Origin of the sequence: Flavobacterium davisii, from assembly GCF_019565505.1 — a bacterium.
In the GTDB taxonomy this organism is placed as follows: Bacteria; Bacteroidota; Bacteroidia; order Flavobacteriales; family Flavobacteriaceae; genus Flavobacterium; species Flavobacterium davisii.
This window is the reverse complement of record NZ_CP067378.1, coordinates 3360857-3404711: the sequence shown is the minus strand read 5'-3', so window position 1 is coordinate 3404711 and position 43855 is coordinate 3360857. Positions and strand designations below refer to the sequence as shown.

The 43855-nt window shown below is 28.5% G+C and carries 39 protein-coding genes, 2 tRNA genes and 8 pseudogenes (1 of these 49 only partly in view); 31 read left to right on the top strand and 18 right to left on the bottom strand.

The annotated features are described in order from the left end of the window. The 10 genes and pseudogenes from JJC05_RS17760 to JJC05_RS18595 form a co-directional block, all read left to right on the top strand. Nucleotides 1-87: pseudogene (locus JJC05_RS17760) on the top strand (translation initiation factor); the annotation flags it as partial. Between the two features lie 157 nt (nucleotides 88-244). Further along, nucleotides 245-1111, top strand: coding sequence for a nucleoside phosphorylase (locus JJC05_RS16215; RefSeq protein ID WP_088391072.1), 867 nt, complete (start codon nucleotides 245-247; stop codon nucleotides 1109-1111). 16 nt (nucleotides 1112-1127) lie between these two features. Beyond that, entirely contained in the window at nucleotides 1128-1376 is a 249-nt protein-coding gene (locus JJC05_RS17755) for a GNAT family N-acetyltransferase (protein ID WP_258929315.1), read from the top strand. Then, nucleotides 1357-1653, top strand: coding sequence for a GNAT family N-acetyltransferase (locus JJC05_RS17750; protein WP_309597491.1), 297 nt, complete (start codon nucleotides 1357-1359; stop codon nucleotides 1651-1653). Before JJC05_RS17755 ends, JJC05_RS17750 begins: the two co-directional genes overlap by 20 nt. A 10-nt stretch (nucleotides 1654-1663) precedes the next feature. Further along, on the top strand, nucleotides 1664-2134 hold the full coding sequence (locus tag JJC05_RS16205; RefSeq protein WP_235877885.1) for a GNAT family N-acetyltransferase: 471 nt from the start codon (nucleotides 1664-1666) through the stop codon (nucleotides 2132-2134). Beyond that, nucleotides 2118-2267, top strand: a complete 150-nt coding sequence (locus JJC05_RS16200) for a hypothetical protein (protein ID WP_235877884.1) — start codon at nucleotides 2118-2120, stop codon at nucleotides 2265-2267. The genes JJC05_RS16205 and JJC05_RS16200 overlap by 17 nt, the downstream gene beginning before the upstream one ends. Then, on the top strand, nucleotides 2260-2796 hold the full coding sequence (locus tag JJC05_RS16195) for a hypothetical protein (RefSeq protein WP_127823047.1): 537 nt from the start codon (nucleotides 2260-2262) through the stop codon (nucleotides 2794-2796). Before JJC05_RS16200 ends, JJC05_RS16195 begins: the two co-directional genes overlap by 8 nt. Before the next feature lie 37 nt (nucleotides 2797-2833). Then, complete coding sequence (locus JJC05_RS16190) at nucleotides 2834-3679, top strand: substrate-binding domain-containing protein (RefSeq protein WP_105197074.1); 846 nt, start codon at nucleotides 2834-2836, stop codon at nucleotides 3677-3679. Nucleotides 3680-3698: 19 nt separating this feature from the next. Further along, on the top strand, nucleotides 3699-3935 hold the full coding sequence (locus JJC05_RS18600) for a hypothetical protein (RefSeq protein ID WP_309597372.1): 237 nt from the start codon (nucleotides 3699-3701) through the stop codon (nucleotides 3933-3935). A gap of 73 nt (nucleotides 3936-4008) precedes the next feature. Beyond that, nucleotides 4009-4560 carry a transglutaminase-like domain-containing protein gene (locus tag JJC05_RS18595; protein ID WP_309597371.1) on the top strand — a complete coding sequence of 184 codons (552 nt, stop codon included), beginning with the start codon at nucleotides 4009-4011 and terminating at the stop codon, nucleotides 4558-4560. A gap of 86 nt (nucleotides 4561-4646) precedes the next feature. Here JJC05_RS18595 and JJC05_RS16180 read toward each other — a convergent pair whose 3' ends face one another. Further along, nucleotides 4647-5312 (bottom strand): uracil-DNA glycosylase, encoded by a 666-nt coding sequence (locus JJC05_RS16180; RefSeq protein WP_105197076.1) that lies wholly within the window; start codon nucleotides 5310-5312, stop codon nucleotides 4647-4649. 88 nt (nucleotides 5313-5400) lie between these two features. On the opposite strand from JJC05_RS16180, the gene JJC05_RS16175 reads away from it, so the two are divergent. From JJC05_RS16175 to JJC05_RS16165, 3 genes are all read left to right on the top strand, one after another. Then, nucleotides 5401-6600 carry an SGNH/GDSL hydrolase family protein gene (locus JJC05_RS16175; protein ID WP_235877883.1) on the top strand — a complete coding sequence of 400 codons (1200 nt, stop codon included), beginning with the start codon at nucleotides 5401-5403 and terminating at the stop codon, nucleotides 6598-6600. Between the two features lie 14 nt (nucleotides 6601-6614). Further along, complete coding sequence (locus JJC05_RS16170) at nucleotides 6615-6788, top strand: SGNH/GDSL hydrolase family protein (RefSeq protein WP_235877881.1); 174 nt, start codon at nucleotides 6615-6617, stop codon at nucleotides 6786-6788. A gap of 127 nt (nucleotides 6789-6915) precedes the next feature. Beyond that, complete coding sequence (locus tag JJC05_RS16165) at nucleotides 6916-8277, top strand: MBOAT family O-acyltransferase (protein WP_309597370.1); 1362 nt, start codon at nucleotides 6916-6918, stop codon at nucleotides 8275-8277. Between the two features lie 326 nt (nucleotides 8278-8603). Here JJC05_RS16165 and JJC05_RS16160 read toward each other — a convergent pair whose 3' ends face one another. Next, nucleotides 8604-9854, bottom strand: coding sequence for a GDSL-type esterase/lipase family protein (locus JJC05_RS16160; protein WP_127823046.1), 1251 nt, complete (start codon nucleotides 9852-9854; stop codon nucleotides 8604-8606). 267 nt (nucleotides 9855-10121) lie between these two features. Between JJC05_RS16160 and JJC05_RS16155 the strand changes: the two genes are divergently transcribed. From JJC05_RS16155 to JJC05_RS16140, 4 genes are all read left to right on the top strand, one after another. Continuing rightward, nucleotides 10122-10475 carry a glucosaminidase domain-containing protein gene (locus JJC05_RS16155; RefSeq protein ID WP_258130593.1) on the top strand — a complete coding sequence of 118 codons (354 nt, stop codon included), beginning with the start codon at nucleotides 10122-10124 and terminating at the stop codon, nucleotides 10473-10475. A 97-nt stretch (nucleotides 10476-10572) separates the two neighbouring features. Next, a complete protein-coding gene (locus tag JJC05_RS16150; protein ID WP_105197080.1) occupies nucleotides 10573-12741 on the top strand; it encodes an endonuclease MutS2 in 2169 nt (722 codons plus the stop codon). A gap of 11 nt (nucleotides 12742-12752) precedes the next feature. Continuing rightward, nucleotides 12753-13166 carry a thiol-disulfide oxidoreductase DCC family protein gene (locus JJC05_RS16145; RefSeq protein ID WP_235877879.1) on the top strand — a complete coding sequence of 138 codons (414 nt, stop codon included), beginning with the start codon at nucleotides 12753-12755 and terminating at the stop codon, nucleotides 13164-13166. A gap of 9 nt (nucleotides 13167-13175) precedes the next feature. After that, nucleotides 13176-14249 (top strand): DUF3810 domain-containing protein, encoded by a 1074-nt coding sequence (locus JJC05_RS16140; protein ID WP_235877877.1) that lies wholly within the window; start codon nucleotides 13176-13178, stop codon nucleotides 14247-14249. Nucleotides 14250-14679: 430 nt separating this feature from the next. On the opposite strand, the gene rpe is transcribed toward JJC05_RS16140, so the two are convergent. The 7 genes and pseudogenes from rpe to JJC05_RS16105 all read right to left on the bottom strand — a co-directional run bounded on the left by rpe (nucleotide 14680) and on the right by JJC05_RS16105 (nucleotide 19281). Then, nucleotides 14680-15342 (bottom strand): ribulose-phosphate 3-epimerase, encoded by a 663-nt coding sequence (gene rpe / locus JJC05_RS16135; protein WP_088391094.1) that lies wholly within the window; start codon nucleotides 15340-15342, stop codon nucleotides 14680-14682. An 80-nt stretch (nucleotides 15343-15422) separates the two neighbouring features. After that, a pseudogene (locus tag JJC05_RS16130) lies at nucleotides 15423-16402 on the bottom strand (LuxE/PaaK family acyltransferase). Nucleotides 16403-16719: 317 nt separating this feature from the next. Further along, nucleotides 16720-16795 (bottom strand) — tRNA-His (locus JJC05_RS16125). Between the two features lie 36 nt (nucleotides 16796-16831). Continuing rightward, nucleotides 16832-16907: transfer RNA gene (locus JJC05_RS16120), tRNA-His, on the bottom strand. Nucleotides 16908-16992: 85 nt separating this feature from the next. Beyond that, entirely contained in the window at nucleotides 16993-17709 is a 717-nt protein-coding gene (bshB1, locus tag JJC05_RS16115) for a bacillithiol biosynthesis deacetylase BshB1 (protein WP_235877875.1), read from the bottom strand. A 30-nt stretch (nucleotides 17710-17739) separates the two neighbouring features. After that, a complete protein-coding gene (locus JJC05_RS16110; RefSeq protein ID WP_235819711.1) occupies nucleotides 17740-18807 on the bottom strand; it encodes an isochorismate synthase in 1068 nt (355 codons plus the stop codon). 48 nt (nucleotides 18808-18855) lie between these two features. Continuing rightward, nucleotides 18856-19281 (bottom strand): PaaI family thioesterase, encoded by a 426-nt coding sequence (locus JJC05_RS16105; RefSeq protein WP_235878924.1) that lies wholly within the window; start codon nucleotides 19279-19281, stop codon nucleotides 18856-18858. 118 nt (nucleotides 19282-19399) lie between these two features. On the opposite strand from JJC05_RS16105, the gene JJC05_RS16100 reads away from it, so the two are divergent. Then, nucleotides 19400-20932: a hypothetical protein gene (locus JJC05_RS16100; RefSeq protein ID WP_127823044.1), complete on the top strand. Its 1533-nt coding sequence runs from the start codon at nucleotides 19400-19402 to the stop codon at nucleotides 20930-20932. A 332-nt stretch (nucleotides 20933-21264) separates the two neighbouring features. Here the strand turns inward: JJC05_RS16100 and guaB are convergent, their stop codons facing one another. From guaB to JJC05_RS16075, 5 genes and pseudogenes are all read right to left on the bottom strand, one after another. Further along, complete coding sequence (guaB, locus tag JJC05_RS16095) at nucleotides 21265-22737, bottom strand: IMP dehydrogenase (RefSeq protein WP_235877874.1); 1473 nt, start codon at nucleotides 22735-22737, stop codon at nucleotides 21265-21267. 189 nt (nucleotides 22738-22926) lie between these two features. Further along, entirely contained in the window at nucleotides 22927-23106 is a 180-nt protein-coding gene (locus JJC05_RS16090) for a hypothetical protein (RefSeq protein ID WP_088393810.1), read from the bottom strand. Between the two features lie 199 nt (nucleotides 23107-23305). Further along, nucleotides 23306-23611, bottom strand: a complete 306-nt coding sequence (gene trxA, locus JJC05_RS16085; protein ID WP_309597369.1) for a thioredoxin — start codon at nucleotides 23609-23611, stop codon at nucleotides 23306-23308. 200 nt (nucleotides 23612-23811) lie between these two features. Beyond that, the gene (locus JJC05_RS16080; RefSeq protein ID WP_235877873.1) at nucleotides 23812-25224 is read right to left on the bottom strand and encodes an MBL fold metallo-hydrolase; all 1413 of its coding nucleotides are present in this window, start codon (nucleotides 25222-25224) and stop codon (nucleotides 23812-23814) included. A 146-nt stretch (nucleotides 25225-25370) separates the two neighbouring features. Continuing rightward, nucleotides 25371-25998: pseudogene (locus JJC05_RS16075) on the bottom strand (Crp/Fnr family transcriptional regulator). Between the two features lie 109 nt (nucleotides 25999-26107). Between JJC05_RS16075 and JJC05_RS19090 the strand changes: the two are divergent. From JJC05_RS19090 to JJC05_RS16065, 3 genes are read left to right on the top strand one after another with little or no spacing between them, the layout of a single operon-like run. Continuing rightward, nucleotides 26108-26200, top strand: a complete 93-nt coding sequence (locus JJC05_RS19090; protein ID WP_445297830.1) for a hypothetical protein — start codon at nucleotides 26108-26110, stop codon at nucleotides 26198-26200. Between the two features lie 25 nt (nucleotides 26201-26225). After that, nucleotides 26226-27707, top strand: coding sequence for a class I SAM-dependent methyltransferase (locus tag JJC05_RS16070; protein ID WP_445297841.1), 1482 nt, complete (start codon nucleotides 26226-26228; stop codon nucleotides 27705-27707). A 34-nt stretch (nucleotides 27708-27741) separates the two neighbouring features. Then, complete coding sequence (locus tag JJC05_RS16065; protein WP_105196937.1) at nucleotides 27742-28116, top strand: YchJ family protein; 375 nt, start codon at nucleotides 27742-27744, stop codon at nucleotides 28114-28116. A gap of 261 nt (nucleotides 28117-28377) precedes the next feature. Here the strand turns inward: JJC05_RS16065 and JJC05_RS16060 are convergent, their stop codons facing one another. Beyond that, the gene (locus JJC05_RS16060; RefSeq protein WP_235877871.1) at nucleotides 28378-29637 is read right to left on the bottom strand and encodes a mechanosensitive ion channel family protein; all 1260 of its coding nucleotides are present in this window, start codon (nucleotides 29635-29637) and stop codon (nucleotides 28378-28380) included. Between the two features lies 1 nt (nucleotide 29638). Beyond that, nucleotides 29639-29932, bottom strand: a complete 294-nt coding sequence (locus JJC05_RS16055; protein WP_235878922.1) for a DUF3817 domain-containing protein — start codon at nucleotides 29930-29932, stop codon at nucleotides 29639-29641. A gap of 178 nt (nucleotides 29933-30110) precedes the next feature. On the opposite strand from JJC05_RS16055, the gene JJC05_RS16050 reads away from it, so the two are divergent. From JJC05_RS16050 to JJC05_RS16030, 5 genes and pseudogenes are all read left to right on the top strand, one after another. Further along, nucleotides 30111-31649, top strand: a complete 1539-nt coding sequence (locus tag JJC05_RS16050; RefSeq protein ID WP_235877870.1) for a DEAD/DEAH box helicase — start codon at nucleotides 30111-30113, stop codon at nucleotides 31647-31649. Nucleotides 31650-31963: 314 nt separating this feature from the next. Beyond that, nucleotides 31964-32416, top strand: a complete 453-nt coding sequence (locus tag JJC05_RS16045; RefSeq protein ID WP_105196943.1) for a nuclear transport factor 2 family protein — start codon at nucleotides 31964-31966, stop codon at nucleotides 32414-32416. Between the two features lie 225 nt (nucleotides 32417-32641). Next, on the top strand, nucleotides 32642-33934 hold the full coding sequence (locus JJC05_RS16040) for a TIGR00341 family protein (RefSeq protein ID WP_127823039.1): 1293 nt from the start codon (nucleotides 32642-32644) through the stop codon (nucleotides 33932-33934). Nucleotides 33935-34121: 187 nt separating this feature from the next. After that, nucleotides 34122-35521, top strand: a pseudogene (locus tag JJC05_RS16035) (tetratricopeptide repeat protein). A gap of 112 nt (nucleotides 35522-35633) precedes the next feature. Continuing rightward, the gene (locus JJC05_RS16030; RefSeq protein WP_088394254.1) at nucleotides 35634-35954 is read left to right on the top strand and encodes a rhodanese-like domain-containing protein; all 321 of its coding nucleotides are present in this window, start codon (nucleotides 35634-35636) and stop codon (nucleotides 35952-35954) included. Nucleotides 35955-36253: 299 nt separating this feature from the next. On the opposite strand, the gene JJC05_RS16025 is transcribed toward JJC05_RS16030, so the two are convergent. Together JJC05_RS16025 and JJC05_RS16020 are read right to left on the bottom strand one after the other, a co-directional pair. After that, a complete protein-coding gene (locus JJC05_RS16025) occupies nucleotides 36254-36391 on the bottom strand; it encodes a hypothetical protein (protein WP_235877869.1) in 138 nt (45 codons plus the stop codon). Between the two features lie 785 nt (nucleotides 36392-37176). Beyond that, nucleotides 37177-37526: pseudogene (locus JJC05_RS16020) on the bottom strand (4Fe-4S dicluster domain-containing protein). 142 nt (nucleotides 37527-37668) lie between these two features. Between JJC05_RS16020 and JJC05_RS16015 the strand changes: the two are divergent. The 5 genes and pseudogenes from JJC05_RS16015 to JJC05_RS15995 all read left to right on the top strand — a co-directional run. After that, nucleotides 37669-38727, top strand: a complete 1059-nt coding sequence (locus JJC05_RS16015) for an acyl-CoA reductase (protein WP_105196909.1) — start codon at nucleotides 37669-37671, stop codon at nucleotides 38725-38727. A 134-nt stretch (nucleotides 38728-38861) separates the two neighbouring features. Then, nucleotides 38862-39932: pseudogene (gene serC / locus JJC05_RS16010) on the top strand (3-phosphoserine/phosphohydroxythreonine transaminase). Nucleotides 39933-39947: 15 nt separating this feature from the next. Further along, nucleotides 39948-40886, top strand: a pseudogene (locus tag JJC05_RS16005) (NAD(P)-dependent oxidoreductase). A 53-nt stretch (nucleotides 40887-40939) separates the two neighbouring features. Further along, a complete protein-coding gene (locus tag JJC05_RS16000; RefSeq protein ID WP_105196907.1) occupies nucleotides 40940-41542 on the top strand; it encodes a DUF937 domain-containing protein in 603 nt (200 codons plus the stop codon). Nucleotides 41543-42120: 578 nt separating this feature from the next. Continuing rightward, a pseudogene (locus JJC05_RS15995) lies at nucleotides 42121-43855 on the top strand (RelA/SpoT family protein); it runs 484 nt beyond the window's last position.

Genomic DNA, 43855 nt, shown 5'->3' with positions numbered 1-43855 from the left:
GAAATCATTATTCAAGGAGATTATCGTGATAAAATCATGAATATTTTAAAGGATAAAGGTTTTAAAGTTAAACGTGTTGGAGGTTAAATTTAACTCTAAAAAATCAAAATTAACTTTTAAACGTTTTGTTTATCAATTCTACCATTTAGAACAATCAGAGCCTCAAAATTAAATTGATTAACTAAAGGAGATAAAATAATTAGATTCTTTTAAACAAACTCTTTCATTTAATAATTTTAAATTTATGATTAAAAATTCAGAACTTATATTAAACCCTGATGGTAGTGTTTATCATCTTAACTTAAAACCGTCAGATATTGCAAAAGATATTATTATAGTTGGTGACCAATACCGTGTTGAAAAGATCACAAAACATTTTGATTCAATTGAGTTTTCAACACAAAAAAGAGAATTCAAAACTCAAACAGGAATCTATAAAGGTAAACGTATTACTGTATTATCTACAGGAATTGGCCCTGATAATATTGATATCGTAATGAATGAACTAGATGCTTTGGTAAATATTGATCTAGAAACAAGAAAAATTAAAGAAAATTTAACTTCTCTAAACATCATTCGTATTGGAACTTCTGGTTCTTTACAAGCAGATATACCTGTTGATAGTTTTGTTTTATCTAAATACGGACTAGGCTTAGACAATATGCTACGCTCCTATTTAATTGATCACATTACTGAAAACGAAATAGAAGAAGCTTTCATTTCTCAAACAAATTGGGATATGCGTAAAGGAAAACCTTACGTTATTGCAGGAAGCGAAACGTTAGAAAAACGTTTGGAAAGTGATAAAATTTTTAAAGGTTTTACAGGAACAGCAGGCGGTTTTTATGGTCCTCAAGGACGTGTCCTACGTTTAAATATTCAAGATCCACTATTAAATAACAAAATGGATTCTTTTAATTTTAACGGAACCCGCATGACCAATCTTGAAATGGAAACCTCTGCTATTTATGGTTTAGGAAAACTTTTAGGTCATAATTGTTTATCTCTAAATGCTGTAATTGCAAATCGAGCTAACGGTACTTTTAGTGAAGATCCTTATAAAGCTGTAGACGCACTCATCATATACACACTTGATAAATTAGTTGAATAACTATTATCCTAAATAGATGATGCTACAACTGGAAAGCAAAAAACTAATTTTTAAACCATTTGAAATGACTGATGCGCAATCATTGTTTGAAATGGATAGAAATCCTAATGTTCATAAATATTTATGGCAACAGCCCATCCAAGATATTGAAGATGTTAAAATTGGTATTAAAAAGGTATTAGAACAATATGAAAAAAATAAAATAGGACGATATAGCACTATTTTAAAAAAAAACAGGCGAATTTATTGGATGGACTGGTATTAAATTTATAAATGATCACAAAGAAAATGGTAATACCAATTTTTATGATTATGGATACAGACTAGATGAACGTTTTTGGGGACAAGGATATGCAACTGAAGCTACATTTTTTTGGTTAGAATATGCTTTTTATCAAATGAAAATAAAAGAGTTAAACGCATATACTCATTTTGAAAATAAAGCTTCCAATCATATATTAAAAAAATGTGGATTCCAGTTTATAGAAACATATATTGCATCAGATAATGTATCATGGAATTGGTGGAAAATTATTAAATAGTTAGTCTATTATGAATTTTATTTTAGAAACACCTAGGTTAATCATGCGGCCTTTGACAATAGAGGATGTAGAAATATTGCATAAAATAGATTCTAACCCTAATGTTCATGAGTATTTATGGAACGCTCCTGCAACTGATATTAATCAAACAAAATTTGTTATAAACGCTATTTTAAGTCAATATATTAAACATAAAATAGGACGTTATGGTATTATTCTAAAAGAAACGAATGAATTTATAGGCTGGGGTGGTCTTAAATTTAATGAAAATACAGTCAATAATCATCAAGATTTTTATGATATAGGCATTTGTATAACACAAGAATATTGGAATAAAAAATTAGGCTTTGAAGTTTTTCATGCTTGGATTAAATACGCATTTAAACACCTAAATTTACCAAAGTTATACGCCTATACACAAACAAAAAATTATAGTAGCAATAAAATGGCCGAAAAAAATTCACATGCGCCTGACAAATGAATTTATTTATGATGATCAAAATTGGAATTGGTACGAATTAGGTATACTAAAATACGACATGATTATTAGTAAAAAAATAATACATGATATAGAAATTAATATTTCACCTATTCTAACAAACAATAATGAATAATCTATCTAATTGGTTAACTAATAGAGGCATCTCTACTTGGGAGGAACTGACTAAATACGTACAAAAAATTCCCTATGGAAGAAATAGTTTGCGTAATGATTTTTCCCTTGTATTAACTGAACATAGAGGAAGCTGTAGTTCTAAACACGCATTGTTAAAATCCTTGGCATCTGATTTTAATCAAGAAAATACGGAACTCATTTTAGGCATTTTTAAAATGAATGCAAAAAATACCCCTTCCTTAAAAGAAATATTAGAAAGCAATTCTATTGATTATATACCAGAGGCACATTGCTATTTAAAAATAAATGATCAATATAAGGATTATACAAGTAAAAATAGTCTTTATTCTAGAATAAAAGAAGATATACTTTTTGAAATCATAATTAATCCTGATCAAGTAATACAATATAAAATAGATTACCATCAAACATTTTTAAAAAATTGGATTTTCGAGACCAAACAAAATAAGACCTTTGAAGAAATTTGGGATATTCGTGAAAAATGTATTGCCCAATTATCTAAATAATTTAATTTTCTAAAAATCATTTTCTTTAATTTAAAATATGAAAACAGTACGAATTGTTGGAGTGCCAGAACATTTTAATCTTCCTTGGCAATTATGTATAGAAAACGGAGAATATGATCAAGTGGGAATTGACCTACAATGGACTGATATTCCTGAAGGAACTGGCAAAATGTGTCAAATGTTACGTAACAATGAAACAGATCTTGCTGTAATTCTAACAGAAGGAATAATAAAAGATATTGCTTCAGGAAATGATAGTTCTATCATACAATTATACGTTCAGTCTCCATTAATCTGGGGAGTACATGTTAATTCCAATTCTCACTATCAATATATGTCTGATTTAGAGAATACTAAAAGTGCTATTTCAAGAATAGGTTCAGGTTCTCATTTAATGAGTTTTGTTAATGCAAAACAACAAAATTGGGATCTTAACACATTAAATTTTGAAATTGTTGATACGATAGAAGGAGCCGTTAAAGCTATACAAAATGGAAAAGCAGACTATTTTCTATGGGAACGTTTTATGACACAACCCTTAGTTGATCAAGGTATTTTTAAAAGAATAAGTGAATGTCCGACTCCTTGGCCTTCTTTTGTAATTGCTGTTCGAAATGAATTTATTCAAAATAATTCAGCTACATTGGAGTTAATTTTAGAAATTATTAATAATACAACTATTGAGTTTAAAGATATACCTAGTATAGACAGAACATTAGCTGCTCGTTACAATCAAAAAATAGAAGACATACAACTATGGCTTAAACAAACAAAATGGTCACAAAAGAAAATGGATCAAAAAACGTTTGATAAAATTCAAAAACAATTGCTAGAATTTAATTTAATAGAAAATAAATTATCTTTTGACATGATCGTAAAATAAATTTTGCGTGATATAAAAAATGACTACAACCTCTATAAAAGATCTTTATCATCAATACAAGGATCGGCTTTCATCAGTAAAGCCTTGGAGTCGTGTAGTCATTTTAATTTTATGCTTATTACTCACGCTACCCACTTTTATAATTGCACATCATAACTTAAAAGAAACTAATTGGAAAATTCCTTTTGATCGTTTTTTATTATTCATTTGCATTACTATAATTTATTATTTATTATTTCAAAAAATAAAAAAATAATTATTGTTTTTATTGTCATCTATATACTTATTTTATCATACGGAACTTTTTTGGAAATTATGGTTTTTATAATTTGTATGATGATTACAGATCTATGATGTACACAATGGATGAAAATCCATATCCACAAGATATTATTATCAACAAACTACTCCCCTTCCCTAATAAATCTAAAGTTCTAAAAGCAATTGATTTTAACAATCCAAAAGTGCGCAATTTTGCTGTTTGGTCTACCACTCAAAATTTTAAAAATGTATCCCATTTAAAAGATTTTTTTGAATACCGAACCACTATACAATGTTTTGCTGTTTTTAAAGAAATCAAAAAGAAATGGAATTATGTAAATGACCCACAAGGAAATAATTATATTGCCGATGCCTCTGAATCAATTGAACATTTTTCAGGTGATTGTGATGATCACGCTATATTAATGGCAGCCGGTATTAAGGCCGTCGGAGGTATTCCACGTTTGATACACACAGATGCCCATATTTATCCCGAAATGCTTATTGGCACTAAACGAGATCTTGAAAAAGTAAATTACTTAATACATAAAGTATTATTTATTCAAGAAAGCAAAAACAAACCCTTACACTATCATATAGATGAAAGGGGTTATATTTAGCTTAATTTGGATTATACTGCTAATTATCCAGGAGGAAAATTTATGAGTGAGACCATCTTAGGTCAATTAACACTTAGTAATTAAACTTACCATTTTATTTCTTCTTTATCAATAGATTTCAAATATTCATTCGTTTTACTAAAATGTTTATTACCAAACCATAAACCACGATTGGCACTTAAGGGTGATGGATGTCCCGTTTCTAAAACATAATGTTTATCTCTATTTATCTTAGCTCCTTTTTTCTTAGCAAATCCTCCCCAAAGTAAAAAAACAACATTTTCTTTTTTATCTGAAATTTGCTGGATAACAGCATCTGTAAATATTTCCCATCCTTTGTTCTGATGACTCCCCGCGTTATTTTCTCTAACTGTTAAAGTTGCATTTAAAAGCAAGACCCCTTGTTCAGCCCAACGTTCTAAATTGCCTGATACTGGCATGGGCATTTTTAAATCGGACTCAATCTCTTTAAAAATATTAAGTAATGAAGGAGGAAATGCAATACCTTCATTAACAGAAAAACATAATCCATTAGCCTGTCCCAGACCATGATAAGGGTCTTGTCCTATTATCACGACTTTTACATCATTAAAATGACAATGATCAAATGCAGAAAAAATAAGATTCCCTTTGGGAAAGCAACGACCTATTTGATATTCATTCTTTACAAAGTCAATCAAATTTTTAAAATATATATTTTCGAATTCTTCTTTTAGAATATCTTTCCAAGAATCATGAATTTTTACTTCCATTTTTTTTCTTACAAAAATATTAAAACTTATAAACTTATGATAACTTTTCCATACTTTTGCCGGTTTCAAAGAATATCAAATAACACTAATGAACAGCAACAATAAAGTATTAGTATTTGTTTTATCAGTTACATCTGTATATCTTGGACTTTCATTTTTTTCAAAAAACATAATTGAATATTATCCTAGTTTCAAAAATGTTAATCTATTTGCTGATATACAAAACGATAAATCGGTTAAGACTGATAAAGAAAATACTAAAAAGAAAACAAATAGTTTAGTTAATAAAACTCAAAAACTAGATAGCACATTTACTATTTTTGATAGCTATCAAACAACCAATATAACAGATTTTGATAATGATAGCAAAAATTTTGTATTCCAAAATTTATCTAGTAAACTAGATGAACTATATCAAAATAAAAAAGCAAAAATTAGAATTGCTTGGTTTGGTGATAGTCAAATAGAAGGAGATCTAATGACTCAAGACATTCGAGAAATGTTACAAAATTATTTTAATAAAAAAAAGGGCGTTGGTTTTGTTCCTATTAATTCAATTTCATCTGATTTTAGGCAAACAGCCACTTCCAAAACATCTGGATCTTTTGAAACCTTTAATTTTAAACAAAACCCTGAAAAAAATGTTTTCTTATCAGGTTATTCATTCCTTAGTTCGGATTTAGATATTACTTTACGAAATAATATAAAAAAAGACAGTACACAAATTCTTGAAAAATGGTTATTATTTGGTAAAGGAAATGATATTACGATAACTCAAAATGGTGTTCAAACAAACTACCATGCTAGTGAAGCTTTTAACAGAGTTTTATTAGATAGGTCTACAGCAAATAGCATACACTTTAAGGCTCAGTTTGCCAACACTCCTATTTACGGTATAAGTTTTGAACCCGAAAACGGTATTGTACTAGATAATTTTTCTTTTAGAGGTATCACAGGAATTGAGCTCAACAAAATTAGTATAGAACTCTTACAAAAATTGAATCAAGAAAATTATTATGATTTAGTTGTATTTCAATACGGAGTTAATCTGATGTTTAGACCTAATGACTTAAATTATGACTATTATTATGAAAAAATGTCTCCTATCATTAAAAAATTTAAAAAAGAAATGCCTAAAACCGATTTCTTAATTTTTAGTTGTTCAGATAGAGCTTTTAAATATGATAATGAATGGAAAACGGCAATAGGAATAGATAGCTTAATAAAAGTACAAGCTCGATTATCGTATGATAATAAAGTCCCTTTTATAACCTTTTTAATTCTATAGGAGGAAAAGGAATTATGAAAAAATGGGTTGATACTATTCCTAGAATGGCTAGTAAAGACTATATCCATTTCAATAATAGAGGGTCTAAAGTAGTGGCTAAAACAATATTTCAATCTATTCAAAAAGAATTTGAAAAAATAAAAAACAAACCGAAAAAGCAAATAAAAAAACAAAATAATAAAAACTAATTTTCAAAATGTTAACTTTCGATTTCAACAAAATAATCGATCAGCTATTTTATGATCCTAAAAACCCATTACTTTTTAATAGTGGCTTCTTTGTTTACTTTTTTTAGTTTTCATTATTTGCTATTATATGGTAAGAAAAAATTACTTAAGAAGAGCCTATATCTTAAGTTTTTTTTCGCTTTATTTTTTTTACAAAGCGAGTGGAAATTTTGTTTTTTTAGTAATAGGATCAGCCGTTGTTGATTATTTACTCTCTATTGCTATATACAAAGCAAGAGCAAAAGCCGGATTAAGAAAATTTTTATTAATTTTTTGTATTATTTTTAACTTGGGCTTACTTTTTTATTTTAAATATACTAACTTTTTTATAGAAATAATAAACAGTTTAAATATAACAAAATTAGATCCTATCCACATTTTATTACCTATTGGTATTTCATTTTATACATTTGAAAATATTAGTTATGCAGTAGATGTCTACAAAGGAGAAATAAAACCAGAAAGAAATATTGCAAACTATATTTTATTTTTATCCTTTTTCCCTAAATTAGTTATGGGACCTATTGTTAGGGCTAAAGACTTTATACCTCAATTAAAAAAAGATTATTACGTAAGCTCTGAAGATTTTTCAAAAGGGTTCTACCTCATAATAAGTGGATTAATAAAAAAATTAATCATTTCAGATTATATAACACTAAACCTAGTAAACTATATTTTTGATGGTCCTCATTTACATAATGGTTTTGAATGTCTTATAGCTCTATATGGATACGCCATTGTGATTTATTGCGATTTTAGTGGATACAGTGATGTGGCTATTGGGATTTCTAAATGGCTAGGAATTACGATCCCTCCCAATTTTGAATCACCGTACCAAAGTACTTCTCTTACTGAATTTTGGAGAAAATGGCATATTTCCTTATCTTCTTGGTTACGTGATTATTTATATATAGCCATGGGAGGAAATAAAAAAGGTAAATTAAGAACTAATATTAATTTATTTTTAACGATGCTTATTGGTGGATTTTGGCATGGAGCAAGTTGGAATTTTATTATTTGGGGATCTTTACATGGTTTTGGCTTGATTTTAAATAAAGTTTGGACCAATTTCACGTCTAAAATAAATTTTTTACCTCGATTTATTTCAAATCTTATTTTTGGACTTATAACATTCCATTTCGTCTGTTTTTGTTGGATTTTTTTCAAAGCAGAAAATTTAGAAACGTCCTTGACTTTTATCAATCAAATTATCAATCAATTTAGTCTTGAAGGAGCTGAAGATTTTGTAACAAATTACAAACACCCTTTAATAATGATTATAATAGGATATTTAATACATTTAATACCAAATAATTGGAGTGAAAAATACATTGCAATACAAAAAAAGCTCCCTTTATTATTTAATATCATCGTTATGATTTTGTTTATATTCTTATATTCTTATTTTAAAAGTACTGAAGCTGTAATGCCTATTTACTTACAATTTTAATACTAGTAAAAGAGGCAGAATTGCAATAAATTATTATTTTAAAAATTTTATATAATACCCCTATTTTTGAGTTAATTATTCAAAAATGGGGTTTTTTATATTAATGCCTATTTTTGTCTTTTCATCTAGATCATGAAGTCTAATGCGGAATTTAGGCTAAAAAAGGTTATTCTATTAAATTCAATGTATTTAATCTAAGGAATAAGATGAAGTCTTTTTCAGTAGAAGTCTCGTTTACTATATAAAAAAATAAAACACTTTTATATACTTAACACATAAATTCATCATTTATAAAAAATGATCCAGCCTAATATTATTTAGAAGATTTAATTTCTTACTTCTGAATTTGTTTTAGTAACAGTAGAGGAAAGTGAATTTAAAAAGTTATTCCAACTTTTAGCAAATGCTTCGGTAAATAAATAACCTTGCAACTCATATCCCTTTTTAGAATAATGAACAAGATCATTTGTTAAAAATTGATTTCTTGCTAATTCACAACCTCCTTCTAATCCTTTTGAAATTTCAAACAAATCCCAAAGAGCAATCTGATTTTCAAGACAATATTCCTTAATTGCTTCAGAAAAATCCTTTAATTTTTTATTAGGAACTACTTTCTTATAAAAAGAAACAGGAGGAGTTGACAATATAAAAACGGCTTCTGGATTAAATATTCTTATTTTTTCAATTGTTTCTTTTATAGATTCGATAAAATTTTCAGGGGTTAAAGCAATATTTTGTGCTTCATTTGTTCCCATAGACAATATATAACAATCTGACTTAATATTTTTAATTTGATTCCAAAATAAATTTTCGGAGTTATAATCCGAAAATTTAGCTCCATTTACTCCTATAGCACTATAAATAATTCCTCTATCAATAGAATTTTCTAAAAATACACCATAGAGCTTTGTACAAATAGAATCATTACATACAATATTGAAATCAGAACGAAGACTACTAAATTTAAAATCTAAAACTCCTTTTGTCTTAATATTACATTTTATTGTATCCGCTACTAAATTTATATTTTTAATTTCATCATTCGTAAATAAAGTAAGTTTATCAAACTTATGAATTGTTTCCAATGCTCTAAATTTGAAACTAACAAAAGAATTTGGTTCTGTAGATTCTATGGCAAAACCACTTAAACCACAGGGTATATCTGGATTTTTCTTAATCAATCTACTCCCTTTCCAATCCGAATTAGAACTAAAAATTATATCTGAAGGAGCATTACTTTTAGCTAGTTGATAGGGAAATATTAAACCTCTACCAGCATTACCAAAATAACGTTGTAATTCAGTACGTACTATTTTAGTAGACATATCAGCCTGTATATGCGAATCTCCTATATGAACAAATGAAACTCGTTTTCCATCATTTTCTTTTAACCTTAAGAGTTTAAAGAAAAGAGGTTTTAAATGATTCTCATTTATAATGCTATTTTTTTCAAAATCTAAATTTATCTTAGGATATAAAGAATCTGTTTTTTTATACTGAAATATGGCTATATTTTGCCCTAAAAGTGGTTGCAAAACAAAATAAATAAATAAAAAAACAACTTTATTAAAAGACATAAAATATTAATTCTAAGTTAATTTGTTGATAAAAAGCACATTTAAAAAAACTTTTTCTTAAATTTGCTCCCTACTTCTTAAAAAAGAAGAAATAGAATTATTAATCATTTGGCAAATTTGGTCATTATTTTAAGTAATACCAACTTAATTATAAAGAAATTTATGCTTATGAAAAATCTAAAATTTTACTTTTTATTTGTTTTCACCTTCCTTAGCTTTTGTAATAGCTATTCGCAAACTGAATCATACATTAAGGAATATGGTGAAATGGCAGATAAGTTATCTTTTGAATTTGGAATACCAAGATCTATAATTTTAAGTATTGCTATAGTAGAGTCAGGCTATGGTAATAGTAAAGTTGCAAAAAGGTTAAACAATCACTTTGGTATAAAAGGAAAAAATCAGGTAACTTGGTCTAGTTTCAAACAATATTCAAGCGTTGAAGATTCGTTTAGAGATTTTTGTTTAAAAATGGCATCAAAAAAATTCTATATGAATTTAAAAGGAAGTGATGACTACCTACTTTGGTTAAAAAAAATAAGTTTAACAGGATATTCAACAAAACCAACTCTTTGGCGAAATAAGATAAAAAAAACAATTTTAAAGCATAATCTACATTAAAAGTTACTTTTAATAGATTAAATTTAAAAGGGGATTGAATTTTCAGTCCCCTTTTTTTGATTTAAATTGTAAATTTGTGACTACATTAAAAAACAAAATGATTTCGATAAATAATAAAACCTTACAAGACTTAGAGTTTCAAACTGTTTTAGAAACTATTTCAGAATACTGTACAACTGAAATAGGTACTGAAAAAACATTGCATATAACACCCTATAGTAACAAAGATGAATTAATAGAAATTTTATTACAAACTTCAGAATATCGTTCTTCTTTTGATAACAATAATGCTTTGCCCAGTCATAATTTTGATCCTATAATAAATGAACTAAAATTTTTAGCAATTGAGGATAGTTTTTTAGAAGCTTTAAGTTTTAAAAAAATTCATTCGCTCGCTGAAAATGCCAATATTTTACTACTTTTTTTAAAAAAATTTGAAGATTATTATCCAGCTCTACATCGCAAAGCTATTGAGATAACTATTACAAAAGAAATTAGCAAATCTATTGAAACTGTTTTTGATAAATACGGTGAAATAAAAGATGAGGCCACTCCCACTCTACTAGAAATCCGCAGAAATATGAACCTAGTTCGTGGTAAAGTGAATCAAAGTTTTGGAATGGCACTAAGCCAATACAATTCATTAGGTTATTTAGATGAAATTCGTGAAACCGTAGTAGAAAATCGTCGAGTATTGGCTGTACAAGCAATGTACCGTCGTAAAGTAAAAGGATCTATATTAGGCAGTTCTAAAACTGGAAGTATTGCTTATATTGAACCCGAATCTACACTTCGTTACTCTCGTGAATTAGCTAATTTAGAATATGAAGAACGAGAAGAAATTATCAAAATTTTAAAACAATTAACTAATAAAATTCGTCCTTTTCACGGGTTATTGACACAATATCAAGATTTTTTAAGTGATATAGATGTCATTTCAGCTAAAGCCAAATATGCTTTTAAAATAAATGGATTACTTCCTAAAATAAATGAAGAAAGAAAAGTCTTTTTGCGAGAAGCTTTTCACCCCATTTTATTTTTAACCAATAAAGAAAGAGGAAAAACAACCTATCCACAAACTTTTGATTTTGATGAAGATAAACGTATTATAGTCATATCAGGTCCTAATGCTGGTGGTAAAACGATTTCTATGAAAACAGTTGGCTTGTTATTAGTAATGTTACAATCAGGTATGTTAATTCCTGTTCATGAACGTAGTGAAACTTGTTTTTTTGATCGAATTCTAACAGATATTGGCGACAATCAATCTATTGAAAATCACTTAAGTACCTATAGTTATCGTTTAAAAAACATGAACTACTTTTTAAAAAAATGCAATGCTAAAACCTTATTCTTAATTGATGAATTTGGTACCGGTTCCGATCCCGAGTTAGGAGGAGCATTAGCTGAAGTATTTTTAGAAGAATTTTATCATCGTGAAGCCTTTGGCATCATTACAACACACTATGCTAATCTAAAAATGTTAGCTAATGAATTACCGAGTGCTACCAATGCTAATATGCTTTTTGATGAAAAATCATTAGAGCCGATGTATAAGCTAATTATTGGACAAGCAGGTAGCTCATTTACATTTGAAGTAGCTCAAAAAAATGGTATTCCATACGGATTAATAAATCGTGCTAAAAAGAAAATAGAAGGTAGTAAAGTACGATTTGACAAAACAATTTCATCACTTCAAAAAGAACGTTCTAAACTAGAAAAAACTTCACAAAATTTAAAACAGGAGGAAAATAAAGCTCGTGAAGAAAGCAAAAAAATGGAAAGCATTAATCTTAAAATTCAAGATAAATTAGAACGTTATCAAGAGTTATACGATAGTAACCAGCGTTTGATTTACATGGGACAAAAAATTGATGATATTTCAGAAAAATATTTTAACGATAAAAGTAAAAAAGATCTAATTGGTGAATTTTTAAAAATGGTAGAAATTGAAAATTCAAAACGTAAAAAAATTACTATAAAAGAAAAAAAAGCGAAAGAAAAAATTGAAAAAGAAGTACTTGCTGAAGTAAAAGAGAAAGTAGATGAAATTCGAAAAGAAAAAAAGGAAAAGAAAGAAATTGCTAAAAAAATAGAAGAAAACAAGCCTAAAGTAATACTTAAAGTAGGCGATCGTGTTCGTATGATTGATGGCAAGTCTATAGGAACAATTGATAAAATTGAAAAGAATAATGCAATTGTGAATTATGGTATTTTTACTTCAAAAGTAAGCTTAGACCAATTAGAATATATTCAGCCTAAATAAATATTAAATTAATGGAACATTTAGCAAAAGATAAAAAAATAATCCTTTTTGATGGAGTTTGTAACCTTTGCAATTACTGGGTGCAATATATTATTCAAAAAGATAAAAATGATATTTTCCGTTTTGTAGCTTTAGAATCTAAATTAGGACAAGAAATCCTTTTATATTTAGGAATTAGTAACCGGAATATTGATAGTATTATACTTTATATTCCAAAACAAGCTTATTTTTATAAATCTGATGCTATTTTAGAAATTGCTAAAAATCTGCCTTATTTAAATTGGCTTTATTTTTTTAAGATAGTTCTCGGAATATTACGTGATCCTCTTTATGATTTTATAGCTAAAAATCGCTATAAATGGTATGGTAAAAAAGAAAGTTGTATGATTCCTACTCCAGAATTAAAAGCAAAGTTTATTGATTAATACAAAAATATGATCCCTTTAAGAATAAATAAGATACTTATTTCAAAGAATACTTTTTTTTTATTATTCTTTTTACTTCAAATTGTATTATTAGAAATATTAACAACATTTCCTTTTATTACAGAACAATACTATAGCAATGGCTTTTACCCCGTCATTTCAAAACTAAATAGAATCATTTTTGGATGGATTCCATTTTCTATAGGTGATCTTATTTATACTTTATTAATACTGTATTTTATTTACTGGTTTTATAAAAATCAAAAAACAAGCTGGATTCAAAAAATCAAACAAACTTTTAATATTTTTGTCATAACCTACTTTATATTCCATTTACTTTGGGCCTTTAATTATTATCGAATGCCTCTTTATCAGAAAATGAATCTAAAAACAGATTATACTCAAAAAGAACTTTTTCAATTTACCAAAAAACTTATTAATACAAGTAATCAAATTCATTTTAAACTGACACATAATACAAATGAAAAGGTCATTATTCCTTATAAAACAGTCCAAATATTTCAATTAGCACCATTAGGATATGTAGATTTACAAAAAAAACATCCTTATTTTGAATATAAAAATCCTAGTATAAAAAAATCATTATTCAGTATACCACTAACTTATATGGGATTTGGGGGTTATTTAAATCCTTTTACAAATGAAGCGCAAGTAAATAATGAACCACCATCTTATAGTTTACCTATTGTCGTTTGCCATGAAATGGCACATCAAATGGGATATTCTAGTGAAAGTGAATGCAACTTTATTGGTTATTTAGCCTCAACACATAACAAAAACTTATTCTTTCAATATGCGGGTCATACTTATGCTTTACGTTATTGTTTGTCAAACATTTCCTCTAAAAATAAAAAGGAACTAGAAAACATAATTAAAACAATAAATCCGTGTATTTTAAAAAATTTTAAAGAAACTGATCTCTTTTGGTCAAAACATGAATCAATCCTTAATAAAGGATTTGAATTATTTTACGATCATTTCTTAAAACTAAATCAACAAGAAGAAGGTATAAAGAGTTATAGTAAATTTATTGATTTATTAATTAATTATTCCGATCAATAATTTTTAAAACCCACACAGAGTACTTGAATTTGAAGAAAAATATTTACTTCGCAATTTATTTCGTTCGAATCTAATGCGAGATTTGGTTTAAAATTTAGAGGCTGCTGAAAAATTGGACGCTTTATAAAATTAAGAACTCCAAATTCCAATTTTATTATTAAGTGCAAGGTTTTTAGACTATTGTATTCAAAACCTTGCATCTAATATTCTGATTTCTACAATTTATATATTCAAAGTTCTATTTTACAAATTATATAAGAATTAAAATTTTCTAAAAAATATTAAAAATGAAGATTTTAAGTAAAAATAATGCCAATTAACGTTGAATTAATTTTTTAGCAGTCTTATTTACTTATAAATTTTATTTAATACATTTTTCTTAACTATTTAAAAAAGAAAGGTTTTTATCTTTTTAAATAGAATTAAATTCCTACGCATTAACTACTTTTTTAAGTTCAATAATTGTTTTTTCTGGATCGTTTGAATGAAACACAAAACTACCTGCAACTAAAACATCTGCTCCTGCTTCGACTAATTTTTTTGCATTTTGAGAAGAAACACCTCCATCAATTTCAATAAGAGTAGAAGCTCCTTTTCTTTCAATTAATGCTTTTAATTTTTCTACTTTTGAATATGTATTTTCTATGAATGACTGTCCTCCAAAACCGGGATTAACGCTCATGATACAAACTAAGTCTATATCTTGAATTACATCTTCTAGTACTGAAATATTTGTATGAGGATTTAGAGCTACACCTGCTTTCATTCCTTCTGCTTTTATTGCCTGAAGGGTTCTATGTAAATGCACACAGGCTTCAAAATGAACTGTTAAAATATCGGCTCCTATTTTTTTAAAAGTTGAGATATAACGATCTGGTTCTACAATCATTAAATGCACATCTATTGTCTTTTTTGCATGCTTTTTTATTGCTTCTAATACAGGCATACCAAAAGATATATTCGGAACAAAAACGCCGTCCATAATATCTATATGAAACCAATCCGCTTGACTATTGTTTATCATTTCAATATCTCTTTGTAAGTTAGCAAAATCAGCTGCCAGAACAGATGGAGCAATAAGTGTATTTTTCATTTTATAAAATATTAGGGTGTTGTTTTAGAAATTATTTTATTTTTTATAGATTAATTCTATTTGCCTTTATATTGGGGATTTCATACTACCATTAGATTACAACCTCTTATATCTGAATTATCAAATCGTCCTAAAATTTCAAAAGAATTATTATCTATTATTTTTCCCAAATCTTGGGTGGCTATGAAGGAACATGAATTAACATTAGCTAAATCAATTATATTTACTCCTCCTACCTTTCCTTCTGGAAGTAAAGTTAAGGCATCCTCTGAATCACGAATAATAATTTTCATCCAAGCTGGGCATTCAAAAATTCCATTTCCTAAAGAATAAGCTTGAGATAATAATTCCGTCATTCCATATTCAGAATGTATTTCAGATACGCCAAAACCACCTGACAATATTTCATGCAACTCTTCCCTGATGATTTCTTTTCTACGCCCTTTCATACCACCTGTTTCCATTATAATAGTGTTTTTCAAATTAAATTGTTGTCTTTCAACTAAATCTAATAAAGCATAAGTAACACCTATTAATAGTATATTATGTCCTTCAGCATCTAATCTGATTAATTTTTCTATTAATTCATCATAATTATTAAGATAAAAACCACTTTCTGAATTATTAGATAATTGAATTAAATCATTGACCATATAGATTAATGATGATCCTTCACGTTCTAAATAAGATGGCAATAATGCTAAAACGATATAATTTTCAACATTTCCATAAAACTGTTTAAAAGCTTGTTTGTAACTTTCTTCATAAAAGGCTAAATCTGTAACAGAATGCTTACTTGTCATCATCCCTGTCGTTCCACTACTTGTAAAAGTCATTTGTATTTTTTCTGTAGAGCTTAAAATAGTGTGTGATTTAAAAAATTGAACGGGTAAAAAGGGATGTCTTGGATTCTTTTTACATTTGTTTCATTTTTTTTTAAAAGGGAACAAAATCGTTGATAAACTAAATTATTATTATATTGAAAACGAAAAATTTTTAGTGTAAGTTTTTCGAACTCCTTTTTAGAACTAATTTCAAATATATCGCTCGGTGTATACATGTCTCCAAAATTACATAAATAAAAGAGTTTACCCTAAATCTAATGTGTAAAATCTTTAATAATCTAAACTTAAATTCAATATTTTTTTGTACAATTATAATATCTAATTTTATCCTAGATTCACGTTTAAAAATTTATCATAAATAAAAATGACTTTAAACCTAGATTTGTCATTGTACTTCGTTGTAATATAATTTTTTTGAATAAATTCAAATGTTCACAGAAAATTTAGTAGAAAGAATAGGGAACTTGATTTGAAATATAATTTTCTTTTATACAAGTAAAAAGTCTCGGCAAAAACCGAGACTTTTAATTTAGGGTGAATGATGGGTCTCGAACCCACGACCTTCGGAACCACAATCCGACGCTCTAACCAACTGAGCTACAATCACCATTATGTTTTTTTTTTAAAAGCGTTAACCGCTATTAGGGTGAATGATGGGTCTCGAACCCACGACCTTCGGAACCACAATCCGACGCTCTAACCAACTGAGCTACAATCACCATTTCAACGCTATACTAATTACTTCCGTATTGCGAGTGCAAATATACTACAAAAGTTTAGTCTTGCAAACAATTCTATAAAAAAATTACAATAAATTATCTAAAGTATTGACTGCCAAACACCTTTCTACTGTAAATCCTTCTGCAAAATCTGTTCCTATTAATCTACCGAGATCTTGTGCTCTGTATTGAACGCTATCTAAAAAAATTTTTGATGTAATTGGTGTTTCAGGTTCTAACGAGTTAGGATCATAAAACTGAGAAGAGTAAGCCAAAATGGATTGCATTTTCAATTCCATAAATCCAGAAATATCAACGGCAAAATCTGGTTTTATATTCATCCATTGTATATAATGATAAACTTTTTTAGGACGCCAAGATTCCTGAAATGTGTCTTTTAAACTAGTTTCTATTTTTTTTAATCCTGATAAAAAACAAGCATCTGATACTAAATTACTTCCTTTAGAATGATCTATATGTCTATCTTGAATAGCATTGCATAATACTATTTCAGGTTTGTATTTACGAATCATTTTTATAATTTCTTTTTGATGGTCTTCATCATTTTTAAAAAATCCATCTCGAAATTCTAAATTTTCTCGTATTGAAACTTTTAATATTTGAGCTGATTTCTGAGCTTCTAGATCTCTAATTTCGGGAGTACCACGAGTTCCTAATTCTCCTCTTGTTAAATCTATTATTCCTACTTTTTTACCCAAACTAATCTCTTTTGCTAATGTTCCTCCGCAGCCCAACTCTACATCATCAGGGTGAGCACCAAATGCTAATATATCTAATTTCATTTTTCTATATTGTTGTTTAGTCTTTGATTTTTATTCAGAATAATTTATAATCATTCGCATGGTTTTACTTTTATTAATTGTTTCATACCATTCTGATTCCGAATTACTGTTTTTTGTAACTCCACAACCCATAAATAAATTTATTTTATCTTTTGAAATTTTCATACATCTCAAATTAACGTATAGATCTGTTGATTTTTCATTTGTTGCAAAATCAAAATTTAATTCACCTAAAAATCCTGTGTAAAATTCTCTATCATAACCTTCCGATTTTTCTATAAAAGCTTTCGTTAAATTCTTAGGTGTTCCACAAACAGCTGGTGTTGGATGTAAAACAGCAATAATTTTTTTTAAAAGAGTGCTTTCTTTAATTGTTCCTCTTATATCTGTTCTTAAATGAAATAAATTTCCTGCTCTACTCGTATAAGCCTCTGATACTTGAAGATCAGAAACTATTTCTTTTAGTTCATTCTTTATAAAATCTGTTACAAATTGTTGTTCTTTTTTTTCTTTATTTCGCCATAAAATAGATTTCTCATTTTGAGCAACTTGAGTACCTGCTAGAGCCATTGTTTCAAACTTATTTTCTTTTATAGCAAATAATTTTTCTGGAGTAGCTCCCATCCAGAATCCAATTTTTGGATGATACCAAGCATAACATAAAGCAGATGGGTACTTAAAGAGCATTTGCTCAAAGCTTGTAAATAGATCAAAACCCTTATTTTGAATTTCTTCAGTTCTTGAAAGTACTACTTTATCAAAAATACCGGCTTCTATAGTTTGTACTCCATTTTGAACTAATTCAATAAATTTTTGTTTTTCTAATTCATTTTCTACAATATTTATTTCTAATTCTTTTATTTTATGATCAAAATAAACAGAATTATAGCTTATTTCCGATTTTTCTAATGGAAAAATTATGGGGATTCCACTAAAAGGAGCAAAAACAAAAGATTTTTCTGTAAAATTTTCTGTAAAGTAAATATGATCATTTTGCTGAAAAATCCCAATTAATGTTTTCTTATTAGGTTTACGATAGACAACAAATGGTAAATTCATTTTTTGTTGAATTCTTACCTTTTCAAATATGCTTTTCATTTAATTTCATTTCTTCTTTGAAGATATTTAGCTCATATAAAAGACCTTTTATTGTTCTCTTTTTGGCAATACCATATTGGTTAGTTTACATAATGAAATCAACGATTTATTTTCATCTTCAATTCTTATTTCCCATAAATGTAAGGATCTTCCTTTATGAATCAACCCGGCTGTTGCGGTTACTATTCCTGTTCTTTTACTTTTTAAATGATTGGCTGATATTTCAATACCTCTAACTTCTTGCTTATCTATATTTACGAACATAAGTGAAGCTGCACTTCCTACACTTTCTGCTAAAGCTACAGTTGCTCCTCCATGTAATAAGCCCATCGGTTGATGTACCGCACTATCAACAGGCATTTGGGCTATTAAATAATCTTCTCCTGCTTCTATAAACTCTATTCTTAAAGTTTTCATTAATGTATTATTACTCAATACATTACAGTTTTCAACAAATTTTTTTCTATCAAACATCGTATTAATAAAATATCCAATCAAAAGTACAAAATTTAGTATTAAAACATATTGGTAACATAAAAAAACGATATTTTACATTTTATTTTCAGTATTTTTATACCAAATTACAAATACAATGCGTCAATACTTATTTTTTTTAATCAGTATCATTTCGATATTTATTTCTTGCCGAAAAGATTTTGAAACAGAACCAAGCAGCGGACAATTATCATTTTCTAAAAATACAGTGTATCTGGATACTGTATTTTCAGGTATTTCTTCTAGTACCTACTCCTTAAAAGTATATAACAGGAGTAATCAGGATATACGCATCCCTACTATTTCATTAGCAAAAGGCACTTCATCTAAATATAGATTGATGATTGATGGTACAACAGGAATAAGTAATAAAGGAAAAATTTTTAATAATATAGAATTATTAGCTCATGATAGTTTGTATATTTTTATTGAAGAAACAGCCGATATTAAAGATGTTAACTCAACTGATTATCTCTATACAGATCAAATTTTATTTGACATAGGAATAAATCAACAAAAAGTTGACTTGATTACACTTATACAAGATGCTGTTTTTTTATATCCTGAAAAAAAGGAAAAGTTAATCCTTGATAATTTAACCCCAAATAATACAGTTTATGGATTTGAATTAAACGAAAAAGATGCTGTTAATGGTAATGAGCTTCATTTTACAAATAAAAAACCCTATGTTATTTATGGATATGCTGGTGTACCTGCTGGCAAAACACTAATAATAGACCCGGGAGCTAGGATATATTGTCACAGTCAATCTGGAATTTTTGTAAAAAAATCAGGTAGTATTAAGATAAATGGAGAATTATCTAATGATCAAAAAAAATTAGAAAATGAAGTAATATTAGAAGGTGATCGACTAGAATCTAAATACGCTGAAATACCGGGGCAATGGGGAGGAATTTATTTAGCAGATGGAAGTACAAATAATGAATTTAAAAATTTAACGATTAAAAATAGTTCATTTGGAATTTTTATAGATCGAAATGATGGCACTACAACTCGTATTTTTAACACACAAATATATAATTCAAGTGATTTTGGATTAGTTGCTAGAAAAGGAAAAATTTATGGTGAAAATATTACGATTAACAAATGCGGACAAGCTAGCCTAGCCTGTACATTAGGAGGTGAATATCATTTTAATTCTTGTACTTTTGCCAATTATTGGAATAATAGTAATCGCCAAACGCCATGTGTGTATATAGACAATAGTTATAAACAAAAAGATGTTTTATTTCTTTCTGACCTTATCTTAGCTCGTTTTATAAATTGTATAATATATGGCAATAATAATATTGAGTTAGGTCTTAAAAAAAATGATTCTGCAGCTTTTAATATTGATTTTAGCTACTGCTTAATAAAATTTAACGATACAAATAATCAGTATAATAGTTCTTTATATGACTTTATTAAAAGCTATAATAATATTATAGATACAAGACAGAGCAATTTTAATCCTAAATTTAAGGATCCTTTCAATAACAATCTAAGAATTCTCAAAAATTCAGCAGCTATTGCTAAGGGAAATAAATCTTTCTTAATTCCTAAGGACTTAGATGGTAAAAATAGAACCTCTCCTCCTGATTTAGGAGCTTATCAACATTTAGATGAATAAATTCAAAAAGAAAGAAAAAATCTTGATCATATTCGGAGTTACTTAAAGGGTAGATTTAATAACAAAATATGTCAATAAAATTAAGTTTTAACTTCGTTATTCGTTAGAAATTTATTACAAATGAAAAACTTTTAAAAGTTAAAGATTCAAAAATAAAACATATTCATAAAACCCAAAGTTTTAAAACCTTTTTACATCTAAATTTAACCTCATTTATAGAATCAAAGTTTCAAAATGGGGTTATTCCGAAAAAATACACTGCCCCCAAATAATATCTAATTTTTGGGGGCAGTCTAGGAAAGCTAACTTTTTTTGACTTTTAACAAATTCTATTAACGTGAATAGTTAGGTGCTTCTTTTGTAATTGTTACATTATGTGGATGACTTTCGCTAATACCACTTGATGTAATTCTAATAAATCTTCCTTTTTCTTGTAATTCTGCTACTGTAGCGGCACCACAATATCCCATTCCTGCTCTTAATCCACCTATAAATTGAAGCATGCTTTCATTTAATTCTCCTTTATAAGGCACACGACCTACAATTCCTTCTGGAACTAACTTTTTAACATCATCTTCAACATCTTGAAAATAACGGTCTTTAGATCCTTCTTTCATTGCTTCTACCGATCCCATCCCTCTATAAGATTTAAATTTTCTCCCTTCAAATATAATAGTTTCTCCCGGCGATTCTTTAGTTCCAGCTAGTAAAGATCCTAGCATAACTGTAGAAGCACCTGCTGCTATAGCTTTAGGTATATCACCTGTATAACGAACACCTCCATCTGCTATAACGGGAACCCCCGTACCCTTTAATGCTGCTGACACTTCTAATACCGCAGAAAATTGAGGAAATCCAACACCTGCCACTACACGAGTAGTACAAATGGATCTCGGGCCAATACCTACTTTAACTGCATCGGCTCCATTTTCTACTAGATATAACGCTGCTTCTGGTGTTGCTATATTTCCAACTATTACATCTAAATTTGGAAATTTATTTTTTACTTGTTTTAAAACTTCAACTACTCCTTTGGTATGACCATGTGCTGTATCAATAATAACAGCATCAACACCCGCTTTTACTAAAGCTTCTGCGCGTTCTACAGCATCTGCTGTAACACCTAAAGCTGCCGCTACACGCAAACGCCCATATTGATCTTTATTAGCATTTGGTTTTTGGGTAAGTTTAGTAATATCTCGGAAAGTAATAAGTCCTATTAGTTCATTTTCTGAATTTACAACGGGCAATTTTTCTATCTTATTTCCTTTTAAGATTTCTTCTGCTTTTTCTAATGTTGTCCCTTCAGGAGCCGTAACCAAATTAGTTGAAGTCATTACCTCTATAATCCCTCTTTGATTATTTTTTTCAAAACGCAAATCTCTATTGGTAACGATTCCTATTAATTTTCTATCTTCATCAACTACTGGTATACCTCCTATTCCATATTCTCTCATTGCGCTTTTAGCATCTCCTACTGTTGCTCCAAGATTTAATATTACAGGATCTATAATCATTCCACTTTCTGCTCTTTTTACTTTACGTACTTCTGCTGCTTGTTGTTGGATTGACATGTTTTTATGCAAAACACCTATTCCTCCTTCTTGCGCCATAGCAATAGCCATAGCACTTTCTGTAACTGTATCCATTGCAGCTGATACAATAGGTACATTCAATGTAATATTCTTAGTAAATTTTGTTTGGATACTTACTTCTCGTGGAAGTACTTGTGAATAGTTTGGAATAAGCAATACATCATCGTAAGTTAATCCTTCACCGATGATTTTAGTTGTGTGTGCGTTCATTGCAATTTACGATTAAATTGCGAACAAATATAAGAAATTAACTGTAAATTTTACTAAATAATTAACTTTTCTAAGTTATAAATTAAGGTATTATTTAATTATTACTTATGATATATTAAAAAGGACTCGGATTTAATCCGAGTCATTTAAGCTTATATCCTTCTTGTATAATTTAAGGAAACTAATTTATTAAGCTTTTTTCTCTGCTTTTTTTGTACAACAAGCCTTTTTTTCAGTACAAGCTTTTTTGTCTCCTTTAGAGCAAGTTTTTTCAGTTTTTGCTTTCTTTTCTTCTTTCACTTCTTGTGCAAATACACTAGATGAAAATAAAAATGTTACTACCGCTACTGACGCAATTAATTTTTTCATAATAATTTTTTTTAAAGTTATTTATTTAAACAAACTACCTACTAAAGACTCCAAATAACATCTTATAAAGTAGTATTAAGAGACCTAGAGATAATAGCGCGATTTCCAATAAAGACCATTTCTGACCCTGATAAATAAATCCGCTACAAGACCAAATATACTACCTTAAATAGTAAGAAAATGCTTCTTTAACATAACTTTATAAGATTCTTTCATTTATTACTTTTACAATTTCATCTTTTTGAATTAATCCTGAATGATGCCATATAGCTTGTCCTTTTTGGAAAAGAATTAGAGAGGGAACTCCTCTTACTTTATACCTAGTAGCTAATTCTTTATTTTTCTCTACATCTATTTTTATAATGCTAACTTTATCTTTAAATATTGCTTTTACTTCTATCAGAACAGAACTCAACATTTGACAAGGACCACACCAAGTTGCAAAAAAATCAATTAACACTGGTTTATCCTTGTTTATAATATTCATAAATGAATCATTCATCATTTTTATCTTTTAGCTGAATTTGACAGGTATTAGACTGACAACCTAAATTAAAAAATACTTGGAACAAAAAGAATATTGCAAATCCTAAAAAAAACCACTGATGAGTTTCAAATGCTTGAAATATCAAAAAAATACCCAATGCTAATCGAAAAAAACGGATTATATGCCAATTTAAAAAAAATCGTTTCATGGTATTAGAGTTAGTATACTTTGCTTTGACAAATGAAATCTGTTTTAGGTAAATTAGTTTTAGATATAGCCGAAAACCCTCCTTCTATTTCTGTGAATTTTCGATAACCTCTCGCTTGAAGTATTGATGCAGCAATCATGCTACGATAGCCTCCTGCACAGTGCAAATAAAAATGTTCTTTAGGATTAATTGTATTTATCCAATCATTTATATAGGCTAATGGTTTGTTGTAAGAATTTTCTAAATGTTCTGTCTGATATTCATTTTCTTTTCGAACATCAATTATTTTATCCGTTTTTAAATTTACTTGAAGAGCAAATTCATCTGTCGTTATTCTATTAATTCTATCTGTTTCTCTACCTGATTCTTTCCACGCTTTAACACCTCCTTCTAAATGACCTAAAATCTTATCAAAACCTACCCTACTAAGCCTAATAATTGTTTCTTCTTCTTTTCCTTCTTCGCAAACTATAAGAATTGGTTGATTTACATCAGCAATAAGGGCACCAACCCAAGGAGCAAAATCACCTATTATTCCTATATTAATAGATTGTGGGATATGCTCTAAACAAAATACAGAAGCGGGTCTTGTATCTAAAATAACCGTTCCTTCCCTACCTGCTAAATCATTAAAATCTTTTGCAGATAATGATCTTAAACCATTATCCAGTACTTTATTAAAAGAAGTGTATCCTTTTTTATTCATAGCCACGTTCATTCTAAAATATGCAGGAGGAGGAGTTAATCCATGCAATACTTCAGCTACAAATTCAGATTCTTCCATGTCAAGACGAAGGGCATAATTATCTATTTTTTGTTGGCCTATGGTAGAAATAGTTTCTTTGCTCATATTTTTACCACAAGCACTACCCGCTCCATGTGCTGGATAAACTATTACATCATCAGAAAGAGGCATAATCTTATTTCTTAATGAATGAAATAAGGTAGCAGCCAATTTTTCTTGAGTCATATTAGATGCTTTTTGTGCCAAGTCTGGCCTTCCTACATCTCCAATAAAAAGAGTATCACCAGAAAAAATAGCATAATCTTTACCTTTTTCGTCTATTAAAAGATAAGTTGTACTTTCCATTGTGTGACTCGGAGTGTGTAAAGCTTTAATAGAGACATCGCCTACTCTAAATATCTGTTCATCTTCTGCTATAATTGCATCAAATTCAGGACGAGCAGTTGGACCATATACTATAGGAGCACCTGTAGACTTACTTAAATCTAGATGTCCTGAAACAAAATCAGCATGAAAATGTGTTTCAAAAATATATTTTAAAACTACATTATCTCTTTTAAGACGATCTAAATAAGGTTGTATTTCTCTTAAAGGATCTACTATTAATGCTTCTCCTTTTGAAGTAATATAATAAGCTCCTTGAGCTAAACAACCTGTATAAATTTGTTCTATCTTCATTATTATCAATTTGGTTTACAAAAGTACTATTTATTTTTATAACAAATAGTGATAATGATCACAAACCTTTATTCTAATAAATAAATTATAACATATAGGCAAAGATAAAATACAATTTTAAAAAAAAAGCTGACTTTTGTCAGCTCTTAAAAATTGATTTCGATATGGCTCCTATACAATTTAACTAAACCTCTTTGTTCCATTTTTTTTAGCAAACGGGATACAACTTCTCTAGAGGTATTTAATTCAGATGCTATTTCTTGATGAGATAATTTTATATCATTACAATTACAAGTATCTCGATGTCTTTTCAAATAAAACTCTAAACGTTCATCCATAGCTTTAAAAGCTATATTATCTATAACTGTTAACACTTCTTCAAAACGACTTCTATAGGTTTCTATAACAAATTCATACCAAGAACGATGTCTACTCATCCATTTTTCCATTAATGCAAGAGGAATCATTATAAGTTCTGCGTCTTCTACTACTTTAGCCATTAATGCACTTGTTTCTTCTTTCGTAGCACAAATCATAGAAATAGCACAAGCTTGCCCTCGGCTGAAGGTAGTACATAAAAAACTCATTTCCTTCATCATCTTCTCTATATAATTTTATTTTTCCTTTTACAACTAAAACGGTATGTCTAATAAATTGACCTGAACGCATTATCGTTTCACCTGCCTTTATATTTTGTATATACGCATTTTCCTCTATTTCTTCTATTAGTTGAGGATTAAAATTGGGAAAATTTATCTTGATTATATCTTTCATAAAAACTTAAAAAAAACACAATACAAATATAGACTACTTATCTGATCTTTTAAATTTAAAAATTCATTAAAATTTATTACTTTGTGCAAGTAACCTTAATAAACTAATAATGAACACAACAGAATTAAGAGAATCTATTTTTAGACATTTAGATGGTATTGTAATTTTACCTATAGCTTCTTTATTAAAAGAAAAAAAATAACAGATTATATTCTTGAAAAAAAGAAATTACATTAGATGATTTAAAAAATGAATTTAACTTAAATGATGGGTATTTAAATGTCGCTTTAAGAGCTTTTGCTTCACAAGGTTTTTTAGATTACTTTGTAGATAATATTCAAAATAAAGTCAGTTTTAAAATTAACAATTTAACCAAATTAGCTTTTTCTGAGTTTTATCTGTACGATGACATAGCACAAACTTTATTTTTAACAGATGTTTTTACCTCGAATAGAATTAACGAGCATACTATTTCTATATTAGCTCCTTTATTTGAAAAATTTAAAAAAATAAATAGTGAACCTCTTGATCTAAATTCTGATACGGGAAAAATTAAATATCAAATTATAAAGCATCTGGAAGGTTTTTTAGTAGGTCCTTTAATTGTAAATTTAGGAATGACAGGAATGTTTCATAAATATTTTATGGAAACTTCATTTGGTGCTGATGAATTTCATAAAGAACCTGAGGCATTTACTATAATGCTCAATTTTTTCACTTCCCTAGGTTGGTTTACAGAACGAAAAGGGAAATATCAATTTACAGAATCAGGTCTTTTTTATGCTAAACGAGCTTCTGCTTATGGCGTAACGGTTTCTTATTTACCGATGTTAAAAAATCTTGAAATGTTATTATTTGGGAATCCTAATAAATTACGAGATATTGCTATTAATGATACCGAAATACATGTTAATAGAGAAATGAATGTTTGGGGTAGCGGAGGTGCGCATAATACTTATTTTAAAGTCATTGATGAAATCATTATAGAACTTTTCAATCGTCCTATTTCCGAGCAGCCTAAAGGAATTTTAGACATGGGATGTGGCAATGGTGCTTTTTTACAACATATTTATAATGTTATAGAAAGACAAACAATGCGCGGAAAAATGCTAGAAGAACACCCTTTATTTTTAGTTGGAGTTGACTATAATCAAGTAGCCTTAAAAGTAACTAGAGCTAATTTAATTAAAGCAGATATTTGGGCTAAAGTAATTTGGGGAGACATCGGAAATCCTAATTTATTAGCACAAGATTTAAAAGAAAATTACAATATTGATTTGAATGAATTATTAAACGTTCGTACTTTCTTAGATCATAATAGAATTTGGAATGAACCTCAAAACAATCAAAACATAACAAGTAGCTCCACAGGTGCTTTTTCGCATAGAGGAAAACAATTATCAAATAATGATGTTGCAACAAATTTGTACGAACACCTAGAGCAATGGGCGCAATATGTTCATAAATTTGGACTATTATTAATTGAACTGCACACGGTATCTCCTCATATTGTTTCTAAAAACATAGGAAAAACACCTGCCACCGCATACGATGTAACACATGGATTGTCAGATCAATATATTTTAGAAATAGAAGAATTTGTTGCAATAGCTCAAAAAGCAGGACTCCATTCTGACGAACGATTTAAACAACACTTTCCTGATACAGATTATGCTACAGTAAGCATTCATTTATTAAAAGGAAAATAATTATTTTTAAAATTATATAATTAAAAAAAGTAATATGAATACTTGTTTTTGTGGATCAAAAAAAATATTTCAAGAATGTTGTGAACCTTTTATATTGGGCATCAACAAACCTAATACAGCAGAAGAATTAATGCGATCTCGCTATAGTGCTTATTGTACCCATCAAGTAGATTATCTATTGAATACGACTCACATTAGCACAAGAAAATTTTACAACAAAAAAGATATTTTAGATTGGGCTACTAAAAATAACTGGTTAAAATTAGATATTATAAAAACAACCGAACAAAACATCGAATTTAAAGCATATTATACAGATGCTAATCTTCAACCATATTGCCATCATGAAAAATCATTTTTTAAAAAACAAGGTGGAATATGGTATTATGTGGAAGGAAAAATAGCTTAATTTTTTAATCCAGATTCGCATTAGACTTTGTTGTGAAATAAATATTTTGAATGAATTCAGGTACTTAAGGAAAATTTTAGAAGAAAATAGTAACTATTTTGATATTTAAAATTGAGTATGTGCTTGAATTAAAGGAAAAATAAAGTAAAATGATGGTTTCATCCATTCACTTCCTTCGAGTCTAATGCGCAATTTGGGTTTGATTTAAACGATAAATAGTAATACAGATAGAATTCTGAAACCTAAAACGTATACTCTATTTCAGGTTTCTAAATTATTTTTTCCAGCTGGTAATTCAAATATTTGTAAATCAAAATAAATTACAGAGGCTAAAATATGATCAAATATGTCGCTCATAATATATTCATAATTTTCAAAACGTTTATCGTTAGAAAATGCGTAAATTTCTAGAGGAATACCTTGATGTGTTGGCTGTAATTGTCTACAAAGTAAAATCATCTCTTTATTCAAACTCGGATAATTTTCTAGGTATTTTGTCAAATATTTTCTAAATAAACCGAAATTGGTTAAATTTCTTCCATTAATAGATAAACTTTTATCTATTTCATGTAACGAGTTATGTCTTTTAATATCAACTTGTTTTTTTTCTATATATTTTGTGAGTAATTGAATCCTTTTAAATTCTTCTAATTCTTCTTCTCTTATAAAACGAATAGAATTAGCTTTTATTAAAATATGTCTTTTTATTCTTCTTCCATCGGAATTAATCATACCACGCCAATTTCTAAAACTATCAGAAGTAAGACTATAGGTTGGTATAGTCGTAATAGTATGATCAAAGTTTCTAACTTTTAAAGTTGTTAAATTTATTTCTACGACATCTCCATCAGCACCAAATTTATCCATGGTAATCCAATCTCCTATTCGAATTAAATCATTAGCCGAAACTTGAACGGAAGCTACAAAACCTAAGATTGTGTCTCTAAATATCAAGATTATTAAAGCCGATACTGCCCCTAAAGTCTTAGCTAATGTATCCGTACTGACATTAAAAATTTTGGCAACTATTATAATAATCCCCAATATCCAAAGCATAATCATGATAACCTGAACATAACTATCTATCGGTTTATCCACATACTCTGTTTTTGTTTTTAGATGATCTCTTATTGCTTTTAACGTAGAATTTGTAATCCATAAGGTTAGCAAAACAATATACACTCCAACTAACCGACCAAAAATAGTTTCCCATGAAGTAAAATCATTTAATATAATGGGAACTGTCTTATATATGTAAATTAAAGGGATTAAATGTGACATATATTTTGCTGTTTCATTAGAAATCAGCAAATCATCAAATTTTGTTTTAGTTCGTTTAGCCACTACAGCCATTCCTGTTACTAATACGAAACGACAAAACAAATAGATAATATAAACTATAAAACTAAGAATTACGATATTGATTGCTAAACCTAAATAGGATGCCAATGTATCATTAAAATCTAATTTTTTAAAAAACTTATAACACCAACCGAATATTTTTTCAGTTTTCTCAAGCATATTATTTCAAATATTTTTTTTCTATATAAAATGTCCCAAAAGGAATTAAAGAAGCTAATAAAATAACTATTGTTGTTCTAAAATCCCATTTCAATTTTCTTTGCAAAAGAAATGCCAAGATTACATATAAAATAAAAAGAACTCCGTGACTCATCCCTACAGGAAATAACAGCATTTTATATAAAGTTAAATTAAATGGCTTTATCATTAACATATTCAGCATGATAACAATATAAGAAACACCTTCTAACAACGCAATATTTCGAAAAAAATTTAAGCATTTAAATCTATGTATATTAAAAAATAATTAGTAGTACAAACTCGTATTATTTTGCAAAGTAAAGCAAAGTTTAGCAGCAAAACTATACTCCCCTATTATTTTGGAAAGTTAAAATTTATATAAAATTAATTTCTAAAAAAAATATCTATAAACAGTTTTTTAAATGTAATTTTGCAAAAATTTCAAGAAAGGTATGATGCAAAGCGATATAGAAACAGTATTTGAAGACAAAAAAACACTCTATGATTATCAGTCACGCGATATCAATACCATTTTTGACAGAATGGACAATACGTCTTCCAATTATCGTCTTTTATACCAGTTACCTACAGGTGGAGGAAAGACGGTTATATTTTCTGAAATTGTACGCCGTTATATAGAAACACATCAAAAAAAGGTAGTAGTACTTACACACCGTATTGAGTTATGTAAGCAAACCTCTAAGATGTTACATAACTTTGGGGTACAAAATAAAATCATTAATTCAAAAGTAAAAGATTTACCCGATCAAGATGATTTCTCTTGTTTTGTGGCCATGGTTGAAACTTTAAAAAACCGTTTAAATGATGATTTATTAGAAATTGACAATGTAGGGTTGGTAATTATAGATGAGGCACATTATAATTCATTCCGAAAGTTGTTAAATCGGTTTAAAAATTCATTTATTTTAGGTGTTACAGCTACCCCACTAAGCTCTAACATAGAACTGCCTATGTACGAAAACTACAAAGAACTTATTGTAGGTGACCCTATTAGAAAATTAATAGAAAATGGATTCTTAGCTAAAGCTACTACATATAGTTATGATGTTACATTGTCAAGTCTTAAAGTAGGTATTAATGGTGATTATACAGTAAAATCTTCTGATGAGCTTTACTCTCAATTAGATATGCAATCTAAACTACTGAGTGCCTATGAAGAAAAATCGAAAGGTAAAAAAAACCTAATTTTTAATAATGGAATCAATACTTCTTTGTATGTATATGAAACTTTTAAAAAGGCAGGTTACGACATACGTCATTTAGACAACACTACCAGTAATGAAGATCGAAAAGATATCTTAAAATGGTTTAAACACACTCCCAATGCTGTACTTACCTCTGTAGGTATATTAACAACTGGCTTTGATGAACCTACTGTTGAATCTATTATCATCAATCGTGCCACTAAATCTTTGACTCTTTATTTTCAAATGATTGGTCGAGGATCTAGACGTTTACCTCACAAACATGAATTTAGCATTATAGATTTAGGAAATAATGCTGCCCGATTTGGTTTATGGGATGACCCAATAGATTGGCAACATATTTTTAAAACACCTGAGTATTATATCGAAAATTTACGCAGCGATGCTGAAATAGAACGTTATTTTAAATACGAAATGCCCGCAGACGTCCGTGAGCGTTTTAAAAATACTTTAAATGTAGAATTTGACATAGAAGAAGAATTCAATAAAGCTATTGCCAAAAACCTACGTCCAAAAGTAGTTATCGAGGATTCTATCTTAAATCATGCGAGCATGTGCGTAGATAACGCTGAAGAATTAAATGAAGCTAAACAACTTGCTAAATATCTCATAGAAGATATTGAATATAGAGTAAAAATATTTTGTCGTTGTTTGGCTAATTCAACTAAAAACTACCGTGAATGGTTAGTAGATGATTATAAAACACGCTTGCAAGTAGCTATTGGTAAATTATATAGAGAGCGCCTTTTTGCGATGGAAGATTAAAGCATAAAGAAAACAAAAATTTTAGTTTGGTTGCCTCTTTCACAATAGGAGAAGTCATGTTATCAACCTTATATGACTTCTTCTTGTGATTTCCACACTTTAATCTTCATTATATTAATTTACAAAATACATAAGATATCCCCCCTACTTACCCTCATTTGTTATTCATCATATTGATTTCATAAATTCTTTCTTTATCTTTTATTCTATCATTTTACATTTGATAAAAAATCCTTATTTTGCTAAAATACTTTTTGTATAATCGCAATTTATTTTTATTCAAAAAAATATTGAAAAATCTAAAATTAAATAGAATGAAATTACACCCAATATTTTTACTTCCTTTTCTCTTCTTTATTTTTAGTAAATCCTTTGCACAAACAAAACAAGACAGTTTAGACATTAAAAGGGTTGCTTTAGATTATATTGAATCACAACATAACCCAAATCCAATACAAATGGGAAATGCGTTACACCCTAGAATGGTAAAAAGAACTTTTTGGAAAGATAAATCTACAGGAAAAGACTTTCTAAGAGAAACGACTACTGAATCTATGATCTTAATTGCAGAATCATATAACAAAAATGGTAACCAGTTTCCTAAAAAACCTAAAAAAGAAGTTGTTTTTCTAGACGTTTCAAATCGCACCGCTTCTATAAAATTAATTGCAGACGAATGGATTGATTATATGCACATAGTAAAATTAAATGGGAAATGGATATTAGTAAATGTATTATGGCAATATCATAACGTCAATCAACATTAAATCAATTTAAGAAACTAAATTACATAAATAAAAAATTAAAACAATGAAACATAAAAAGCTAAAAATCAGGATATAAAATATTTTTATTTAAACACAAATTCCCCTCTTTTTATACAAAAATCTCCCTTATTTTGCACCTATTATTTTTTATTTTATATTTACAAACACCATCGATTAACAAGGAATATCTATTAAAATTTACAATATCCTAAAATAAATAAACGAATGATTGAAAAGAAAATTTACGACTTTATTAATTTAAATGAAGGAGAAGAAAAACAAGAAAAAGTTTTAGAAACTGTAAAATCTAATATTTCTTTTAGAGGTTCCAATTTATGGACATTGGCTTGCGCAATAGTAATTGCTTGTGTTGGATTAAATGTAAACTCTACAGCTGTCATTATAGGTGCAATGCTTATTTCTCCATTAATGGGACCAATTGTTGGCGCAGGTTTTTCATTAGCAATTTATGACTTTGAATTATTAAAAAAATCTTCTAAAAATTTAGTAATAGCTACCCTACTAAGCCTTACTGTTGCAACCGTTTATTTTTATTTTAGTCCTTTTAAAGATACTAATTCAGAATTATTAGCAAGAACATCGCCAAATATTTACGATGTCATAATTGCTTTTTTTGGAGGTTTAGTAGGCGTTATTGCTATTACTAGAGTAGAAAAAGGCAATCCTATACCGGGAGTAGCTATTGCCACAGCTTTAATGCCCCCTCTTTGTACAGCAGGTCATGGACTTGCTATTAGCAATTTTTCCTATTTTCTAGGAGCTATTTATCTATACTCCATCAATTGCTTCTTTATTTGCATTTCAACTTTTCTAGTACTTAAATATTTAAATTATAAACCCATAAAAACACTCAATCAAAAATTCGAAAAGCAAATACGATATGGCATTTCAATCCTCATTTTAATTATGATAGTTCCTAGTTTTTATATGGCGTACAGCTTACTTCAAGAAAACAAATACAATCAAAAAATAGAAGATTTTCTAACGCATGAACTAACAAACAAAGGGTATACTATAATTTATAAAAAAACAAAACACAATACAAACCCTAAAACGATAGAACTCGCTTTCTTAAGCAAAAAATTTAGTGAAAACGAAACGAAATCGTTAAATGAAAAACTTTCTAAATACGAAATAACAAATACCGTACTAGAAATAAAACAAGACCCAAAAGATTTAAAAGATGAAATCTTAAATGAGATTGCGATAAAAAACAAAACATCTGACCAAAAAGATCTACTGATAAATAAATTACAAAAAGAATTAAATGAATATAAAATTTCTAACACGGAAACCTTAGAAGAAATTGCTATATTATTTCCTGAACTAAAAAATGTATCATTAGGAAAACATTTAACTAACACAATTGATGACAATCCAAAAATATTTATTGTCTTACTCTACGAATCTGACAATAATGCAGTAGATACGAAAAAAATCAAAAAATGGTTAAGTCAAAAATTACAAACCCAAGACATTGAACTAATAAAAAAATAATACGATCAAACAACAAAATATTAAAAGGATCTGGCATTATTATTGAGGCAATGAATGAAATAGCAATCCCAAAACAATAATTAAAAACAATACCCATTTTGTTTGCTAAATTGTTCAAAAAAATATTATTTAATCTATTATAAACAGCCACTTTACTATTTTTAGTAAGGATATAAAACTTAGGAGTATGTATTTGAGTCACGATGAAGAAGATTACAGTTTATCCTTATCAAAATTTGAATCCATGTTAAAAACCAATAAGGTTTTGTTTTTTGATTCAGAAGAATTTGAGGATATCATCCTCCATTATATGGATATAGGCAAAACTAGTTTAGCTAAAAAAGCACTAAAACTAGGACTAGAACAACACCCTAAATCATTTGGATTAAAATTAGTTCAAGTTGAAATGCTCATTTTTGAAGACAAACTAGAACAAGCCGAAAAACTTCTTAATGACTTATACGCCATAGAACCCACAAACGAAGAAATCTTTATACAAAAAGCCAATATTTGCTCTAAAAGAGATGATCATAAACAAGCTGTTGAATTTCTTAAAATAGCTTTGCAGTATACAGATGACTACGCAGATGTGCATAACCTCTTAGGGATGGAATATTTGTTTATGGATGAACTAGAACAAGCAAAAAAACATTTTATTGCTTGTTTAGAAGAAGAACCAGAAGAACAATCAGGACTCTATAATGTCATTTATTGTTTTGAATTTTTAGAACAATACCCTGAAGCCATTTCATTTTTAAAAAACTATATTGACCTTAATCCATATAGCGAAATTGCTTGGCATCAATTAGGACGACTAAACTTTAGTATACAACAATATCAAGAGGCCTACATAGCCTTTGATTATGCAAGTCTAATTGACGACCGATTCATGGGCGCATTTATGGAAAAAGCTAAAGCACTCGAACATTTAGAACGCTATGAAGAAGCTATTTGGAATTACCAAGAAACCATTCGACTAGAAGACCCCACATCGTATGCTTTATTACGAATAGGTAAATGCTTTGAAAAAAATGGGCAATGAATCTGAAGCTTTAAACTATTACAACAAAACAGTTCATGAAGATCCTCTTTTAGACAAAGGATGGATTGCTATAACCGATTTTTATATACGTCAAAAAAACTTTCAAAAAGCACTCTATTATGTAAATAAAGCAATCGGTATAGATGCTGAAAATTCTTTATATTGGAAACGATATGCTGCAATAAATAAAGAGCTCAGAATTATTTGAGGAAGCACAAGAAGGATATCAAAAAGCTGTAGAATTAGGAGATAACGAATTAGAAACCATCTTATTTTGGTCTGATACACAACTTTTTATAGGAGAATATCAAGCCTCTATTGAAACCTTAATTAAAGCAAACCTTCTTTTTGCAGATCATTACCAAATAGAATATAGATTAGCAGGTTTGTATTACACAACTCATAATCTAACAAAAGGATTGTATCATTTAACCAATGCCTTACATCATAACTCTAAAATGCTTTCGATACTAGAAGATTTATTTCCTTCAGTATTTAATCTAGAAATCGTTCAAAACACAATTAAAAAATATAATGATTTGTAATAAATTTAAGATTAAACAATCGATTTTTTTCAAAATAAACAATCTTAAGATTTTTTTATTTTAAAATTAAATTTTTACAGATCTTTTTTTAAATTTGGTAAAAATAAAGATTATGAATTTAACACAAGAAGATTGGTGGACTAAGTTGCAACAGGATGATAATGCAGTAGTATTAGATGTACGTACAGCTGATGAATGCTCAAATGGCATCATTCCCAATGCTATTAATATTGACATTTATAAAGGTCAAGGCTTTATTTATCAAGTAGATGAATTAGATAAAAATAAAAATTATTATGTTTATTGTAAAGCAGGAGGGCGTAGTGCTCAAGCATGCGAGATAATGAATCAAATGGGATTTAACATAACTTATAATCTAATTGGAGGTTTTTCAGAATGGGATGGTCCTGTAGATCAATTAAAAGACAAATAACTATTTCTTAAAACATACATACAGAGATTTTTCAAAAAACACAATTTACTTTATTTAATTACTTCTTTTTAGAAGCAAGGAAAAAGTATCCAGATTTAGCAATAAAGAATATAAGATATTTCAAAATATTATTCTTGTTTTTCGAAAAGTCTCTACTACCTAAAAAAAGACATCCTAAAAGTCTAGACAACCTAATTTAAATATACAACATAAAAATAATAAAGGTATCTACCACTTTTTATCATAATTAATAAAGGTTTTAATACTTTTTTTGGCAACCTGTATATTGATTTTAAATCTTATTCTACGTCGTCTAACAAAAAATAATCTTTAGATTCATTACATCCTTTTTCTCTTTCTAACATATATTTATATAATGCAAATTGAGCAAATAAATACAACAACATAGATATAGCAGGAAAAATTACTGTTGACAAATAAAAAAGCTTCAGCACTAAAAGAAACTGAATAATTGCAAAGAAAACAGCATTAATTAGAAGCCAAAAATTCTTTCTACATTCATTAATCATATAATTTGAAAGAGCTAATCCTCCTAAAAAGAAAGAAACAACACTTGTATCAAATAAATATAGATACCTTTATCTAATTCATTTTTAGTTAAAAAAGTTAAATACCCAAATGCCGTAAAAAGGAAGACTCCCTATTACAACGGGTAACTTTTTTTTTGATTGGCTGATCTTGAATTACCAAGTATATTACAAGACCTCTATATATAAAAAAGAAAACAGAAGCTATTACAGCACTATTAAAAGTTCTTGAAACAAAAAGGATATTAGCAATTAAGAGAAAAAACAGAGATAACAAAAAATAAATATTCCGCTCATAAGAAACCTTCCAGTACATGAACATCATGATAGGCATCAATAAAGGTTTTAATATATATATCATTAAAATTTGATTGAAATATTCGGCTATAACTTCAAATAATCCAATTATAAAAAATAAAATCAAAAATCCTTTTTCTTGAGATTGTTTTTCGCTGTGAAGCATATCTTTTAAAAATAAATTAAACTCTTTATTTGTGATTCTAAAATTACAATTAATTTTTTTTAAAAAAATAGCACACCCTACTTATTTCCTTATGTTTACATAAAAAAAAAGAATCAATATCATATAAAAGAAATCTTTCCGATATTCGTAAAAAAATATAAAAAAAGCTGTTCATTTACGAACAGCTTTTTGTTTTCTTTAAAAGAAAAAATCATTCATTATGCAAAAAAGACTGTCTATTTAATAATGTTTCTTCTGTTTCTACATGATTATCATCCGGAACACAACAATCTACTGGACATACTGCGGCACATTGTGGCTCTTCATGAAATCCTTTGCATTCAGTACATTTACCGGAACAATATAATATACATCATCTGAAATAGGTGTTTGTGCAGCTTCTGCATCTACTTCCGTTCCATCAGCTAAAATTATTTTACCTGTTAATTTTGTACCATCTTTCCATCTCCAATCATCCGCTCCTTCATAAATTGCAGTATTAGGACACTCTGGCTCACATGCCCCACAGTTAATACATTCGTCTGTAATTATAATTGCCATATTTTTATGCTTTATGCCTCAAGCCCTAAGCTATAAGCGTTCAACTATTTTAAAAGCTTTAGAGGAAGTACATACAGTCTAAAGCTAAATATCTTATTTTTGTACAAAAATACAACCTAAACCATATATAAGCAAGTAACCTATGTCACAAAAAGAAATTATTATTGCATTTTCTAAACTAGGAAATTTTCTAAAACAATTTACTCCACAAGGCAATTTAGTAAATAATCAAATAGCCTACAACGAACTTTTTTTTGACTCATTTGCTGAACTTATACAAATATCAAAAGCACATAATGGATGGTTTACAACTGAACAAGTTTATTTTTCAATTCAATCTTGGACAGAAGCTTTAACAGAAAAAAATCTGATTAAATGGCTAAGCCCTTATACTTACAACGAAACATCACCTAAAACAATTGCTCTTGTTTTAGCAGGCAACATACCTTTAGTAGGATTTCATGATTTTATATCTGTTTTAGTAAGTGGAAATAAGGTATTAGCTAAGTTATCATCTAATGATCAAAAGTTACTCCCTTTTTTAGCTAAATATTTAAAAAAAATAGAGCCTAAACTTGAAGAAAGAATTTTTTTTACAGAAGAAAAATTAGAAAATTTTGATGCCGTAATTGCTACAGGAAGCAATAATACAGCTCGTTATTTTGAATACTATTTTAGGAATAAACCTGCTATTATACGCAAAAATAGAAACTCTGTAGCCTTATTAGATGGTACTGAAAGTAAAGAAGATTTATTTTTGTTAGGTGATGATATTTTTAGATATTTTGGTTTAGGTTGCCGTAATGTTTCCAAAATTTTTGTTCCTAAAAATTATGATTTCAAATTATTTTTTGAAGCTATTTATCCTTATGGTGATATTATTCATTATGAAAAATATGCTAATAATTACGACTACAACAAAGCCGTTTTTTTAATGAGTTTATTTAATATACTAGACAATGAGTTCTTAACAATAAAAGAAGATAATAGTTACGCTTCTCCTATTTCTTCATTATTCTATGAATATTATGATAATATAGAAGACGTTAAAAATCGTCTTATTAACGATAAAGATCTCATCCAATGTATTGTTTCAAACCAATTAACAGAAAACAGTATTCCCTTTGGCCAAACACAAAAACCAAAACTTTGGGATTATGCAGATAATATTGATACTATTGCTTTTTTAAATTCATTATAAAAATGAGTATCAAATTTTCAGATATTATAAAAGGACAAAAAGAAAAAGAAACTCATGTACACGAACCTCGCTTTAACTTAGAAGCTCGTGTTAATGCCAATCGATTATATGTTAAATCTAATAATAAGCAAACTATGAAAAAACACAATTATAGTGCAGGCCCTTGTATTTTACCTCAAGAAGTATTTAACCAATCTGCAAAAGCTATTTTAGATTTCAATGGTATGGGATTATCTCTTCTAGAAATTTCACATCGTAGTGATGCGTTTGTGGCTGTTATAGAAGAAGCGCGTTCTTTAGCACTTGAACTTTTAGACTTACAAAACAAAGGTTATCAAGCTCTTTTTTTGCATGGAGGAGCAAGTCTGGAATTTTTAATGGTTCCTTATAATTTAATGAAAGTAAATGGGAAAGCAGGTTACTTAGAAACAGGTACTTGGGCAAGTGGAGCAATTAAAGAGGCAACTCTTTTTGGTGAAACCCTTATTTTAGCCTCTTCAAAAAGGAACATTTTAATCACATTCCTAAAGATTATAATATACCCAATGATTTAGATTATTTTCATTGCACCAGCAACAACACTATTTATGGAACTCAAATGAAATCATTTCCTGAAACCAATAGTATCATGGTTTGTGATATGAGTTCAGATATTTTTTCAAGAAAATTAGATTTTAGCAAATTTGATCTAATTTATGCCGGTGCTCAAAAAAACATGGGACCTGCTGGCGTAACTCTAGTTGTTGTAAAAGAAGAAATATTAGGAAAAACAGGGCGTGTTATTCCATCTATGCTAGACTACCAACTCCACATTGCTAAAGAAAGCATGTATAATACTCCTCCCGTTTTTTCTATCTATACCTCCTTACTAACATTACAATGGTTAAAAAAGATGGGCGGAATTCATACTATTGAAAAAAATAAACAATGAAAAAGCCAATTTATTATACAATGAAATAGATCGAAATCCTTTATTCGAAGGAACTGCTGTTATTGAAGACAGAAGTTTAATGAATGCTACATTTACACTAAAAAACACAAAACATGAAACACTATTTGATCAACTTTGGGAAAAATCAGGTATTTCAGGATTAAAAGGTCATCGTTCTGTTGGCGGCTATAGAGCCTCTCTTTATAATGCTTTACCATTAGATAGCGTTCAAATCTTGGTGAATGTAATGAAAGAATTAGAAAATTTAGTTTAAAAACAACCTTTATAAATGAAAATATTAGCCAATGATGGTTTATCTAGTCAAGCCATTTCCTTATTAAAAAAAATGGTTTTGAAGTATTGACTACCAAAGTAGCACAAGAACAGTTAAGTAATTATATTAATAATAATCAAATAGAAATACTTATTATACAGAATGCTACAAAAATCAACCAATCCATTATCGATACTTGTTCTAATATAAAAGTAATCGGCAAATTAGGTATTGAAATGATTACTCCTAACCTTCCAGATACTATAATTTTTTTAAATACACCAAATGCCCCTGTAAATGCTGTTGCAGAACTAGCAATAGGACATCTTATTTCGGGTGCTCGTTATTTACATGATTCCAATAGAAATATGCCACTAGAAGGCGATACTCATTTTCATGAATTAAAAAAAGTATATGGTAACGGGTTAGAATTAAAAGGAAAAACTTTAGCAATCATTGGACTAGGAAAAATTGGTAAGGCTGTAGCTCAAAAAGCACTAGGATTAGGAATGAAAGTTATTGCTACAGCTAAAGAAACAAAACAAATACCTATTGAATTTGAATTTTTCTCAGGACAAAAAATAACAATTCCAATTGATGTAATGCCTCTAGAAAACATACTCCCTTTGGCCGATTTCATCTCTTTACATGTGCCAGAGCAAAATAACTATCTCTTAACCGCTACCGAATTTGAAAAAAATGAAACAAGGTGTAGGTATCATTAATTGTTCCAAAGGGGAATTGATTAATGAAGTAGATTTAATTAACTATTTAGAAAACAAAAAAATCAGCTTTGCTGGTTTAGATGTTTTCCAAGGAGAACCTAATCCCGCCGTACAATTATTAATGCATCCTGATATTTCATTAACACCACATATTGGAGGCACTACTTCTGAAATTTTAGAAAAAATGAGCATGGAAATGGCTCATAAAATTATTGATTTATATATATAAAATATATCCATTTTAATTATTATTTTTATATTGTAATCAAAAAACAAATAAAAATGTCAGGAATTTTAGATTTAATCAATAACGGAGTAGGAAAACAAATTATTGAAAATATAAGTAATAAAGTAGGTACATCTGAAGGGGAAACAACAAATGTATTAAATTCTGCATTACCTCTGCTAGTCAATGCAATGCAAAATAATTTAAGTACTGAAACTGATGCTACAGGTTTATTAGGAGCATTACTAAACGACAAACAAAATAGTAATTCATTAGAGAATCCTAAAAGTTTGGTTAATGATGGAATAGAAACGCAAGATGGATCAAAAATATTAAAGCATATTTTAGGCAATAACCAATCACTTTTAGAAAAAAACATAAGTTTGTCCACGGGTATTGCAACAGACAAAATTAACTCTATTTTACAAATGGCAGCCCCTTTATTAATGTCTTTCTTAGCAGGTAAAGCAAAATCAGCCAATATACAAAATGGTACTGATTTAGTAGGTTTATTAGAAAATATATTAGGGAAAAATTCATCCATTACATCTATGTTAGACCAAGATGGTGACGGTAAATTAAGTATTAACGATGCTATGGCTGTGGCTAATAAAAAAGGAGGTATAAGTGGATTATTAGGAAAGCTTTTTGGTAAATAATAATTATGTTATTTAAATCCTGATTACGCGTTAGAGATTTAAAAAAACACATTTTATTAATTATCAAAACCATACAAAATTAAGAATTAAAATCACCAGACACCTAAACCATTTTATTTCAATAAGTTATAAAATTTATTTTTCTAATGCGTAATTCTATCTAACGTATCTAAAATTATTCTATATGAGACAACATGGTGTTTGATCATTGATTTGTATCAAAGGGCTTCCAAATGGAAGCCTTTTTACATTTCAGCCAAAATTATATCTTAATAATAATTGGTATTAAATTATACTTTAAAAATTTTTTATCAATCAACTTAAAATCATTATTACACATTTATATTTTACAACCCTTTTAAAAAATTAAACACTCCTATTAACATCAGACTATAATTGATTTTTTAAAAAAAATATTTTCCAATAAAACCTAACATAAAATCTAGTGAAAAGTTACCTATTTAATTTTTAGTTATAAATATTGTTATTTTTTCTGTTTTTTAAAAAAATAAATAACATTTTTTCTCATATAATTGTTTTTTTTATTAAATTTAGGCAACATATATACCCCAAAAGTAATGGTTGAAATTGACATCGAAAAAGAAAATAAAGCAATCGCACAAGAGTATAAAGAACTACTTCGTATAAGCTATCAAACGTTAAGTGATGAAGACAAAAAAATGATCCGAAAAGCATTTGATTTTGCGGTTGATGCTCACCAAGATCAAAGAAGAAAATCAGGTGAAGCTTATATTTTCCATCCCATAGCAGTTGCCAAAATTGTAGCTGGAGAAATTGGATTGGGAGCTACAAGTATAGCTGCTGCATTATTGCATGATGTGGTAGAAGATACAGATATAACCGTAGAAGAAATAGAAAACGCATTCAATCCTAAAGTAGCCCAATTAGTAGCTGGCTTAACTAAAATTTCACAAGTTAAAAAGGATATGAACATATCAATGCAAGCTGAAAATTTCAGGAAAATGCTTTTAACACTCAATGATGACGTAAGAGTTATTATCATTAAACTAGCCGACCGTTTACATAATATGCAAACAATGGAATCAATGGCAGAACACAAACAGTTAAAAATTGCTTCCGAAACACTTTACATATATGCCCCCCTAGCCCATCGCCTTGGACTTTATAATATAAAAACTAAACTAGAAGATTTAGGATTAAAATATACTGAACCCATTGTATATAGCGATATTGTTAGTAAAATAAAAGAATCAAAAGAAGAGCAAGATGCTTATATAAAAAGCATATCTGATGTTTTACAAAAATCATTAGATCAAGAAGGAATAGATTACATAATAAAAGGAAGACCTAAATCAATCTACTCCATTCGAAGAAAAATGGCAGTACAAAAAGTAAGTTTTGATGAAGTATACGACAAATTCGCCTTACGAATCGTATACAAATCCAATTCACACGATGAAAAATTCCTAGCTTGGAAAATTTATTCAATTGTTACAGATCATTACCGCCCTTCACCTAGCCGTTTAAGAGATTGGATTTCTTCTCCCAAATCTACTGGATACGAAGCACTACACATAACCGTAATGGGACCTTTAGGACGTTGGGTAGAAATACAGGTCAGAAGTGAAAGAATGGATGAAATTGCTGAAAAAGGCTATGCTGCACATTACAAATACAAACAAGGAGCAACAGAAGAAACGAGTCTTGACACTTGGTTAAACCTCTTAAGAGAAGCTTTAGAAAATGCAGATAGTAATGCCGTTGACTTTGTTGAAGATTTTAAAATGAATCTTTACGCAAAAGAAATATATGTTTTTACCCCTAAAGGAGAAATCAAATCATTACCAAAAGGAGCTACTGCTCTAGATTTTGCTTTTTCAGTCCATTCTGAAATAGGTATCAAAACACGAGGTACAAGAGTTAACGGTAAATTAGTACCATTAAATCATGAACTTAAAAGTGGTGATCAAGTAGAGATTATTACTTCTCAACATCAAAAACCAACCGTTACATGGCTAGATTATGTTACTACCTCAAGAGCTAAAAATAAAATTAGAAATGTTTTAAATGAAAACACTAAAAAATTGCAGAAGACGGCAAAGAAATACTAGAAAGAAAACTTCGCCACTTAAAAATAAATTTTAATGAAAATACAATCAATGAACTGGTAGCTTTCCTAAGATTAAAAACGAGTTTAGACTTGTTTTATCGAGTAGGTATTGGTTCTATAGACAATCAACAACTAAAAGATTACGCTGCTCAAAAAAACAATACTTTCATTAACTTCTTTAGAGGAAAAATAAAAAAAGGACAAACATTTAGTCCAGAAAG

Coding starts and splice junctions, on each gene's coding strand:
- JJC05_RS16215 (WP_088391072.1), top strand. CDS start 245: ATGATTAAAAATTCAGAACTTATATTAAACCCTGATGGTAGTGTTTAT.
- JJC05_RS17755 (WP_258929315.1), top strand. CDS start 1,128: ATGATGCTACAACTGGAAAGCAAAAAACTAATTTTTAAACCATTTGAA.
- JJC05_RS16205 (WP_235877885.1), top strand. CDS start 1,664: ATGAATTTTATTTTAGAAACACCTAGGTTAATCATGCGGCCTTTGACA.
- JJC05_RS16200 (WP_235877884.1), top strand. CDS start 2,118: ATGCGCCTGACAAATGAATTTATTTATGATGATCAAAATTGGAATTGG.
- JJC05_RS16195 (WP_127823047.1), top strand. CDS start 2,260: ATGAATAATCTATCTAATTGGTTAACTAATAGAGGCATCTCTACTTGG.
- JJC05_RS16190 (WP_105197074.1), top strand. CDS start 2,834: ATGAAAACAGTACGAATTGTTGGAGTGCCAGAACATTTTAATCTTCCT.
- JJC05_RS18600 (WP_309597372.1), top strand. CDS start 3,699: ATGACTACAACCTCTATAAAAGATCTTTATCATCAATACAAGGATCGG.
- JJC05_RS16180 (WP_105197076.1), bottom strand. CDS start 5,312: ATGGAAGTAAAAATTCATGATTCTTGGAAAGATATTCTAAAAGAAGAA.
- JJC05_RS16175 (WP_235877883.1), top strand. CDS start 5,401: ATGAACAGCAACAATAAAGTATTAGTATTTGTTTTATCAGTTACATCT.
- JJC05_RS16170 (WP_235877881.1), top strand. CDS start 6,615: ATGAAAAAATGGGTTGATACTATTCCTAGAATGGCTAGTAAAGACTAT.
- JJC05_RS16165 (WP_309597370.1), top strand. CDS start 6,916: ATGGTAAGAAAAAATTACTTAAGAAGAGCCTATATCTTAAGTTTTTTT.
- JJC05_RS16160 (WP_127823046.1), bottom strand. CDS start 9,854: ATGTCTTTTAATAAAGTTGTTTTTTTATTTATTTATTTTGTTTTGCAA.
- JJC05_RS16155 (WP_258130593.1), top strand. CDS start 10,122: ATGGCAGATAAGTTATCTTTTGAATTTGGAATACCAAGATCTATAATT.
- JJC05_RS16150 (WP_105197080.1), top strand. CDS start 10,573: ATGATTTCGATAAATAATAAAACCTTACAAGACTTAGAGTTTCAAACT.
- JJC05_RS16145 (WP_235877879.1), top strand. CDS start 12,753: ATGGAACATTTAGCAAAAGATAAAAAAATAATCCTTTTTGATGGAGTT.
- JJC05_RS16140 (WP_235877877.1), top strand. CDS start 13,176: ATGATCCCTTTAAGAATAAATAAGATACTTATTTCAAAGAATACTTTT.
- rpe (WP_088391094.1), bottom strand. CDS start 15,342: ATGAAAAATACACTTATTGCTCCATCTGTTCTGGCAGCTGATTTTGCT.
- bshB1 (WP_235877875.1), bottom strand. CDS start 17,709: ATGAAATTAGATATATTAGCATTTGGTGCTCACCCTGATGATGTAGAG.
- JJC05_RS16110 (WP_235819711.1), bottom strand. CDS start 18,807: ATGAAAAGCATATTTGAAAAGGTAAGAATTCAACAAAAAATGAATTTA.
- JJC05_RS16105 (WP_235878924.1), bottom strand. CDS start 19,281: ATGTTTGATAGAAAAAAATTTGTTGAAAACTGTAATGTATTGAGTAAT.
- JJC05_RS16100 (WP_127823044.1), top strand. CDS start 19,400: ATGCGTCAATACTTATTTTTTTTAATCAGTATCATTTCGATATTTATT.
- guaB (WP_235877874.1), bottom strand. CDS start 22,737: ATGAACGCACACACAACTAAAATCATCGGTGAAGGATTAACTTACGAT.
- JJC05_RS16090 (WP_088393810.1), bottom strand. CDS start 23,106: ATGAAAAAATTAATTGCGTCAGTAGCGGTAGTAACATTTTTATTTTCA.
- trxA (WP_309597369.1), bottom strand. CDS start 23,611: ATGATGAATGATTCATTTATGAATATTATAAACAAGGATAAACCAGTG.
- JJC05_RS16080 (WP_235877873.1), bottom strand. CDS start 25,224: ATGAAGATAGAACAAATTTATACAGGTTGTTTAGCTCAAGGAGCTTAT.
- JJC05_RS19090 (WP_445297830.1), top strand. CDS start 26,108: ATGAACACAACAGAATTAAGAGAATCTATTTTTAGACATTTAGATGGT.
- JJC05_RS16065 (WP_105196937.1), top strand. CDS start 27,742: ATGAATACTTGTTTTTGTGGATCAAAAAAAATATTTCAAGAATGTTGT.
- JJC05_RS16060 (WP_235877871.1), bottom strand. CDS start 29,637: ATGCTTGAGAAAACTGAAAAAATATTCGGTTGGTGTTATAAGTTTTTT.
- JJC05_RS16050 (WP_235877870.1), top strand. CDS start 30,111: ATGATGCAAAGCGATATAGAAACAGTATTTGAAGACAAAAAAACACTC.
- JJC05_RS16045 (WP_105196943.1), top strand. CDS start 31,964: ATGAAATTACACCCAATATTTTTACTTCCTTTTCTCTTCTTTATTTTT.
- JJC05_RS16040 (WP_127823039.1), top strand. CDS start 32,642: ATGATTGAAAAGAAAATTTACGACTTTATTAATTTAAATGAAGGAGAA.
- JJC05_RS16030 (WP_088394254.1), top strand. CDS start 35,634: ATGAATTTAACACAAGAAGATTGGTGGACTAAGTTGCAACAGGATGAT.
- JJC05_RS16015 (WP_105196909.1), top strand. CDS start 37,669: ATGTCACAAAAAGAAATTATTATTGCATTTTCTAAACTAGGAAATTTT.
- JJC05_RS16000 (WP_105196907.1), top strand. CDS start 40,940: ATGTCAGGAATTTTAGATTTAATCAATAACGGAGTAGGAAAACAAATT.